This is a genomic window from Vibrio orientalis CIP 102891 = ATCC 33934 (assembly GCF_000176235.1).
Lineage (GTDB): Bacteria > Pseudomonadota > Gammaproteobacteria > Enterobacterales > Vibrionaceae > Vibrio > Vibrio orientalis.
Genome location: NZ_ACZV01000005.1, coordinates 288,357 through 346,027, shown reverse-complemented (window position 1 = coordinate 346,027; position 57,671 = coordinate 288,357). Strand labels below are relative to the sequence as shown.

Genomic DNA, 57,671 nt, shown 5'->3' with positions numbered 1-57,671 from the left:
TTCTCGGTCGCTGATTTCAATCGTCGCTGCAAGCTGCGCTCCGAAACAAATAGCAACTTAGCAGCGACTGAGGTACCAAACTCAGCATTGGTGTAATTCTCTTCAACAAGGGCAGTCACTTTTTCTAACCAAGGATCATCATCTTCGAATCCTGGACTTTCTTGATTTGAAGGTGCCGAGACAATTGAATCTTCATCGAAGATATCACTCGCTTGCCACGCGATTTCAATTAAGTTCCTCTCGTTTGAAATATGAGAGGTCATCTCTCCCCCACTCTGCTCAACTAATGAACGCAAACTTTGCAACGTCGAGGTCAGTATTGAATCACTTTCTAACTCTTCACCCTGATCGAGCATGGCGAAAGCAATCAAATCATTTCTGCGAGATAATTGAATAACCACGGTCTGATTTCGATAACAGCGTTTCACAATCCCATCAAACAGCAAATTAAACAGTTCATCTAAGTTAAAGTGCGCCAGACTTACATAAAGATCACTTTCGGCTTCAAGCTCTACGTGGACGCCTGCTTTTACGAACTCTTCTGTCCAGCCACTTAATGCCGATTGAATAATCAAAGTCAGATTGTGAACAGGGAGTGCTTGTCCGTTGGTAGAACGTGTCGATGCAAGCAAATCTAATTCTCTCGACAGTTGCTTCAGTACAGTGTCCGTTTCATCATTCGCACCAAAGGTAGGCAATTTATCTTTCAAGGCATTGACTGACTGCGTGAATATCAGCCTTCTGACCTGCAGTTGTTTTCTCAGTTGCTGGTTATTCGTTAGTAGAATTCGACTTTGATGACGAAGCTGGTTAGTTTTTAGTGCGATTTGCGCTTTTAACTCACGGTTTGCAGCGGACATAATTCTAGAGCGCCAATAAACAGAGGTCACTAGGACCATAACTAACAAAGCGATATAGGCAACAATTGCAGAGTTCGTCATGAACCATGGCTCTGTCACTGTAAATTGATAACTGTTACTTTGTCCCTGAAGCACTCCATTGCGTAACGCTCGTACATCCAATGTATAATGGCCTGGCATTAGATGCTCGATAGTTAACGTCGTGCCATCTAGCGCTTGCCACTCCGTTCCTTCATTAAGTCGATATTCTAAGTGGAGGTTATTGGCTCTTGGCAACACACCAAACTGGAAGGTAATCGATTCTTGATAGCCTAAATTTGGACGCTCTTTTAAAGTGTTACCCAATGAATACAGTGTTTGATCACGCTTAATTTGGCTAAATATCACCTGAATATCAGGTAATCGACTAACCACCAATTCATGGGTGTTCACTTTCACTAGGCTAGAATCCGCGCCAAGTAACAAAGTACGTTGGCTATCATTGCTGTAGCTACAAAGTCCCGGAGAAAACTCATTGTTGATGAGGCCAAACGGCTCTCCATAATGATGTATCAGCTTGCCATCGATACTGTAGCGAGATAAACCTGCCGAAGAGGTTACCCATAGCCCGTCTTGGTTTTGTAACAGACATTTAGGTGTAATATGACCATCCACCATCATAATCGGTTCAGCTTGTTCCAAATATAAGTCAAGCTGGTAGAGACCATAACGACTCGCTACCCACAGTTCATTGTCGGCAGGTTGGATGATATCAATCACCTCGCCATACGGGACGCTTTCACCAACAAAGTGTACTTGCCCATTTTTCAACAGGTAGACCCCGTGTTCTGTACCTAGTGATAAGTATCCCTGCTTAGTCACATGCATATGCGTTAATTGAGCAGGAAGATATTTATCAATCATCCACTCAGAGCCATATTGCGTTAACTTACCGCTCGATAAATGGTAGCTCCAGACTTGTTTTTGGCTAGCACCCCAGACCACATTCTGCTCATCCAACTCGATAAAGCGGACGCTATTTTCTTTCAAAAAGCGCGGCAGTGAGTCATCGATAACTTTACCACTGTCACTATTAATACAGACAATGCCTTGATCCGTTGCTAACCAAAGCACACCGTCATGCTCTTCAATGTCATAGACATCACCTTGGTAGATCAGTGTTCGGCTACCGATATTAGATAAACTCGCCCGATATACCCCACTGTTGGTCAATGCCCAATAGCCATCATGGTTATCTGCTGGGATGAGCTTTTTCAATGTTTCTTTACGTTTATTGAAGGTTAATTGTGCGCTTGGAAAACGTTCAAACTTCTGAGAAAACAGCGAAAAATATCGAACACCTCGATCGGTTGCGACCCAAACTCCACCAACGCCATCATTGAGTAACGAATAGATTTTCTCACCAGAAAGATCGTTACCGGCTAAGAAGCCCTGATCAAAGCGCTTGGTTTCACCGGTTAAAAACGAGTACACAAATAAGCCTTTCTCGGTACCAATCCAATACTCTTGGCTGGTTTCAGTAATACTCAATACGTGACTACCTGCGATACTTTTTATTGGCTTATTTGGTGCGGTGATATCAAAGGTCAATGCACCATTCAATGAACCGATGATCAGCTCTCGGCGCTTTTCGGAAAAATAGAGTTTTTCGACGTAATGCTTACCTGAGCTAGCAACATGCTCGAATTGCCCTTCGCGCGATAGATACACGCCAGCGTTCGTTGCTAGTACCCAACGCGAATAGATAAACTGCGCATCATTAATCAAGATCTTTGAAGACTGGTTATACTGGTAAAGCTCCATCAATGAGAAGGTTTGAAACTCACCATTGTCAACGTTATAGGTGTAGAAGTTGCGCTCATCTGATACCCAGATAAATCGCTTTGAAGCCCCTATTCGCAATATTTCACTGCCCGGTGTAAGACTAAAGATCAGTTCTTTTTCTTGATTGGGGACCGTTCTATATATTTCGTTTTGGAAAAAGGTCCAAAATGCATTATCAAGAAATGCGACTTGTTCGGCTTCGAACTCTAATGCTGAACCGACTTCTGGAGTGATATTTTGCCCATCAAAGAAGAGGACTTGATTACGCACATCTTGGAGCCATATACCTCCACCATCTGCGAGAAAGAGTTGTTTAGCGGCAAAGACCTTTCCCTCAGCCTGAGTTGGCAAGGGATAAAAGACCATAAGTGATGAGTTGGATGCAAAAACATGTACTGGTAGCAGCAACATGAACAACATCCATACTGTTCTAATCAAAAGCTTGTCCTAGCAGCGAAAAAGATAAAACGATAACGGTATTGGAGCCTAATAATGGCCCTCTATTATTTTGTGATAATAATTATCTAGTAATTGCGCAGATTAACAAGTGAGGGTTATCAATTAATGGTGACTTTTTAAAGGACTTCACAAGATAGGAATAAGCCAAAGGTAAGTTTACCTTTGGCTTGGCAAAATTATTGACCTAGGCACTGACTAAAGCTGTCAGCGAGGTTTTGCTTAAACTGGAAATACCCACCAGCAACAACGTCTATGTCCGCACCAATTGGGTCTAGCACACCCGTCTTTGCTTGGCTACCACGCGTTACAGATTCAACAACTGCTGGTGTAAACTGAGGTTCTGAAAATACGCACTGAGCATTTTGATTTTTTAACGCTTTACGAATCGCAATCAAAGTCTTTGCACCTGGCTTTCTATCTGGACTCACCGTGAAATAGCCTAAGTGGTTCAACGGGAAGTCCTGCTCAAAATAGCCGTAGGCATCATGAAATACGTAATAGCCTGCATCGGCGACTGGTGCAAGCTGCGCTTTAATCTGATCTTGTTGCTGTGTTAATTTCGCCTCAAATTCAGCGAGATTAGTTTGGTATTGAGCTTTATGCTCAGAATCAACTTCAGAAAGGCGCTCAGTAATTGCTTGTGCTACTTGTAAGGTAGGCTTATAACCAAGCCAAAAGTGGGGGTCATGACTGCCGTGATCATGCCCGTCGTGATCGTGGTGACCACCGTCATATTCGCGCAACTCAAGGCCTTGAATATCGCTAAGCGTTAATACGTTGTGCTGATTTCCCAACACTTTGGTTAGAAACGGTTCAAGATCGCTGCCATACCAAACAACAAGATCAGCAGTACGTAGACGTTTTACGTCCGAAGGTTTTAACGCGTAGTCATGAGGCGACGCGTTTGAAGCCACTAACACTTCGGGTTCAGACACGCCTTGAGTAAGTTCAAGGGTAATCAATTGGATCGGTTTGATACTGGTTAAAATGGTTGCTGCATGAGCAAATGAAGAACTAACAAGCATAAGGGCACATGCGGAAATAAAACGTTTCATAGCGAACAAAATTACACTCTGGTTTAACGGACCAACAAATGTTACATTATAACACTAAGCAATTGCAAATGAGTTCCATTCATGTCGGCACTAGTCGAGTTAAGCGACATCTGCGTTCAATTTGATGAACGAAAAGTACTAGATAGAGTCAATCTATCTCTCCAGCGCGGAAAAATCACAACCCTGATTGGCCCAAATGGAGCAGGTAAATCAACACTGGTTAAGGTGCTATTAGGCCTGCAACGACGTTACAGTGGCAAGGTCACCAAAACGAAAGGGTTAAAGGTTGGTTATGTACCACAAAAACTCAAACTGAATGACTCACTGCCTCTAAATGTAGAGCGTTTTCTGTGCCTAGCCGGAAAATACAGTCAACAAGAGCTGCATGATGCGTTGAAGTTAGTCGGGGCTGAACATCTCCTTGCAAACAATATGCATGCTTTGTCCGGGGGCGAAAACCAACGTGTACTTATCGCTCGTGCATTATTGCAGCGTCCTGATCTACTCGTTCTCGACGAACCAGCACAGGGCGTTGACGTTCAGGGCCAAATTGATCTCTATGAGCTTATCGATACCATTCGTCACCGCTTTAATTGTGCAGTATTTATGGTTTCGCATGACTTACATCTGGTGATGGCAAAAACAGATGATGTTATTTGTCTCCACCATCATATTTGCTGCTCTGGCGCACCTGCCGATATTGCGCAGCACCCAAGCTATATTGCCCTATTTGGCCATACTCACCAGCAATCGTTGGCTTTTTATCACCACCAACATGACCATCATCATCACGACTTAGCTGGCCAACCCGTCTCTGGCGAAGGGTCACAATGTTCTCATCACTCTCACGGACATCATCATGATTGAGTTTCTACTACCGTCTATTCTTGCAGGCCTTGGTATTGCAGCGATTGCCGGACCTTTAGGCTCTTTTGTTGTCTGGCGTCGTATGGCCTATTTTGGCGATACACTAGCGCATGCTTCTCTTATGGGCTTAGCACTTGGTTTACTGCTTGATATCAATCTCTATCTCGCCCTAACTGTCTGCTGCTTAGCGTTAGCCATTCTTCTGGTAACGTTACAAAAACAGCAAGTCGTCGCTACCGACACTTTACTCGGTATTCTTGCCCACAGTGCATTATCTTTGGGTTTAGTCGCGGTTAGCTTTTTAGACAATGTCCGTATTGACCTAATGAGTTACCTATTTGGTGACCTTCTCGCGGTTACCCCTGAAGACCTGGTCTATATCTACCTTGGCGTTGTGGTTGTTGCGGCTGTATTGGGCTTTTTCTGGCGTTCGCTGCTATCGACAACCGTCAATGAAGACTTAGCCGCCGTCGAAGGACACAATGTTGATTTGATGCGTCTGGTGCTAATGCTGATGGTCGGCTTAGTTATCGCAATTGGTATGAAATTTGTGGGCGCTCTAATTATGACCTCACTACTGATCATTCCTGCTGCAACAGCGCGTCGTTTTGCCAAGGCGCCCGAGCAAATGGCCCTATTTGCATCACTTATTGGCGCTATTGCTGTATTACTTGGCCTTTCAATGTCATGGCACTATGACACCCCTGCGGGCCCTTCAGTGGTGATTAGTGCGACCGCTATGTTTATGCTCAGCCAGCTGTATCGAGTTAAGAGTTAGCAACACAACATTTGTTACCATCTTCCGAGAACGAAAAAAGCCGACGCGATTACGTCGGCTTTTTCGTATCTTTAGCAGAGAAAGCTTAGGCGCCTTCGTTATGAAGCTCTAAGTTAGCTAACTCTTGCTGAATTTCACGCTGTACTTTGGCATCATCGCTACGCAGCGATTCAAGGAAGTCTAAGTATTTTTGGTCGATATCACCAGTGACGTACTCACCGTTGAATACTGATGTTTCAAACTTAGCAATATCCGAGTTACCTAGACCTACCGCATCAACCAGATCTTCTAGCGTTTGGAAGATAAGCTCGTCAGCGCCAATTTGTTTACAGATAGCGTCGTTGTCACGACCGTGCGCAATCAGTTCCGTTGCACTTGGCATGTCGATTCCATAAACGTTCGGGAAACGAATTTCAGGGGCAGCGGATACCATGAAGACCTTCTTCGCACCAGCATCACGAGCCATTTCAATGATCTGTTCAGAAGTAGTACCACGAACAATAGAGTCATCAACCAGTAATACGTTCTTATCTTTAAACTCAGAACGAATCGCATTGAGCTTACGACGCACTGATTTCTTACGCTGCTGCTGCCCTGGCATAATGAAAGTACGACCAACATAGCGGTTCTTCACGAAGCCTTGGCGGTATGGTTTGTCGATGGCTTGAGCAATTTGCAGCGCAATATCACAAGAGGTTTCTGGAATTGGGATCACTACGTCGATATCTAGATGGCTAAATTCATCACGAATGCGGTCACCCAGTTTCTTACCCATTTCAACGCGTGCACTGTACACCGAGATTTTATCGATGAAAGAGTCAGGGCGAGCAAAGTATACAAACTCAAAAATACATGGGTTTAACGTTGGATTATCAGCACATTGCATAGTATGAAGCTGACCATCGAATGTCGCATAGATGGCTTCGCCAGGTGCAACATCACGGACAAAATCAAAACCAACCGCATCCAATGCCACCGACTCAGATGCCACCATGTACTCCGTCGCACCATTGATTTCACGCTTACCTAGGCATAGAGGGCGAATGCCTTTAGGATCGCGGAACGCAACCATACCATGACCAATGATCATTGCTGTAACCGCGTAAGCACCTTTGATAGCACGGTGTACATTGGTGACTGCGCGGAACACATCATCAGCGGTCACGTTACCTTTAACGGTGTCAATTTCATGAGCCAGTACGTTTAGCAGTACTTCTGAGTCAGATGTCGTGTTTAAGTGACGGCGATCTTTCTCAAATAACTTTTCGCGCACTTCTGCAGCGTTAGTTAGGTTACCGTTGTGTGCCAGTGTGATACCAAATGGAGAGTTCACATAGAAAGGCTGTGCTTCAGAAGCGCTTGAGCTCCCTGCTGTCGGGTAGCGCACGTGGCCAATACCCACTGTACCTTGTAGGCGTTGCATGTGTTTTGCTTCGAACACATCTTTCACTAAACCGTTCGCCTTACGCAGACGAAAACGATTGCTTTCTATGGTACAAATACCCGCGGCATCTTGGCCACGGTGCTGCAATACCGTCAACGCATCATAGATAGACTGGTTTACAGGCGTAGTGCCCACGATTCCAACAATACCACACATGTCTTAACCCTCGATTTTCGACAATGACTGGCGCGTTATAGCGCGCCAGATAAGAAACTAGATGTTGCTTGTAAGTGTTCAAAGAAAGGTGCAATGACGCGGCTAAACTCCGGCACCAATTGTGAACCTTTCCACCACTGTGAGTCTGGAAACGATGTAAACGCATCCATAAAAAATAGCGCGGCAGAAACGATAAGAACACCACGCAAGCCGCCGAACACGACACCGAGTACTCTATCGGTTCCTGACAAACCTGTTTTCTCTACTAATTGAGCAATAACGTAATTTACGATTGCTCCGACAATTAGTGTTGCAATAAACAAGGCTGCTATCGCGGCTCCGTTGCGAAACATCTCATCTTCAATATTGGTGAAGTACACCGCTAACTTAGCGTAGTACTGACTGGCGATAAAAAAAGCGCCAAACCAAATAACTAATGACAAGGCTTCCTTCGCGAAACCGCGAACTAAACTGATCAAAGCGGATAGCCCGATCACACCTAAAATGACGATATCTAATGTATTCATTTTCTACTTACATCTTAAGTTGGCGCGCATTTTAACAGAAAAAACGCTGACGCAAACGTTTTCTTATGGATTTAGTGGTTTAAATTTAATCAATTGACCTTTTGAACCGGTAATTTTTTCCAATTCAACAATCTGACGTTCTAATTTACTCTTTGACACATCTGGGCCAATTATTACTCGTGTGAAGCCGTTCTCAGGTTTGGTGTGAGCTTGGTATCCACGCTTTTGTAAATCCTTGACCAGATTCTTCGCATTGTCGGCATTTTTAAGTGCCATCAACTGAACAATCCAAGCAGTATCTTGATATTCATTACGCTCAGGGACTTCTTTAACCACCACAGGTAGCGGTTTATCTTCTGCTACCGACTGATCGTCTATATCAACTACTTCTACCGGGGTATCCGGCAAACTACTTGAATCGTCCACAGGATCGAGAACTTCAAAGCTTTCTAATTCACTATCAAGCTCTGGCTTTAACGGAATGCTCGCGATCTCTTCTTTGTAATGGGTTTTCTTCCCATCCAAAACATCGGGCAAAACAATCACACCGATTGCCACCAAAATAATGGTGCCAACCAGACGATTTTGAAACTTACTTGCCATTTAAACTCCTTTCTTTTGCCAATGCTCCAGCACTTCCCCTACGGTATGGAAGGAGCCCACAACAAGAATGACATCTTCTGCCTTCGCATTTGTCATTGCAGCTTCAAAAGCCTCAACGGGCGTAGAGAATTGCTGCGTCGCTTGCGGAAGAAACTGACAAAGCTCTTCGGCTTTAGCCGCTCTTGGGCCAGAGAGAGATGCTGGATACCAATTTGATGCAACTGGCGCTAATGCTTCAAGCGTCGATTGGATGTCTTTATCGTGCAGCATGGCAACCACAGTGTGAATCGCCTTGCTTGGGTACTGCTTCGCCACACGTTCAACAAGATATTGCGCAGAATGAGGGTTATGTGCGACATCAAGTAGAATGGTTGGCTCTGAGCTAATAATCTGCATGCGGCCCGGTAGCTTAGCATTTTGCAAACCTTTAACGATATTTACATCCGAGATATCAAGGTTCGATGTCCCTAGTGCCATTAAAGCGGTGGCCGCGTTTTGCAAAGGTAGCCCCGGTACTGGAAGACTATCTAACTCATAACAGCCATGAACCCAACGCCAGGTACTATCGTCGACAAGTTCATAGTTGTATTGAATACCCACTTGATACAGCTCAGCACCGATATCATCAGCATGTGCAGCTACCGTCGCAGGTGCTTTTGGCTGCCCACAGATGGCCGGTCTATCGCTACGATAGATACCTGCTTTTTCGAAACCAATGACATTGATGTCGTCCCCTAGCCAATCAACATGATCGATAGCCAAGCTAGTAATGACAGAGACATCGTGATCAACAACATTGGTCGCATCTAAGCGGCCACCTAAGCCGACTTCCAATAGAACAACGTCGACGTTCTCAGTTTGGAACAAACGTAACGCCGCTAGCGTGCCGTACTCAAAAAAACTGAGGCTAATCTCACCACGCTGCTTTTCAATATAATCGAAAGCTTCGGCGTGTTTCTCATCAGCGAGATCTTGGCCGTTAATACGAACACGTTCGTTATATCGGATTAAATGGGGAGAGCTATACACACCAACTGAATAGCCAGCATCAAGCAGGATCGCTTCCATTAAGGCACAAGTCGAGCCTTTGCCGTTTGTACCAGCGACAGTAATCACTGTAGGAGCAGGTTTGGTAAGATTTGCTGATTTAGCAACAGCTTGAACACGATCTAGACCAAGGTCGATCGCAGAAGTATGGATGTTTGTTAAATAATCAAGCCACATCGCTAGTGGTGATGTGGCTTGGGGAATTTGGGTTTGACTCATCTAACTTTAACCAATGAATTGTGGTTGCCTGTTAGTAAGTTACTTTACCCTTTTTCGCTCGCTTCTGGTACAGAATAAGCAGCTTCATTTGGCGAATCGTCGACTGAAACCACCAATGGTGATGGTTTATTGTTCATCTTCGCCATTAGGCTACCGATACGCTGACGCATTTCGCGGCGATCAACGATCATATCAATCGCACCGTGATCTAATAAGAACTCACTGCGTTGGAAACCTTCTGGTAGATCTTCACGTACCGTTTGCTCAATAACACGACGACCTGCAAAACCGATTAGTGCTTTAGGCTCACCGATATTAATGTCACCTAGCATAGCTAGACTTGCAGATACACCACCCATTGTTGGGTCTGTCATTACCGAGATAAATGGTAGACCTTTCGCAGACATACGCTCTAGCGCTGCACTGGTTTTTGCCATTTGCATTAGAGACATTAATGCCTCTTGCATACGTGCACCACCACTTGCAGAGAAACACACAAGACCACAATTCGCTTCCATTGCTGCTTCTGCTGCACGAACGAAACGTGCACCAACAACAGAGCCCATTGAACCACCCATGAATGAGAAGTCAAATGCACAAGCAACGATAGGCTGACCTAACAGTTCACCTTTCATTACCACAAGGGCATCTTTCTCACCGCTGCTCTTTTGAGCCGCAGAGATACGGTCTTTGTATTTCTTAGAATCTTTGAACTTCAGCTTATCTTGTGGCTCAAGCTCGTCCGCGATTTCAACGCGATTATTTTCATCTAGGAATGTCTCAAGACGACGACGCGCCTTCATTCGCATGTGATGGTCACATTTCGGACATACTTCTAGGTTACGCTCTAGTTCAGCGTGGTAAAGCACTTGCTCACATGAAGTACATTTAGTCCAAACCCCTTCAGGGATAGACGCTTTACGTGAACTAACGATGTTGCTTTTTTCTAAAATCTTTTCAAGCCAACTCATGGAAGACCTTTTCTCTCTACTCCTTCGCGATCGCGAAGGATACAAATTCTGAATTTACGCGTGAGGATTAAAGCATATTAAATGCCAAGTGTAGACAAAAAACTGGTTGTACCTATTTCTTGAAGGAAATTCTCACGCACTAAAGCTCTGATTCTTTCGACAATTTACCACGGTTTAGTTCAAGTTGTCTGGCAAAAAAAGTGGCCCAATCGGCACTCTTGGCAATTCGAATTCATCAGGGTAATCAACATCAACTAAATACAGGCCTTCAGCCTTAGCTGTTGCCCCTGCTAGCTTGCGATCTTTTACCGCTAGCAGCTCCGCAATCCACTCAGGCTGTTGTTCACCACGACCGACACAAATTAAGCTACCGGTGATATTACGTACCATATGGTGAACAAAGGCATTGGCCTTGATATCAATGACAACATACTGATTATGACGAGTTACATTGATGTGCATCATATTGCGCCACGGACTGCGTGACTGACAATGGGTTGCTCTAAACGACGTAAAATCATTCTCACCTAGTAGGTATTGAGCTGCTTGGTGCATCTTTTTCTCGTCGAGTTCACCATGATAGTGACTGACACCAGAAGATAAGATCCCCGGACGTAGGGCGCTGTTGAAGATAATGTATCGGTAACGGCGTGCAGTTGCAGAAAAGCGCGCATGAAACTCTTCAGGGACTTCTTTCGCCCAACGGACAGCGATATCATCAGGTAAGTTCGCGTTAGCACCCATCGTCCATGCAACCATTTTACGCGTTGCTGTCGTATCAAAATGGACAACTTGACCAGTGCCATGCACACCCGCATCAGTGCGGCCAGCACATTGAACTTCTATCGGTTGATTTGCTACAACGCTCAGTGCACGTTCTAGTTTCTCTTGAACGCTCTTAACTTCTCTTTGGCGCTGCCAGCCATAGTATTGAGTACCATTGTATTCGATACCTAAAGCAATTCTCATTAGATGTTCTCGCAGGGTTGTTGAGCTAAAAATGGGGCGGGAAGTATATACCAAAAAGTAAGGGGGCTAAACTGCCCCCTTATATTCGATTTAGTTAGGATTTGTCGATTACGTCGATAAGGTTTTTCGCTTCGCGGCGAATGTCATCATTGCCATCAACGATTGCCTCTTCAAGTAGCTTCCTAGCGCCTTGAGCGTCATTCATCTCTAGGTATATTTTTGCCAGGTCGAGCTTCCCAGCCGCCTCTGAATTCGCATCAACGTCGTCCCCCGAGCCGATATCACCAATCACATCAGGGAAATCATTCAGACCGACGTCTAGTTTAAGCTCCTCATCGATTTCTTGAGCTTCTTCTGACTCAACCTCTGCCATCAACTCGTCGATAGTGCGGTACTTGTTTTCTTGAGGGTTAAACTCATCCAAGTCTGGCTGGTCTTCCCAATTTTCATCCAAGATCTGTGCTTGTTCTGGCTGGTTGTCATTCGACCAGACGTCTTGCTCATCTTCAGGGATATCATCAGGGATCTCCGCTTGTTGATCCGGTGACAAACTGAAACCATTCCAGTCTTCACCAATTTCAAGCATGGCGTCGATATCCATACCGGCACTATCTGAGGTCGTCTCATCAATTGGCGTATCAAACGAGAAGCTCGCAGACTGAGTATCATCTTCAGACAATAACTCATCAAACGTCGACTCATTAAACTCTTGACGCTGCATCTTAAGATCATCTGACTCGTCTTGAATGTTCTCTGATGGAATTTCTCCCAATTCAGGCAACTCGACAGGATCAAGCTCAAAGTCATCATTCTCTTCGCTTAGCTCTTCTGCCAGTGGCTCTAAGTCTAACAGTGCGTCTTCTTCATTGTATTCAGGCAGTTCGAGGTCATCGAGTTCTAGTGATGACTCTTCCTTTTGAGGCTCTGGTATCTCCAGTTCTGGCTCAGCGATAGCATCTGCTAGTGCGTCTTCTTCGCCGTATTCAGGCAGCTCAAGGTCATCGAGTTCTAACGATGATTCTTCTACTTGAGGCTCTGGCATCTCCAGTTCTGGCTCAGCGATAGCATCTGCTAGTGCCTCTTCTTCGCTGTATTCAGGTAGCTCAAGGTCATCGAGTTCTAATGATGATTCTTCCGCTTGAGGCTCTGGCATCTCCAGCTCTGGTTCAGCGATAGCATCTGCTAGTGCGTCTTCTTCGCTGTATTCAGGCAGCTCAAGGTCATCGAGTTCTAGTGATGATTCGTCAGCCTGAGGCTCTGGCATCTCCAGTTCTGGTTCAGCAGTAGCGTCTGCAAGTGCGTCTTCTTCGCTGTATTCAGGCAGCTCAAGGTCATCAAGCTCTAACGATGATTCTTCCGCTTGAGGCTCTGGCATCTCCAGCTCTGGCTCAGCGATAGCATCTGCTAGTGCGTCTTCTTCGCTGTATTCAGGCAGCTCTATGTCATCAAGCTCTAACGATGATTCTTCCGCTTGAGGCTCTGGCATCTCCAGCTCTGGCTCAGCGGTAGCGTCTGCAAGTGCGTCTTCTTCGCTGTATTCAGGCAGCTCAAGGTCATCAAGCTCTAACGATGATTCTTCCGCTTGAGGCTCTGGCATCTCCAGTTCTGGTTCAGCGATAGCATCTGCTAGTGCGTCTTCTTCGCTGTATTCAGGCAGTTCAAGGTCATCGAGTTCTAACGACGATTCTTCTGCTTGAGGCTCTGGCATCTCCAGCTCTGGCTCAGCGATAGCATCTGCTAGTGCGTCTTCTTCGCTGTATTCAGGCAGCTCTATGTCATCAAGCTCTAACGATGATTCTTCCGCTTGAGGCTCTGGCATCTCCAGTTCTGGCTCAGCGATAGCATCTGCTAGTGCCTCTTCTTCGCTGTATTCAGGCAGCTCAAGGTCATCGAGTTCTAACGATGATTCTTCTGCTTGAGGCTCTGGCATCTCCAGTTCTGGCTCAGCGATGGCATCCGTTAGTGCGTCTTCTTCGCTGTATTCAGGTAGCTCAAGGTCATCGAGTTCTAATGATGATTCTTCCGCTTGAGGCTCTGGTATCTCCAGTTCTGGTCCAGCGATAGCATCTGCTAGTGCGTCTTCTTCGCTGTATTCAGGCAGTTCAAGGTCATCGAGTTCTAATGATGATTCTTCCGCTTGAGGCTCTGGTATCTCCAGTTCTGGTTCAGCGATAGCATCTTCAATTTCAGCTTCTGGCTGAGATAGTTCCGGCTCATCAATTACCCAGTCTTCATCTTGTGGTGTGCCAAATTCATTTGGAATAGCTTCAGGCATTGGCGGTTGAGGTTCTTCCTCCACCACTGACTCAGGAGCTTCAGGAGCTTCAGGAGCTTCAGGAGCTTCAGGAGCTTCAGGAGCTTCAGGAGCTTCAGGAGCTTCAGGAGCTTCAGGAGCTTCAGGAGCTTCAGGAGCTTCAGGAGCTTCAGGAGCTTCATTAGATGGTGCTTGGCTACGTTCTTGTTGTGCAAGCAAATCTTCTTCAACAATTTCCGCTTGCTCAGCACCAGACTCAGAGATCGCCTCATCTAACTCGGCAGTTGGCTTTTCTTCAACGAAATCTGCTGACGCTGCGTCAGTCTGATTTTCGACCTCATCAACGATAGAGTCCAACCAATCGTCTTCATCTTCAATATCATCCACACCATCAGAGAGTGTTTCATCAGAAGGCATTGCTTCTGGAGCAACATCTAGCTGTTCATCAATGTTTGGTTGTTCAGCTTCGGCTGCGAAATCCTGTTCGAAATCAGGATTTTCAACTTCATCAATCGCTGACGTTAACCAATCATCTTCTTCTGGCTCTGGCTCTGGCTCTGGCTCTGGCTCTGGCTCTGGCTCTGCAATGCTCTCTTCTAGACTATCGATGTCAAGGTTAGCAGTTGGCTCCAACTCAACATCATCACCTTCATCTAAATTAATTTCTTCGAGTAAAGGATCCGCTTCCGGCGCTGCGCTTAACATATCGTCGATAAAGTCTTCACTCGAAAAGTCTTTATCGCTATCTGCAAGGTCTAGTGCCTCTTCAGAGATTGGCTCTGGTTGCGGAGTTTCCAATTCAGCTTGTTCAGTGCTCTGCTTTTCGATATCAAGCAACTCTTCAAACAGATCGGTACTATCGTCACCAAGCTCTGCCGTTTCAGCGTTTTCTAGCTGAGAATCAACAACCTCATCCAATAAACCGGCATCATCACCTAATTCAATCGGTTCTGGCTGCTCTGCGCCAATCAAATCGTCGAGTTCAGCTTCTAAGTCAAATTCACTATTGTCATCAGAATCCGTCACAAACTCGTCAAGCAGCTCGGTACTCTCTTGATCTAGCTCTTCATCAGCAGTAATCAATTCATCAAACAGATCATCACTGCTCTCTTCTGTTGATGAAAGGCTATCTAAACTTTCTTCTGCTACGAGCTCATCAAGTAGGTCAGTGCTGTCTGAACTGATATCGACACTATCATCCTCAAGCATCTCATCAAGTAGCGCAGTTTCATCTATCGAGTTGGCTTCTAAAGACTCTAAATCGGCTTGCGCATCCATTTGAGCGAAGATGTCATCAATGTCACTATCAGATGCAATACCCAGATCCGATGTCGAGTCGTCAGACTCATCACTTAAATCAAAGCTATCTTCATCTTCGTCTAACAAGCTATCGATATCTAAACCATCGCTAGAAGCGTCATCTTGAGCATCGTTGAACAGGTCATCAAGCAGTGCTTGATCTAACTCATCGGTACCCAGCTCTTCGGTAACTTCGTCGCCTGCAAGAAGGGAGTCAAAATCATCTTGTGACAGCTCACCTTCATCGGAGAGATCAAACGCTTCTTCATCGTCATCCGTATCGATCACGACTTCATCCAACGCACGCTCCATCTCTTCTAGACCAAGCGCTTTGTCGTCACCATTGACACTAATGCCACTCGAACCAAGATCGGCGTCAGCAAGTGACTCATCAAGATCACCGTCATCCCCGATTCCGGCAAATGGGTCATCACCATCTTCGCCTTCAAGGTTGAAATCTAGATCGCCATCATCAAGATCAGCAAAGACATCATCGGACTCTTCCTCTGTCAGCTCTGAGTCGTCACCAAATAGCATTTCGCTATCGTCATCGGACTCACCAAACAGATCGTCATCGAGCAACAAGTCATCGTCGATATCTTCGTTGAGCGTGTCTGGAGCTATTGGTGCAACTGGTGGTGGTGCTTGCTGTTCAACTGGATCTACTGCTGGTTGTTCTTCCTGTTTGGAGCGACGACCTAACAGCATCATGACGAGAAGGCCAATCAAAAGACCTGGAATAATTGCCAGAGCCGCAACTAGCCAAGTATTAGAGAAAAGCTGTTCTAGCGCAGATGGTGCTAACTTTTGCTCTTCGGCTAAACGTTGACGCTCTTCTTCAAGCAGTTTTTCCACTTCATCACGGATGCGGTTTTCATCACTCAGTTCATCTTTTAGTACGTCGACTTCCGACTGAACATTAGCCAGCATTAAACGCAGCTTGTGGTTTTTCTCTTCAAGTGCAACGAGCTCGGTTTCAGATACTTCTAACTGATTTTCTAAACTTTTAACTTGTTGCTGTTTCTCGTTTTTAGCGATCGCTTGCAAATCACTCTTTGGTGATTGTTCTACTTTTGGCTCAGTCGTCGCTGGCTGAGTATTGGTCGTGTTTTGAGCTGGGCTAACCTCAGGTTTAGCCACTGTTGGCGTAGTTGATGTCGCTGGTGTTACTTTACCTAGACGCGCTTGATGCGCAGCCATCACGCGAACCGCCTCTTGTGTGCTAGCGCTGCTTACTTGCTCTAAAGATGGGATACGAATTGTACTTTGTGGAATCAATTCGTGAATATTCTGGTTTTCAAACGCTTGAGGGTTGAGCTGGAAAATGGCGTAAAGCGTTTGCTGAACGGTCACACTATTTGAAGGTCGCAACTGAGTTGCAATGCCCCAAAGTGTTTCTTGGCTAGTCGTCGGACCGTAAAAGCGCGAAGGTTCATCTGTCACGCGCGCATTACGAGAGAGTGGCTCTGAGAACTGGGGAGACGATTGAATCTCTCCATTCGGCCCTTTAAGACGAATGCTCTCTGCATTAACGATAGAAGTTTGAGTCACGGCAACCACTGCTAACGGCAGAAGTAGACGCTGTAAAAGTCGACGCATATAAGGCTCAGCTATGTGCTCAATTAAATTAAAGACAATGATCTGTTAAATATATCGGATAAACCCACCAAAACTATAGGTGTAGAGGCAAAAAATGTGTGTCTAGCGCCATAATCGCATTAATCTCACACTAATTTTCTCATTTCGATTAAAAAAGCCTCACACTATGGCGAGGCTTTAAGAGTCAAATAACGCGAGGTTTAGTAGTAATCGCGAATCAGTACTTCTGCGATTTGAACCGCATTAGTTGCTGCGCCTTTGCGTACGTTGTCGGCAACTACCCATAGATTCACGCCGCTATGATGACTAATATCATTGCGAATACGACCTACCATTACGTGGTCTTTACCACCCGCATCACGAACTTGAGTTGGGAAGTCATCACCCTGGAAAACTTCAACGCCTTCCGTATTCTCAAGCAAGTTAATTACTTCTTGAGCGTCGATTGGCGCACAAGTTTCTAGGTGAACCGCTTCTGCGTGGCCGTAGAATACAGGAACACGAACACAGGTCGGATTTACTGTGATGCCTGGGTCGTTAAAGATTTTCTGAGTTTCCCACACCATTTTCATCTCTTCACGGGTGTAGCCGTTTTCCATGAATTGGTCGATTTGCGGAATACAGTTAAAGGCGATTTGCTGCGAGAACGCTTCTGTTTCTGCTGGCATACCGTTAAGCAGCTTAGCCGTTTGGCCCGCTAATTCATCAACACCCGCTTTGCCCGCACCTGACACTGACTGATAGGTTGAAACGTTGATACGCTCGATACCCACCGCATCATGAATCGGCTTCAGTGCAACCACCATTTGAATAGTTGAACAGTTAGGGTTAGCAATGATGTTGCGGTTACGGAACTCAGCAATGGCCTCAGGGTTAACTTCAGGTACAACCAAAGGAATATCGTATTCGTAGCGGAACTGTGAGGTGTTATCAATCACGATAACGCCTTCATCTGCCGCAATAGGAGCCCACTTCGCAGATAGCTCACCACCAGCTGAGAACAGTGCAATATGCACTTGAGACCAATCAAACTCTTCGACGTTTTGTACGCGTACCGTTTTGCCATTAAAACGGTATGTCTTACCTTCACTACGCTCACTCGCAAGTAGGTAAAGCTCTCCAACAGGGAATTTGCGCTCTTGTAGAACTTCAAGAATTGTTTCGCCTACTGCACCAGTAGCACCTAAAACAGCAACATTGTATTGTTGGCTCATTGACTTACCTCAACCTGAAAACCTAATTTTTCTAGTGGTGATAACTGACATGTGTTGTCACCGACTAATGTGACTGCACTGTACTCACGACGGTCCCAGTAATTTTTACGCATCAGGTCAAAAGAACCTGGCTTACTGATCTCTCGGCGGAATAAGGCGTCATCTTTACGCACATCATAGACTAGCTGCGTGATATTGTGCAGCGTCGCTTCATCCCACTCACGATCCAGTACTAATTGAGGCACTGGCGCGGTAGGTAGCAGGTCACTGGCGTGCGCACGTAATTCGTTATCTAAAAACTCACAGTAGCTATTAAATATCATCGTCGTACCGCGAGCTTTGCCCTCTAAACCGTATCCGGCTACATGAGGGGTTGCGAATGCTAGCAGAGGCAGAAGCTCCATATCAACCTCTGGCTCAAATTCAAATACATCTAGTGCCGCAATAAAGCCATCATTCTTCTGTAAACGCACCTTAAGCGCGCTATTGTCTACAACTGGGCCACGTGCCGCGTTAATTAGAATCTGGTCACTGCGTAGGTTATTAAGCACAGATTCATTGATTAAGTGATGCGTTGGGTAATCACCATCGCGGGTAATTGGCGTATGAAGAGTAATGATGTCAGCTTGTTCAAGTAGTGTTTCAAGCTCAGTGAAGGTGCGAGTGTCCCCTTCCTCTTGCTTGATAGGGTCATTGATTAGCACCTTGATACCAACACCAGCCAAACATTGCTGTAAGTAGCTTCCCACTTGGCCAGCACCAATAATCCCCACTGTCTTATCAAAGACAGAGAAGCCATGCTGCTGCGCTAAAACCATCATCACACTAAACGCATACTCGGCAACACCGACTTTGTTACAGCCCGGCGCGGCGGTGAAAAAGATGCCTTTCTCTTTCAACAATGCTTGGTCGACATGATCCATTCCTGCTGTAGCCGTTCCGACAAACTTAAGTTTGTTGGCCTTTTCGATTAGCTGAGCATTCACTTTCGTCACCGAACGAATCATCAGTGCATCAACGTCAACAAGATCGTCTGCAGTCAGAGTACGTCCGGATTTTAGTACCACCTCACCTAGCTGGCTAAAAAGCTGCTCAGCGTAAGGCATGTTTTCATCGATTAGGATTTTCATGTCTTTGTATATTTGAATTGCAATTGAGTTGATTGTGCAGAAAAGGCTCGTCACTGTCGAGGTATTAATGCTTGCCAAATAGCAGATAGAAAAATGCCCGGCATAATAGCCGGGCAATAGTCCAGAACAAAAGGATCTTAACCCGCTCTCCATGGGTTAAAGTCTGCGTCTGTCAGATTAGCCTTTATCACTAAAGGTTAATCAGCTCTGGAAACTGGATTGCAAATGCGAGCCAAAGGCATGCACTGCAAATTCAGTTAGCCTTGGTACTTCTTGATAACTAGCGTAGCGTTTGTGCCACCAAAACCAAAACTGTTCGACATAACGGTCGTTAGCTCTGCATCACGCTTTTCAGTCACGATGTCTAGGCCTGCAGCCGCTTCGTCTAGGTTCGCTACGTTAATGCTTGGTGCGATAAAACCGTTATCTAGCATTAGTGTAGAGTAAATTGCTTCATGAACACCTGCCGCACCTAGAGCGTGACCAGTCATCGCTTTCGTTGCAGAAATTGCAGGGCTGTTGCTACCGAATAGCTCTTGGATAGCACCAAGCTCTTTCACGTCACCCACAGGAGTAGATGTACCGTGTGTGTTTACGTAGTCGATGCTATCAACATCTTGCATCGCCATCTTCATACAACGCACCGCGCCTTCACCAGAAGGAGCAACCATGTCGTAGCCATCAGATGTTGCGCCGTAACCTACGATCTCACCGTAAATTTTCGCGCCACGAGCTAAAGCGTGCTCTAGTTCTTCGATAACTAGCATGCCGCCGCCACCAGAGATTACAAAACCGTCACGGTCTGCATCGTAAGTACGTGATGCTTTTTCTGGAGTCTCGTTGTACTTAGTAGAAAGTGCGCCCATTGCATCAAACATCATAGTTTGAGACCAATCTAGCTCTTCACCACCACCAGCGAAAACGATGTCTTGCTTACCAAGTTGGATAAGCTCCATTGCGTGACCGATACAGTGTGCAGAGGTTGCACAAGCTGAACTCATCGAGTAGTTCACACCACGGATTTTAAATGGCGTTGCTAGACACGCTGATACTGTTGAAGACATCGTACGTGGCACCATGTAAGGGCCAACACGCTTAACGCCTTTTGCACGCATGGTATCAGTCGCAACAGTTTGGTTTAGTGCAGAAGCACCACCAGAACCCGCAACGATACCAGTACGGTCGTTAGACACTTGCTCGTCAGTTAGGCCAGCGTCTTCAATTGCTTGCTGCATTGATAGGTATGCATACGCAGCCGCATCACCCATAAAGCGCATCTGTTTACGGTCAATATGCTCTGCTGGGTTAATCTTTAGATCACCCCAAACCTGTGAACGAAGACCGTGTTCTTTAAACTGCTCAGACGCAGTAATACCAGATTTACCTTCTTTTAGAGACGCTAAAACTTCTTCGACGTTGTTACCGATACTTGAAACAATACCCATACCGGTGATTACGACTCGTTTCATTATGACATTCCTATAATTCAAAAATCCGCTAGATAATAACTAAGATAGCGGGGAAAAGTGGTCAGCTTTCCCTTAAAACCGTACAATTACCACAATATTATCGTTTCTATTTACATATTTCCGACACTATGACCACAATTACCAACGCTCAACTAGGCTGGAACGAAGCTGGAACCCCAGTTTCTGACCAGTTTGACGACGTCTACTTTTCAAACGTCAACGGTCTTGAAGAGACTCGCTACGTCTTTCTTCATCAGAATCATCTGCCTGAAAGATGGCAAACATATGACCAAAGACGCTTTGTTATCGCGGAAACAGGCTTTGGTACCGGACTCAACTTTCTTGCCGTTTGGCAATGGTTCGATCGTTTCAAGCAGCAAAACCCAGATGCCGCCTTACAAGAGTTGCACTTTGTTAGCTTTGAGAAGTACCCACTAAGCCAGCAAGATTTAGTTAAAGCACATGATGCTTGGCCAGAGCTGGCTGAATACGCCAAAAAGCTACAAGCCCACTACCCAATTGCGGTACCTGAATGTCACCGTATCGTACTTGAAAATGGAGCGATTACACTCGACCTGTGGTTTGGTGATATTAAAGATTGTATGCCAAAAGTGCCGGTCCCGGAACAAGGTTTAGTGGATGCTTGGTTCCTAGATGGGTTTGCACCGAGCAAAAACCCTGAAATGTGGAACCAGAATCTCTTCAACGGTATGGCCACATTAGCCAAACAAGAGTGTACTTGTGCGACGTTTACCGCCGCAGGCTTTGTTCGTCGTGGTCTGATTGAAGCGGGCTTTGAGATGAAGAAGGTCAAAGGCTTTGGCACTAAACGTGACATGATTGCTGGCCATTTACCAGACAAGAAACCCGACTCGAACTTCAAACCTTGGTTCCACCGTAGCGCAAGTCGCTCAAGTGAGTCTATTGCGATTATTGGTGGTGGCGTTGCCAGTGCTACATTAGCCAAAACGTTGACTCGACGCGGCAAGCAGGTGACGCTTTATTGCCAAGATGATGCGCCTGCACAAGGCGCGTCTGGCAACCGACAAGGCGCAGTCTACCCGCTGTTAAATGGGGCTCATGAAGGCGTATCGCGCGTGTTTGCTCCAGCGTTCTTATTTGCGCGCCAATTCGTTGCACAAGCAGCCGAAACTGTTAAGTTCGATCATGATTGGTGTGGCGTCACACAATTGATGTGGAATGAGGATGCAGAAACTAAGCTGGAGAAGATGCTGACCGGTGACTTCGACTCACACTTGATTCACCGCCTTGACGCGTCGCAAACTAGCGAGAAAATTGGCTTACCTATTGATATGCCAAGCGTGCATTACCCTCTTGGTGGGTGGTTATGTCCTGCGCAACTCACTCAAGGCTTAATTGACGAGTTAAGTAGTACGACCCATTTCAACGCCGTCTTTAATACCAAAATTGAACGTATGAAGTGGAATGACGAAGCATCGAACTGGACGTTATCCAGCGCTCAAACAGACTTTATCCATGACACTGTCATTGTGGCAAATGGCCATCAATTTGCAGAACTAGCGCAGACATCAGGCATTCCGCTTGGGCAAGTCAAAGGACAAGTGAGCCATATTCCGACTACCGATGATCTAAAAAAGCTTAAGACCGTCCTCTGTTACGACGGCTATATGACCCCAGAGAATCCAAACAATGGTCATCATTGTATTGGCGCAAGCTACGACCGCTCTCATCTGGACAATGTTTTTGACCCGGTCGCTCAGCAAGAGAACGGCGACAAACTGCGTAAATGTGTGCCAAACCAAACTTGGCCACAGCAAGTTGATACTTCTGGTGAACTTTCTCGCCAAGGGATTCGCTGCGTGAGCCGAGACCATCTGCCGTTCGTTGGCAATGTCGGTGAATTTAGTACGATTAAACAAGAGTATGCAGAACTGCATAAGAAAAAGCCGGCACAAAATGCGATTAACGTTCCGAGTCAACCAAATCTATTCTGTATGCTAGGCCTTGGTTCTCGCGGTTTGAGTTCAGCACCACTGCTAGCAGAAGTTTTGGCATCTCAAATTTGTGGCGATCCACTGCCATTGCCTGTTGACGTGTTAGAGCAACTGCACCCTAGCCGAATGTGGGTTAGAAAGTTGCGTAAAGGCAAAGCCATCACTGAAATTTAAGTCTCCACAAAATAAAACGCCTTCATCAATGATGAAGGCGTTTTCAAATCTATACTTGCTTAAGCGATTACAGCAGTAGCGCTTATCTCACCCACAGCTTGTTTCAATTGTTGTTCTATTTCAGCATTACGGAAAGTACCCGCTTCTAAGTCAAAGTTGTCGTAAAAGCTTGGCACTGACAGCGACGCTTTTACTTTAGCGCCGAAGTAAGGCGCTGAACCCGTAGCAGCGGCTAAAACCGTTTGTGCACCGCCTGGACCTGGAGACGTTGCTAGATAAACCACTGGCTTTTCTTGGAATACGTTACGTTCAATACGCGTTGACCAATCAAACAGATTTTTATACGCCGCTGTGTAAGAGCCATTGTGCTCAGCAAACGAAACGATAATGGCATCAGCTTGCTCTAGATCTGCTAAAAATGCTTTTGCCCCTTCAGCCTGACCAATTTCCTTTTCAGTGTCTTCACTGAACATTGGTACTTGGTAATCATTAAGGTCGAGAACTTTCACTTCTGCGCCGTCAATTTGATTCGCAGCGTAAGAAGCCAATGCTTTATTGATAGAAGTTGAGCTGTTCGATGCTCCAAAAGCGACAATTTTCATGCTGTTTACCTATTCGTTATTCGTTTCCCGTTGTGTGTTAGAAAGAATATCGTCGCAGCAAAACTTCAACAAGCGCAAAAAGTACAAAGGGTTGTTCGAAAAATTCGAACAACCCTTTGTTGTGTTTTTTATCGATTAGAGACGCTTATGCGTTATTCACAAGCTCTAACCAAAGATCATTAACGATGGTGCGATCCGCAGGTGTAAGTTCAGAACGAGCAGCTTCTAAGCTAGCTTGGATTCGCTCTTTTAGCGTTTCAACATCATTGATCCCTTCTTCTTCACACGCAGCTGCAGATAAAGAGATATGACCACGTAGATAGCCACCAGCAAACAGCTCGTCATCAGATGCTGTTTCGATACGTACATCTATTAGCTCTAGTAGCTGCTCTTCAAATTCAATAATCATTTCGCTTTATCGCCTAATTCAGTTTGATTCTCAAAAAGAGCGCCAAGCTTCTCATATTGACAATCTCAACGCAAACCCTATATGCGACAAGGGTTCACAGCGTGGCACGTCCTGTGCAACCACTCAAATATTCCACTTAAGTTGCGCGAGGACACAAGAATGAAAACGACCCAGATGGCTAAACCAACCATGCTTATGAGCCTACTTTTTTGTAGTCTCAATCCCGCTTGGGCTGAAACTCCCTTTACTAGCTGTCCTACCCAAGCATTTCTTATTCAGAATCCTACCGGTACCCCTATATCCTTTGGGGTAAATATTGATGTTGGTAGCTATGTCACGCTGACCTCCAACCTAGGTACAGCCAAACTCAATGGTGTCGGCTACAGCAAACATGATGATTTTATTTACGGCTGGGATTATGGCGCGCAGTCTCTTTCTCGTATTGATTCCACATTCACCAAAACTTTGCTCAGTGTCTCGAAGCCTTCTGGAGCCCCTACTTCGATCTATGTCGGCGATGTGTCGCTGGATGAAAACGCTTGGTATGGGTACAGACCCTCCTATGGGCTCTATCGTATTGATTTAACCACATTAGTTATGGAGCTCTCTTCACCATCGAGTCAATTTGGTAACCCTTCAATCTACGACTTGGCCTTCCACCCAGACAACAGTCTTGCTTACTCTATCGACGCCAACGGTTACCTTTGGGAGATCGACGTCTCATCCGGAACCACTAATCGACTTAATCAGCTTCTTGATAAAAACGCACTTGGCTATCGTTTAACATTTGGGGCGGTCTATTTCGACGTGGATGGTAACTTTTACGCCAGTAACAATAGTAACGGCTATATCTTTAAGGTCGCCATCAACGGTGAACAGTCAACCGCAGAGTTTTTTGCCTATGGTCCTTCAAGTAACTCGAACGATGGAGCGCGCTGTGCACTTGCACCTGTTGAGCCAAGTGAATACACCGAGTTTGGTGATGCGCCAGATAGCTATAAAACGCTCTTTTCCTCATCGGGTGCTCGCCATGGCCTGTCAGACCTTAAGTTAGGCTCTCTCGTGGATGGTGAGACCGATGGTAGCGTTTACCCTGACAGTGATGACGTTTCAGACGGCGTGGATGATGATGACGGCATTCAGTTCCCAGTTCCTATTCAAGTGGGCCAAACGAGTAAGATCATCGCGACCGCTGCAGGTACGTCAGCCAGCTCGGTTCTCAATGCTTGGATAGATTTCGACCGTGATGGAGAATTCGAATCGTCCGAAATCATTATTAGTGACCGTGCGATGACCGATAGCACTACTGATCTGTTTTTCACTGTACCAACTTGGGCAGTAGAAGGGGATACTTGGGCTCGTTTTCGTATTTCCAACACAGCAGGAATTGGACCAAGTGGTGGGGTCCCTTCCGGTGAAGTTGAAGATTACCCCGTCGAAATCACCGAAAGTGGCGTGACAACAGAAACCTATCCTAGTGGTGGCGGCTACACGACCTTTGCCTACGAAGACCAATATCCACTCATGGGCGATTACGATATGAATGACGTACTGATGAACGTCAAATACACCGAATATCAGCTCAACGATCAAGTTATTCGCATGAAGATGGAAGGAAAGGTAGCCGCGCTTGGTGGAGATAACCGTTCTGGATTCGCTATTCGTTTACCTGGTGTGGCCAAAGAAGATATTAAGTCAGATTCTGTCACTCTGAGTGTGAATGGCTCACCAGTGTCTGGAACCATTCTTGAGACAGACACCACCGATGCGGTATTTATTATTCACGAGGACCTGTGGGATATCACTGAGGCTGGTGAAGCTCAAGGCTGTACCATGTTCCGAACCCAAGACAATTGCGGCACTGCTTATCGCCCAATCTGGAGCCTCACTTTCTCGCTGGAAAATGCCATCGATACGTCAAGCATGCCTGATTTCCCTTATGACCCATTCATCTTCGCTGCACCTGGGCATTACTATGGCGATATCGGTTATGAGCTCAGTGGCGGCTACCCAGGGCGCAGTTTAGAGATCCACCTTAAAAATCAAGCTCCAACAAGTAAGTTCGATAGTCGTTACAAATCTTACGGGAACGATGCCTCATCAGGTGATACGCATTTCCACAACGCAAATGGTTTGCCATGGGGGATTGAAATTCCTACCACTTGGAAGCACCCGAAAGAGCGTAAGAATATCTTGGAAGCCTACTCGAATTTTGCCGAGTTCGCTCTTGATGCCAGTGGTCAAAGCCAAAGTAGCTGGTACATGTCACCAAATAACACCGTCATTTATACCGATTAGGAGGCAAAACTATGTGTAATGCAAAAATGAAACTATACCTAAGCCTGTTATTTGCCTCATTGCTTGTTGCTTGTGGTGGCGGTGGTGGCGGGGAATCAACGGGCTCATCGTCTTCAGGAGCATCAACAGGCTCAGAAGGTGGTTCGGAGTCGACAAGCGCAACAGAACAAACATTGAGTTTAACGGAGCTGCAAATTGAACACAGCAATAACTTAACGTCGGTGTATAGCGTCGATATTGATGTCAGCCTACCCCACCTAGCTGCGGCACAAGTTTATATATCGATATGCGATAACAGTATCGGAGGTTTGGAAAACGTCGATTATAACAAGTGCCTAGTTAAAGCCGCGCTACAGAGTGGTCAAGGACAGTATCAGCTCAGAGTCCCTAATCACTGCCAATCATTGATCGCGGTTGTGTCCATTATGGAGCCCGATGTCGACCCGTTGGTGTATACCTTAAACCATAATAACCAAGCTCAAACCACTTGGTTGATCCAGTAGCCAAAACAAAAACAAGCTGCCTCGCGCAGCTTGTTGTTACTTCACTTCGAACTGTTCAAAAGCAAGCTCTGGGATTTGGTAGAAATCTCTTAACGCATCTGACAGCATTCGTACTCGCTTAGGGATGCCCTGCTCAAAAATCTTACCGACTTCTTGATGAACCTTAGCCATAAACTGGAGCCTGTCCGGTTCGAAGTCACCATTGAGGTTGTCGCAGCTAACGGTAAATGGAAAACCGGCACTCTTGGAAAGAATCCACTCATAAGCCTGTGGGCGAATCTCTACTTTTTCAAACTCAGCTTGAACTTGCTCTGTGCGACCATCAGGTTCGTACCAATAGCCAAAATCTTCTAGCAACCTGCGTTCAGGACCTGCCACACACCAGTGGGCAATCTCATGCATGCCTGAAGCGTAAAAACCACGAGCAAAAATAATCCGATGGTATGGACGAACGTCATCAGCGGGAAGGTAAATTGGTTCATCACCACCCAGCTCCAACTTAGTGTTGTAGTGGTCAAAAAAAGTCACATTAAAAATTGTGATTAGGTCTTGGTACTCGTGGCTCATAGCTCAATTACATAGGTTTAATTTTTTCGCTCCGCATTCTCGCATTTTTCGACGCAAATGCAAATCCATACAAAAGTTAGTGACATTAGATTTAGTTATGTGAAAAACGTTTTCGTCTTCATAAAATCTCATTCGTCACAGATCACATTTCCCACTACACTCACGCCTTAAATTTATAATATCAATCCGCCGTCTCACGGCCCTTTTTGAGAACTCGCTATGCTGCTAAGTGTTTTATATATTATTGGTATTACTGCGGAAGCAATGACCGGAGCCTTAAGTGCTGGCCGAAGAAAAATGGATTGGTTTGGTGTCATGTTAGTCGCGAGTGCGACCGCCATTGGTGGTGGTACTGTCCGAGATATCCTGCTCGGTCACTACCCACTTGGTTGGGTGAAAAACCCTGAGTTTCTTGCGATTACTTGTATCGCTGGCGTGCTGACAACTGGCCTTGCAAAGTGGGTCATTAAGCTTAAAGGCCTATTCATTCGACTTGATGCTCTAGGCCTGATCGTATTTAGTATCATTGGCACCAAAGTGGCAATGGGTATGGGTCACCATGCTATGATCTGTATGGTATCGGCACTAGTTACCGGTGTATTTGGCGGTTTGCTACGTGACCTTATTTGTCGTCAAACACCATTAGTACTGCATGAAGAGCTTTATGCATCGGTAGCACTTGTTTCCTCTGGTCTATATTTAGGGCTTCTAGAGCTTGGCGTAAATGATGTGACTGCGACCATTTCTACGCTTATCGTCGGCTACCTACTACGAATGGCGGCAGTAAGATTCAAATGGCGCCTTCCATCGTTCCAGCTTGAAACAGAAGGTTCACTGCACTAATTCCCCGCTCTTTTTATAGAGCCAAAGGTTGATATCGTTGTAACCTTTGGCTCGTCATTGGCTTGGCAATCCAATAACCTTGAAAGTAATCCACTCCACTCTCTCGACACATCTCAAATTGTTCGCGGGTTTCGATCCCTTCAGCGATCGTTTTTGCTCCAATACTGCGCGCAACAGCCACGGCTTCCCTTACGAAGTTTTCGTCACCGACATAGCTACGGTCAATTTTTAAATAGGGTGCACGGATCTTCAACGCTCGTTTACGAGTTGAATAGCGAGCTCCGTAATCATCTAGAGCAGTGACAATACCGTACTCTTCCAGATAGGCTTTGCCTTGCAAAATACCTTCTAAGTCCGTTTCTTCAAACTCGGTAATTTCATAGACAATTTGATCGCTAACCAAACGCAGACAACGTAACCTATGCATAAGGTGCTCAATTGATTGACGATGATTGGCCAGCAAGGTGAAAACTGAGGGCGATACATTTATAAACAGTTTGCTGTGCCTGTATACCGTATGAGCTAGGTTGATCGAGTGGAGTTTACCGCACAATAATGTGGCAACAACATTCGCCGCATCACCCGGTGGCATTGATGAAAAGTAGTCGCCTGGGTTAACACTATTTCCTTGGTCATCCCAAATTCTGACTAGCCCTTCGAAGGCTAATACTTTCCCTGCCCGATCGACAATAGGCTGAAACACACTATAAAAAGTCTTCCCTTGATAGAAACCATATACAAACCCTTCCCTTTGATAACGGACAAGACTTTGAATGTAATCCATTTGAACAGAATAGATTGACGCTAACTCCACAATGTACCTCCTTAACGCTTTTCTAATGTATCAGATTCATTTTCGAACAAGCGTAAGAGTATGTAAGCACCGCCATTACTTATGCTTACTTAGCAAACTTTGTAGTTTTGAGGTATCCATGGTGAAATTTATAAAACTATTAATTGAAGCCAAACTCATGAGCCAAACACAACCCCGTTATGCCTTCGTCTGTTCCGAATTGGAGACCCTGTTTGTTGAACATCAAGGTCAAACTCTTCCTCTTGAAAGCGATTGCCAAGACAAGATAGCCGACTTCGCGGCGCTCGCTATTGATGCGGCAATGCAACGTAATACCCGCGTGTTGTTACTCGATAGGAAGGAGAACAAACAATTAGATTTTTATAATTTTTTAATGGTGTAACGTTTCTTAATGACATAAAAAAGCCCCGACATATTTGTCGGGGCTTGCTGTTTATCTTGTCGATTAAATCTGTGGCGTTTCGGTTGTCACACCATGATTTTGACCGCGGTGACGCAATAAGTGATCAAGTACAACAATCGCCAGCATAGCTTCTGCAATTGGTACTGCTCGAATACCAACACATGGGTCATGACGACCTTTAGTAATCAACTGAGTTGGCTCACCTTGCTTGGTAATGGTTTCACCCGGAACCGTAATACTCGATGTCGGCTTAAGAGCGATATTAGCGACAATATCTTGCCCTGTCGAAATACCACCTAAGATGCCACCAGCATGGTTGGTTGCAAAACCATCAGGAGTAAGCTCATCACGATGTTGACTGCCTTTCTGGCTGACTACATCAAAACCATCACCAATCTCTACGCCTTTAACGGCATTGATGCTCATTAGTGCGTGCGCAATATCCGCATCAAGGCGATCGAACACAGGCTCACCTAAGCCCACTGGGACATTGGTAGCGACAACTTGTAGCTTAGCGCCAATCGAGTCACCTTGTTTCTTAAGATCGCGAATCAGCTGGTCAAATGCGTCGACTTTATCGACATCAGGACAGAAAAATGCGTTGTTCTCGATTTCATCCCAATCGACTTTATCAATCGAAACATCACCCATCTGAGACAGATAAGCACGAATTTCGACACCGAATTCTTGCTTCAGGTATTTCTTAGCAATCGAACCGGCAGCAACACGCATCGCTGTCTCTCGCGCCGAAGAACGACCTCCACCACGGTAATCACGCACACCATACTTTTGATGATAGGTGTAGTCCGCGTGACCCGGACGGAACTTATCTTTGATCTCTGAATAATCTTTTGAACGCTGATCGGTATTTTCGATCAATAGGCCGATTGAAGTACCGGTGGTTTTACCTTCAAATACACCAGAAAGAATTTTCACTTCATCTGGTTCACGGCGAGCGGTGGTATAACGAGAAGTGCCTGGGCGACGACGATCCAGATCAATTTGAATATCCGCCTCTGCGATTTCAAGACCCGGAGGGCAACCGTCGACAATACATCCTAGTGCGATACCATGACTTTCTCCGAATGTCGTCACTCGGAAATGTTGTCCGATACTGTTTCCTGCCATTACTTCCTCAAACTTTATTCGCTTACGTATACCTTTAACCTGTATACATAATTTTACACTTCAATTGTTCGTAAATTCATAGTCGCCTTATTGCGGTTTGATGTAAACCCCTAATCACCAACTATTTTGCTTTTTAGCACCCATAAAAAACGCCAAGCCGATTTATGACTAAATCAGGCTTGGCGCTGGAAAACAGGATTGGGTGTTAGCGCTTAGTCTTTATAAATTGAAAACTCTGCTGCGTGCTCTAGCATCTGCTCGCGAGTTAGCATGAACACGCCATGACCGCCGTTTTCAAACTCAATCCAAGTAAATGGAATGTGCGGGTATTGCTCCATCATGTGTACCATAGAGTTACCTACTTCACAGATAAGAATGCCGCTGTCCGTCAGGTAATCCGGTGCATTAGCCAGAATGCGACGAACCAACTTAAGACCGTCCGTACCTGCTGCTAAACCTAGCTCAGGCTCATGGGTGAACTCATCAGGTAAGCTGTTCATGTCTTCTTGATCCACGTAAGGCGGGTTAGACACGATGATGTTGTACTTTTCTTTTGGCAGATCACGGAACAAATCAGAACGGATTGGGAAAACTTGTTGTTCCATGCCATGGTCTTGAACGTTTTGTTCAGCAACTTGTAGCGCGTCAGTTGAAATATCAATCGCGTCCACTTCTGCGTCAGGGAAGGCGTGTGCACAAGCAATCGCAATACAGCCACTACCAGTACAAAGATCCATGATACGTGTTGGCTCTTCCACTAACCAAGGCTGGAATTCTGCTTGGATCAATTCACCAATTGGCGAACGAGGCACAAGAACACGCTCATCAACGAAGAACTCAAGGCCACAGAACCATGCTTTGTTAGTTAGGTATGCCGTTGGCGTGCGCTCATTGATGCGTTTCACCACGCGCTCGACGATACGCATACGTTCACTCGTTGTTAGACGTGAATTCAATACATGTGGAGGCACATCGATTGGTAGGTATAGTGTCGGTAAGATAAGCTGAACCGCTTCATCCCAAGCGTTGTCAGTACCGTGACCATAAAAAAGGTTCGCGGCATTGAAACGACTTACCGTCCAACGAATCATATCTTGAAGCGAGTGAAGTTCCGATACTGCTTCTTCTACAAAAATCTTATCCAAAATTGCCTCCGAAAAGCGCTACAATACTGCTAATTGCATTTATACATATTAAATTTAGTCCCATGAGCAAAAAAGACACCGATATGGATGATGACTTCGCCCTTTTTAGGGATGCAGTACAAGGCGTAAAAAAGTTGTCACAGGATACCATAGTCCAGCAACCAAAAAAAAACAGTAAGCAAAAAGAAATTACCCGTACTGCCCGTGAAGCAAGCGATACGGAGTTTTATTTCTCGGATGAGTTCGTGCCTCTTCTTAATGAGGATGGACCAACTCGTTATGCGCGTGATGATGTCTCGACTTATGAGGTAAAACGCCTACGTCGCGGCGTCTATGTCCCAGATGTGTTCTTGGATATGCACGGTATGACCCAACAAGAGGCCAAGCGAGAGTTAGGCGCTATGATCGCTTACTGCATCAAAAATGAAATTTCTTGTGCCTGCGTTCAACACGGGATTGGTAAGCACATCCTTAAGCAGAAAGCGCCTCTTTGGCTTGCTCAGCACCCAGATGTGATGGCTTTCCACCAAGCACCACTTGAGTTTGGTGGTGACGGTGCTTTATTGGTGTTGCTCTCAATTCCAGAAAAGTAACCGGATCCTTCAAGAGATTCCCTACTCACTCCTTCGTCGTTCTATGGAATGACAGCATCAAAAACCTCTTCATCCTCGAGAGTGAGGAACGAACGAGTTGGGGATCTCTTACAACAAGTCAAAAACCTTTAAAGATTCCCTACTCGCTCCTTCGTCGTTCTATGGAATGGCAGATATCAAAATCTCGTCATCCTCGAGAGTGAGGTACGAACGAGTTGGGGATCTCTTATAGCTAATCAAAAACCTATAAAGATTTTCTACTCGCTCTTTTATCACTCTATGGAATGACAGAAGTATTGCTACTTCCTCAACTCAGGCGGTATTGGTAGCTCAGACGTTTTCAAATTCGGACGCTGACCACCTTTCTTACGGAATTGCTTAAGCTGGAATACATAAGCGAGAATTTGCGCCACGGCAGTAAACAAGCCATCAGGGATCTCTTGCTCAAGCTCGGTGGAGTGATACAAAGCACGCGCCAGAGGTGGTGCGGGGATGACGTAAATATCATGCTCACGCGCCACTTCCCTAATTTTCAGCGCCATATGGTCAGTACCTTTTGCAACCACAATCGGCGCTTTGTCAGTATCTTGCTTGTAGCGTAGTGCGACAGAGAAGTGCTCCGGGTTGGTGACAATAACGTCAGCTTGCGGCACTTCGGCCATCATTCGGCGCTGAGCAGCTTCACGCTGAAGCATACGAATACGGCCTTTCACTTCCGGCTTACCTTCCGTTTCTTTGTATTCGTCTTTGACCTCTTGTTTGGTCATTTTCAATTGGTCAGCGTGTTGCCAAATTTGGAAGGGGATGTCGATCGCAGCCACGATCAGCAGCGTACAACTAATCAACAGAACGAAATTGAGCAATATATCCAGCGCATGAAAAATGTTCTGAGGATAGACATCCATACTGAGTTGAAACAAGTCTTCGCGCGCGGCACTGATCAGATAAAAGGCCATGCCAGAGACCAACGCCACTTTTAAAATTGATTTGATCAGCTCTACCCAGCTCTGCATCCCAACCATACGTTTTAGGCCGCTAAGAGGGTTCATTTTAGATGCTTTAGGCATCGCCGCTTCTACCGAGAAACTGACACCACCAACCCCTGCTGCGCCCACCACAGCGGCGACAAACAGCGTCACTAGAATCAGTAACAGTGGCAGAATCAAACTGCCTATTGAACCAACGACAATATCGAACAGCTTAACGTGATCGAATATTTCTTCGCGCGAGAGGGAGAATAGCCGCGACATAACCGTAAATAACGCGCGCGCAAGACTCTCACCGAACCACATCAGTGCAATTGAGCCTACTACTAGTACAGAAACCGATGCTAGCTCTTTTGACCTTGCAACCTGCCCTTTTTCTCGAGCCTGTTGCAAGCGTCTGGGCGTGGCGTCTTCTGTGCGTTCTTGACCGTCTGACTCTGCCATTCAGCCTCCTAGGGTCTGTTGACCTTTTGCGGTTAAATTTTGTTCGAGATAAAAACGTTTTAATCGCGGCGAGAGGTTTGCCGCCTAGGCATTCTAAGCAAAACACCTCTCAACAAAGAGTAAAACGCTTTTAACCGAACCCTTCGGGCAGCGTTTGTGGCTCCCTTCTGCTGCGTTATCGGCTTATCAGGTAGGGCAACTACAACTCAAAGCCTCTGCCTTGCAGAAAGAACCCACAAACTGCTGCAAAAATCAGCTCAAAAGGTCAACAGACCCTAACAATCCAGCCTAATAAATTGGCAAATCTGCTGCTCTCCCTGTATCCAGAATAGTTCATAGTGATTATATAAACCGGCAACAAGATACCAACAGATCAGTAGACCCACCATCAAGGCAAAAGCGAAGCCCAGTGAGAAAATGTTTAACTGCGGCGCAGCACGCGTCATCACACCAAATGACAGGTTAATAGTCAGCAGTGCAATAATGCCTGACAGTGACATACTCAGCGCGACTTTAAACATAATGCCTAGCCACAATGCCAGTTCTCTAAAATCAACGGTAGTAAGTGAACCCGTGCCTATTGGCAGCGACTTAAAGCTCATCACCACCAGCATGATCATTTTCAAATGGCCATCGGTCGTCAAAAAGAACAGCGTCGAGAGAAACATAAATAGCTGACCAAGCAAGGGCGTATTCTGCCCGTTGGCAGGGTCGACCATAGAAGCGAAACCTAGGCTCGACTGCATACCAAGAATTTGCCCCAAGATAACAAACGTTTGAATCATAAACTGGGTCACGGTTCCCATCGCAACGCCGATAATAATTTGCTCGAGCAAGGTCATAAAGCCTGCAAAAGAGAGCAATTCAATCGTATCTGGGACAGCGGGTATCGCAGGCATCACAGCAAAGGTGATCGCCAGACCCAAGTAGAGTCGGACGCGGGTAGAGACAAAGCGAGCCCCGGTTACCGACATCACCATTAACATTGCAGCAATACGGGTATAGGGCCAAAAATAATTGGCTATCCAGTCCAGTATCAGCGTCGCCGGATATTCCATAACGAAACCTAGTATAGAACCTGAGGCAAGCGCTCAATCATGCTAAAGAAAAACTCCATCAAGATTTGTGTCATCCAGTGAGCGAATAGCATCAGAGCAAGTAGTGTCACGATTAAACGCGGCAAAAAGCTCAGCGTTTGTTCGTTGATAGAGGTCGCCGCTTGGAAGATAGCAACCACTAAACCAATAAGTAAGCTGGGAATAATGATCGCACACACCATGATGAGAACCATCCACAGTGCATCTCGAAACAACTCAACAAACATTTCAGGAGTCATACATTTTCTCCCGTCACAAGGCGAAGCTGCCGGCCAATGTCGACAGTATCAGGTTCCAGCCATCTACCAGCACAAACAGCATCAGTTTAAACGGCAGCGATACAATCATTGGTGAAAGCATCATCATACCCATCGCCATCAATACCGATGCCACGACAAGGTCGATAACCAAGAAAGGCAGGAACAACATAAAGCCAATCTGGAACGCGGTCTTGAGTTCAGAGGTGATGAAAGCAGGAATAAGCACCGCCATTGAAACATCTTCAGGCGCCGTTGCGGTCGAACCTGAAATATTAACGAAGGTTTCTAGATCTTTGACTCGTGTTTGCTTGAGCATGAAGTCTTTCATCGGGATCTGCGCGAGGTCAAACGCTTGGCGCGCAGAGATCTGCTCGTTAATGTATGGCTGAATAGCATCATCATTAATCTTATTTAACACAGGAGACATGATAAAGAAGGTCAAGAAGATCGCGATACCAATAATCACCTGATTGGACGGTGTTTGCTGTAGACCCATCGCCTGACGAAGAATCGACATCACCACCACAATCCGAGTAAAGGATGTCATTAAGATAACCATCGCAGGCAAGAAGCCTAACATGGTCATTAGCGCCAAGATTTGCAGGTTTACTGAATAATCTTCACTGCCGTCAGGATTGGTCGTCATGGTAAAGGCAGGAACACCACCGCCTCCACCGCCAACCAAACTACTGGTAGAAATCGTTTTAGCCGCGCCTTGCTCGCTCTCCATTGCCGACACGGTTACCGAGCTTCCCGGAGCCGCATTGTCAGGTACTGACGTGGCGAGTTCTTCTTGTGCAAACGAGAGCGCAGAGAACATCAGGATGAAAAGCGTCAGACAAAGCGACGCTATCTTATTGGTTTTTATCATTCTTTTTCAATAGCTGAGTCAATTGATTGGCAAACGGACTTGCAGCCATCTCCTCCTGAGATAAAGGTTTATCCAGTTTTGAGATCAGTTGGATGGATTGAGCGGTCACTCCAACCAAAAATTGTTCTTCTCCAGCCTGTACAATCATGATTCGCTCGCGGTTGCCCAATGCTATCTGCCTCACAACGCTTAATCCTTTTTGATTAACCATTGCAGGTACGCGCATTCTCTTAAGTAACCAAGCCAAAAATAAAATAAAGGCAATAACGAACAAGAGCGACCCAAAAGTGGTCGCCCAGTCTAATTGACTGCCAGGAGCGGCAGCCATTGCGGATGGAGAGATCAAAGCTAGAGGAAAAAGTAAGTACTCCTTAACTTTCAGCGTCATACTGTACCTTACTCTATCGAAGCTTTTTAATACGCTCTGTTTGACTAATTACATCAGTGAGACGAATACCAAACTTATCGTTGACGACAACCACTTCGCCGTGCGCGATCAAGGTACCGTTAACCAATACATCGAGAGATTCACCCGCCAAACGTTCTAGCTCAACCACTGAACCTTGGTTCAATTGCAGTAAGTTGCGAATGCTGATTTGCGAACGGCCAACTTCCATCGAAATCGTGACCGGAATATCTAGAATTGTATCGAGCTTACGGCGCTCATCTTCTGAAATTGGAGACGAGGTATCTTCTAGCTCATCAAGCTGAGCATTCATCACTTCATCGACATCAATACTTGGTGCACTTGGATCTTCACCTAATGCGGCAGCCCATTCGTCCGCCAGCTTTTGGTCGTCACTCGGTTCCATACCTGTTACCTGTTATTCTCTTAATCTTCAATTTCGCTATCGTCTTCTTCTAGCTCGGAAATAACATCCTTACCGAGGAAGGCAATATCGGTTTTCACCACATCAGGGCGTTTAATTTTTTCTGAAACTTGTACCGCAAGCAGCTCACCAGAACGACCCATCTTAGTCCTGAATGTTGGCAGTTCTTCAACAAACATGGTGGCGTGCTCTGGCATATTAATTGGGATAATATCGCCCGGCTGTAACTCCATTAAATCGCGTAGCGAGATATCTTGCTCAAGCAGTTGTACGCGGAAGTTCACCGGCACATCCATAATTTCCTCGCGAAGTGCTGTACTCCATCGAACATCCGTTTCCATCTTGTCCGATTGAACACCCGCATCGAGCAATTCGCGGATCGGTTCCACCATGGAGTACGGCATCACCACATGGAAGTCACCGCCACCACCATCCACTTCGATATGGAATGAACTGACGACAATCACTTCCGTCGGGCTGACAATGTTGGCCATACTTGGGTTAACTTCAGAGTCTAGATACTCAAACTCGACCCCCATCACGGGAGACCAAGCTTCTTTGTAGTCTTCAAAGACAATTTTCAGTAGTAGTTGAACGATTCGACGTTCAGTCGGAGTAAACTCACGCCCTTCAATACGTGCATGGAATCGACCATCACCACCAAAGAAATTCTCTACCAAAATGAAAACCAGACGCGCTTCCATTGTGATCAGCGCAGTACCTTTCAAAGGACGGAAACGTACCATGTTCAAACTGGTTGGGACATACAAGGTATTTTGGTATTCACCAAACTTCATCATTTGTACGCCGTTGATCGATACCTCTGCGGTTTTGCGTAGCATATTAAACAAGCTGATCCGCATATGGCGGGCAAAGCGCTCATTGATAAGCTCCAAGGTCGGCATTCGACCACGGACAATTCGATCTTGCGATGAAAAATCAAACTCGACCGCACTGGCATCGGTGGGGGTTACGTCCTCTTCCACCTCATCGACATCGTCGACACCATGTAAGAGTGCATCGATTTCATCTTGGCTTAATAAATCGGTCACTTGGCACCTATTGCATTACAAAATCGGTAAACAGTACACGTTCGATGACAGGCTGACCTACTGCGCGATTTAAACTCGCTTTAATGTCGTCTGTTGCTTTATCGCGTAGTTCAACACGCCCATTGACGGTTCTTAGCTGATCAACCGTCGCAGAAGCAAACGTGCTGAGAAGCGAGCTTTCAATCAATGGCGAATGATAACGAGCAAGGTTTTCATTTTCCGAGCCGCGCACCATGAGCTGCACTTTAATCTGAACTAAGCGATCTTTCTTGTCACCAGTTACGTTGAATAAGAACGGTTGAGCGATATTGACATAAGCGACCGGATCGGTCGGTGTAACCACTTCTTGTTGTGTCGCTTGCTGCGTTTCTGCCGAGTCATCTGAGCCCATTAAGAAAAAGGCTGCACCACCACCGCCAACTAATAAGACAACAGCGGCAATAATGATGATCAGTAATTTTCCCTTCCCTTTCGGCGCTTCTGGTTCGATTTCTTCGACTGCCATAACTTAACGTTCTCTATTTATTTGTTTTTTACAGTTTAAGCGTAATAGCTAATTCCATCACGCTTTGCAGCGACATTCAAATCAAGATTGATGTCTGCTTCAAGGTTTTCTTCACCAGAAACACCTTGATTGCTGTTACCTTGACCAGTTTGTCCCTGTCCGGCGTTTGCGTAACCTTTTTGCTGCTGTCCGGCTTGTTGCTGAACAGAGCTATCATTCAATTGTACACCTTGTTGCGCAAGCATTTCGCGCAATCTTGGCATCGACTGCTCAATTACATCACGAGCTTGCTGATTTGCGACCGTAAAATGGACCGTTGCCGCATCACCATTCATATTCATACGAATCTGCATTCGACCCAATTCAGGCGGATCCAGTCGAATATCAATGTTTTTGAGATTCTTCGATAGCATCATCTGGACACGTTCTGCAACCTGCTCGCTCGCCATCTCTCGATTGAGTTGAAGGGGCGCTTGAGCTGCGATTTGCTCAGCACGAGCCTGACCTAGGGACTGTGTACCTTGAGCACCTGCGGCCTGAGATAGCTGTTGAGCGAATCCGCTTTCTTGGCCAGGTTGCTGGCTTTCACCATTTTTCGCTAACTGGCCAATGCTACCTGCCGCTTTTGCGCCCAGTGCTGCTTTGAGCAACGCTTGGTCTTGATTGATGGCAACGTTTGGCGCTGCCGCTAGCTGCTGCATTTGCATCGCAGCTAAATCAGCAGGCATTGCAGCGGCAGCCTGTTGCACCGATTGAGATTGCAACGCGGCATGCGCAGCTTGTGCTTGCTGTTGAGTCAACGCTTGTTGGACTGACTGCGCGACGGCGGCTTGCTGCGCTTTAGGGGCCATATCATGTTTTATCGCCACTTCATCGCTCACGGGTACATCAGTTGATGTAGCCCAAGGAATTGCGGCCGCAGCAGCAACTGGAGCAGCGGCTGCCATATTTGGATCCATCTCACCATCAACAGAGGCAGGCGATGTGGTTTGAGTTTGATTAAGCTTAGGCGAATCCTCAATGCTCGCTTTGGTCTGCACGGGTGCCTTGCCTGTTTGAGTTGCACTTGCCGCAACCGCCGCTGTCATACCCACAGCAACAACTGGTTCAGCGACGTCTTCTGGTGATACCTGAGTCACTGGCGCATTTTCAGCTTTCAACGCGTCTGTATCTATGTTCTTGACCTGTTCTGCATCACCTTGAGCTTTCACTTGCTCAATTTCTTTAGCTAGCTCGCTGTCCGCCTGGCTCACCGCTATCGCTGCTGCCGCTGAGCTAGACAGAGGGGTTTGAGACTCAGACTCGTTCTGCTGATCAGCCTTCGGTGCTTGCTGTTGAATAAAAGGGGCTACGGATGCAGGTACTGCGACTTCTTCCCCATCAGCACTCATCACGGTTTGGGTATCACGCTCTGATTTTTCAGCCGCAACAGGCTGACGGTCTGTGCCCACGTCTGCTTTTTCAGCTGTTTTCAGCTCTTTGACATCGACTTCAACCTCTTCCGCTGCCAACACTTTAGCGGCTGGCTTAGCGCTTTCATCTACTGCGCTTTCACCCTTCACTTGTTGAACGTCCTGAGGCAACTCTTTGCCGTCTTTTGGCTTTAAGGCATTGTTTGATTCATTGAGTCGCTGCAATACTTCATCATTTTCGGAGACAATCTTACTGGCAGATTCACTCGGTGCTGATTTCGACTCTTGCTCCGCTGTTTTCTGCGCCGAAGAAGCCGACTCAGACTCACCTTCACTTTTCGTTGATGCTTGCTGAGCAGAACCATCATCGGCAGCGAGCAGCTCATCGGTACTTTGTGCTTCTGTCTTGGCGACTTTTGTTTCACTGACTTCACCATCAGATGAAACCTCACTATCACCTTCATTTTCAACAGATTTTACACTTTCCGTACCACCTTCAGCTTTTCCTTCACCCTTGATCATAGCGGCGAGTTTGGAAAAGAAACCGCCTGATTCAGACGCGTCTGATGCGACCTCTTCTCCAGAGGCAACACTCTTGGCCGCTTTTGGGCTTTCTGATACCGATGATAGATTGATATTCATAGAAGACTCACTCACTGTCGCTTAAGGGGATAACCTCAAGAGCAAAAAATGCCGATGTTGATTGCATACAAACTAGTTATTGCACTGCAAAAAATGAGCCAAGTTAAAAAGCGGGGTGAGATATAGCGGTCAGGGCTAATTAGATAGACGTCGTGAAAATTGTAGCGTCGAGAACTCATCCATTTGCTTTTGCTCTCGCTGATGCTCTAGTCGCTGTTTCTCGGTCTGTTTTTTTTCAATCAGCCACTCGTATGAGCGACGCTGCTTACGACTTTCTAGCCAGTTCTGCTCACAGCCTTCCACTTGACTCTTAAAGTGGGTTTCTGCTTGTTTCTGTTTCGCCAGTGTTTCATCTAACGTCGTTAAGAAGCGATTAAGGTGTGAATACTGACTCGCACTTAATCCTTGCTGGCCACGGTCTACAAGCTGCTGACAATAATCTAGACGATACTTTTCTATCTGCTCGAGCTGTTGGTAGTAACCATCAAGCTCAACCCGAGCTTGATTTAACGCCATCACAGCTTGGCTTTCACGTTCCTTAACCTGTTCTAACAAAAACTCCAACGCGTTTTCCATCAGCGATTACTCCCCATGCAATAGGCGACTTAACATGTTGACGCACATGTCGTATGGCACCGTCTCTTTCATCGTTTGCTGCAAATAAGCATCAAGTTTAGGTTTAATAGTGAACGCACCATCGATTGCAGGATCAGTTCCTGGCTTGTAGGCACCAATCGACACGAGGTCTTGGTTCTTACGGCAAATAGACAACACTTGGCGAACCGCTTTTGACATCAGCACATGTTCTTCAGAGGTGATCTGTGGCATCACACGACTGACCGATTTCTCGACATCAATTGCAGGGTAATGACCAGCGTCAGCCATTTCACGAGAGAGCACCACGTGACCATCAAGAATTGCGCGTGAAGCATCCGCGATTGGGTCTTGAAGATCATCCCCTTCGGTCAGGACCGTGAAAAAGGCAGTAATCGAGCCTTGATCCGGACTGCCGTTACCCGCTCGTTCAACCAAAGCTGGCAACTTAGCAAATACCGATGGTGGGTAACCTTTGGTTGCTGGCGGTTCACCAACCGATAGTGCGATCTCACGTTGAGCTTGAGCAAAACGCGTTAGCGAATCCATCAGCAATAATACGTCTAACCCTTGGTCACGGAAGTACTCCGCAATCGTCAGGGCGGTTTGACACCCTTTTAATCGCATCAATGGTGAAGAGTCTGCAGGAGCCGCAACCACCACTGAGCGTTGACGTCCATCGACGCCCAATATTTCTTCGATAAACTCTTTAACTTCTCGACCACGCTCACCAATCAAACCCACAACAACAACTTGCGCAGTTGTGCCTCGGGTCATCATGCCTAGTGTTACCGACTTACCGACACCAGAACCGGCGAATAGGCCGATACGTTGGCCTTTACCGACAGTCAGCAAGCCATTGATCGCTTTGATGCCCACATCAAGTGGCTCAGAGATCGGCTTTCTCGCTAACGGGTTAATCGGTTCGGCGTTAAAAGATGCGCGTTTTTCTGTGTAAAGAGGACCTAGTCCATCAAGTGGATTACCAACACCGTCAATTACTCGGCCAAGCAGTTCCATCCCTACAGGTAGGCCGACGTCTCCGGTCATTGGCGTCACTTTCGCGCCAGGTAAGATGCCCGTGATTTGTTCACTCGGCATAAGGAATAGGCTTTCTCCTGAGAAACCGACCACTTCCGCTTCCATTTCACCGTGCATTGTTTCTACTTTGCACAAGCTACCAATTGGCGCTCTACAGCCAGTCGCTTCAAGAGTAAGACCAACCACACGCACCAATTTGCCTGAAGCAACGGGGCGGCAAGTCAGCCCTTGAGATTTGTATTGAGAGAGACGGTCAGCAAGCGCGAGCATCAGTCACCACCTTGGTGGCGATTCACTCCACAAAAGCTTTGAATAACACTGCGAATGCGCTCTTCCATACGATAGTTAACGCTCGACTCACCCGCTTCAATCTGTACGTCTCCGCGGTTAAGTGCAGGCTCTGAATGTAAGGTCCAGTTTCTGAACTCCAACTCTTCTTGTCCGTATGACGAGCGAATGATTTCAACATCATCTGGGTGCAGTTTTAGGGTGATCGCGTGACCTGAAACTGGCAGAGACTCTACCGATTGTTTGATCGTATCTAAGATAACTTGAGGATTGGTTTGCACTTCAACGTGAACCACTTCTTTCACGAGCGCGAGTACCATATCCACCAGTTGCTTTTCCACCTGAGCATTCATCAGCTCAAGAGGCTGCGCAAACTGGTTAGCAAGACCGATAAAGGTTTGAACTTGCTGCTGAATAAACTCTTGTCCAGCTGCAACACCTTCAATTTTGCCCGACTCGACGCCTTCTTGATGGCCCTCTTTGAGTCCTTGCTCTTTGCCTTTTTCGTAACCTTGTTTAAAGCCCGCTTCTTGACCTTGATGCAAACCTTCCTGATAAGCTTGCTGCTTAATCAGTTCGATCTCTTCTTCGGTGAGTTCAGTCGGTACTTCTTCTTTGACAGGCTCAGAAATTGGCATCCAGCTAGGGTCATAGTTCATCGCAGTGTCGCGCGCTTTTTTATGAGTCTGCGCTGTATAATCAGGCATACCCCAACGCTCTGGTTTTTCGACCAGTTCATCACTATCTAAACGTAAAAAACCACGCTTTCTTTCCCCAGACATAGATACCTTTATCTCACTTTATTGCGATTATAAGAACTCATCCGCACCGCCGCCCAGCATTAACTCACCTGAGTCAGCCATGCGTCGTGCAACCGCCAAAACTTCTTTCTGTGCTGCTTCCACATCGGATACTTTGATTGGAGGCATCGCTTCCAGATCGTCACGCATCATCTCAGCAGCACGCTTAGACATGTTCTTGAAGATCTTCTCACGTAGAGAATCATCTGCACCTTTAAGAGCACGTTGTAGTGCATCTTGAGGAACATCACGCAGCAATTTCTGAATACCTTGGTCGTCGACCTCGATAAGGTTCTCGAACACGAACATAAGATCTTGGATTTGCGTCGCCATATCTTCGTCTTGGTCGCGGATTTGCTCCATCAAGACACCTTCGACGTTGTTGTCCATGTAGTTCATGATCTCTGCAGCTGCCTTCAGGCCGCCAATCTTGGCCGCTTGTGCACCCGCTTGACCTGCGAACTGTTTCTCCATGATTTCGTTCAGCTCTGCCAATGCAGATGGTTGAACTTCTTCTAAGTTGGCAATTCGCATCATCAAGTCTAGGCGGTCACGCTCAGCAAACTGAGATAAGATTTCCGCAGATTGATCGGGTTCTAAATAGGAAAGAACAATGGTTTGGATCTGAGGGTGCTCGTTGATAATGATGCTCGCTACCTGACGAGGATCCATCCACTTCAACGAATCTAGGCCTTTAGAACCTGTACCCAATAGAATTTGGTCAACAAGGTTGTTGGCCTTATCTTCACCAAGAGCAGCGACCAATGCATTACGCATAAAGTCTTCGCTACCCATACCAATGTTGGTGTATTTCTGAATGTCTTCTAAGAACGCACGGTGAACCGCACCCACTTTGTCTTGGCTTAAGTCAGCTGCACGCGCCATAGCGCTACCAACTCGTTGAACTTGCTTTGGTTCTAGATGGCGAATAATGCCCGCTGCGTCTTCCTCATTAAGACTGAGTAAAAGGATCGCCGCGCGCTCTTCGCCCGGAATACTTGCTATATCCACGGTGTTTTCTGCTACCTCACCGCCCTCTTCCTGTGGAACTATTTCGTTAGGCATCCTGCATCCAATTCTTAACAACTTGCGCCGCTAGCTCTGGTTCGTTCGCTACAAGAGCTCGTACCGCTTTCAGCACATCTTCATCTTTATGTAAGTTAGGTAAGTCGATACTTGATCCAAACTCAAATAACTCACCACCGTCTAAATCACCGCCGATTAAGCTAGTCTCGCCATCAGCGCCAATTGGCATACCATCTGGACCGTATAGTTGGTCATCATCTTCATCAGATGCAGGGTTGAGTAGTTTTTTCATTGCTGGTCGAACGAGAACTAGCACGACAACAATAATCACTAGTGCACTTGCAAACCAACGGATCCAATCGTTGAAGTTTGGATGTTCCCAAATAGGCACATCAGCAATCGCTTCCGTTTCAGGAACCGCAAACTGCATACTAAGAACGTTGAGTAAATCGCCACGCGCTTCACTAAAACCAACGGTACCAATCAATAGCTGCTTAATTGAGTTTAGCTCAGCATCTGACATTGGCTGGTAGGTTGTTTCACCGGTATCAGGATTGACAATAGCTCGATTCTTAACCGCAACCGCGACTGTCTGGCGATTCACAACACCTGTTTGACGACGTTCATGGCTGATGGTGGTATCTAGTTCGAAGTTACGCGTCGCCTCTTTATGCACAGAGCCTTGACCAAGTAACGAACCGTCCTTCATTTGTGCGACATCTTGTGGAATAGACGCATCTGCCGGTGGTTGATTACTTAACGCTCCCGGTACACCGGCAACCACACTGCCGTTGTTGTAATCTTCAAGAGTGTATTCACTGCGTGTCGACGGAGTATTTGGATCAAAACTCTTACGAGTCTGTTCAACCGCACTAAAGTCCAGTTGGATATCAACTTGCGCTGTGTAGTTACCAAAACCCAGAATTGGGATCAGGACAGAGTCAATTTTTTCACGCAGTGCTTGTTCTTGCTTGCGCTCTAGCTCATGTTCTTTACGACGAGCTGAAGACGCGGCATCTTGTGTACCAGAGCTCAGCAAACGGCCATGTTGGTCGGTGACAGTAATACGGTTAGGTTTCATCCCCGGAACCGCGCTCGACACCATATCGACGACAGAATCGACTTCTTCTTGCTTTAAGTTGGTGCCCGTTTTAAGCGTCAGGAAAACTGAAGCGGACGCTTCTTGGTTATGGCGAACAAACACACTTTGTTTCGGTAGTGCCAGCAGAACGCGCGCTTTACGCACTTGCTTCATCTCTTCGATAGCTTTAGATAGTTGGCGCTCACGGCTAAGCTTAAGGCGCTCTTGCTCTAAACGCTGCGAAACACCAAAGCCCATATCTTGCAATAGGATGTCATCACCAGCCTGCTTCTCGTTATTAAGGCCGGCACGAACCATATCTAGCTTAAGGGTATTGAAGTCACTCGTTGGCACCAAGATAGTGTTGCCTTCAAGTTTATAATCCAGCTTTTGCTGATCTAGGTAGTCAAGAACAGGGATAAGCTCTTCTGTTTCGTACACCCCAAGTGGGCGCATTTCAGGCTCTTTCACCCAGAAGAACAGCATGACAATTAAGGCAACACAGATAGAAATAGAGAGGACGAGTACGACTTGACGTAATAGATCGAGGTCGCCGACAGCCATGTCGAATTTTGAACTGCTTTTTTCATCCAGATCTGGGTTTTGTATATCTGTATCCAAATCAGTAGTCGATAGCATAGTGCTATCCGGGCCACTATCAGAAACTGTCAGATCCGTTGATTGATTTTGTTCCGCCACAGACTTTACCTAAACTTAAACTGGCATGTTCATCAATTCTTTGTACGACTCGACTAACTTATTGCGTACTTGAATTGTTGCTTCAAAAGCGACGCTAGATTTGTTTCTAGCGATCATCACGTCGGAAAGAGAGACGTCAGCATCACCGCGGTCAAAACGCATTTGCATATTGCTGGATGCTTTAGAAAGGCTGTTAACGTTATTAATCGCGTTGTTGAGTAACTGACCAAAATCAGCACCAACCGTTTGACCTGTTGCAGCAGGCTTCGTCCCGCCCGCTTCAAACATCATGGCTTGCATTTCGCTTTGAAATCCGTCAATTCTCATCAAAACCTCAGTAGTCAACTCTTTGACTTAAATTAGTGCTAGATTAATGACGCAGCAATCCTCATGCCACGTCATTAAGAGTGTGGAAAATAACACGTTAGTTAGGAATATCAATCCCAGCATCGCGCATTTTTGCTAACTTGTAGCGCAAAGTTCGTGGACTAATGCCTAATTTTTCAGCCATTTCCTTTCTTCGCCCATTACACTCTTCGAGCGTTTCTAGAATGATGGCATATTCTTGGTCACGTAACTCACCACCTAGACCCGATCCAGCAGTTAAGTTTTTACTCATATCAGCAACTGGCTTGATATCAGGCACAATCACGTCACCACTTTCTACAGCGACTTGTAAGCTCGACGCATCTTGCCAATCTAAACCTTCTAACAAGATGTGTTCAGAACCAATATTGCTATTTTCACTCAGTATCAACGCGCGTTGTACGACATTATCCAACTCACGCACATTACCCGGCCATGGATACGCAAGCAGTTTTGCAATCGCTTGTTCTGATACGTTTGGAACTGGCATACCCAGTTTTTGACAGTGTCGTTCAACCAAGTGCTTAGCAAGTGGGGCGATATCGCCTTGACGCTCACAAAGCGCTGGCCACGCGATTGGGAATACATTCAGGCGGTAATATAAGTCTTCGCGGAAGTTACCTTCTTGCACATATTGCTTGAGGTCTCGATTACTGGTCGCAAGAACGCGTACATCAAGCTTAATGCTTTTGCGGCTGCCTAAACGCTCCACTTCACGCTCTTGTAAAACACGCAGTAACTTGGCTTGGAGGCTGAGATCCATTTCGCTGATTTCATCCAGCAGAATCGTACCGCCTTGCGCTTGCTCGAACTTACCCGGACACGCTTGAACCGCTCCAGTAAACGCCCCTTTTTCGTAACCAAATAGGGTCGCTTCCAACATGTTGTCAGGGATCGCCGCACAGTTAATCGCGACAAATGGGCCATCTTTGCGATTAGAAGCGTTATGAATGTAGCGAGACATCACTTCTTTACCTGAGCCACTTGGCCCAAGCACCATCACACTCGCATCGGTTTTCGCGACCTTATCTGCTAGAGCAAGAAGCTTGATACTTTTTTCATCCGCAACCACTGCGTCACCGTTGTCGTCAGACTTTACAGGGGCGTAGCGGCTGACCATATTCAACAATACTTCTGGCGCAAATGGCTTCGCCATATAATCAATGGCACCATCTTTCATCGCGGACACGGCGTCTTCGATGTTGGCATAAGCAGTCATCAGCAGCACCGGAAGGTTTGGCCAATGCTGTTTGATGTTTCGAAGTAGTGCGAGACCGCCCATTCCTGCCATCTGCACGTCAGAAACCACGATATCAACGTTATTGGATTTCAGTTTGACCAAGGCATCTTCTGCGCTGTCCGCTTCAAGCCATTCATAACCAGCTAGAGCGAGAGTATCAACCAATGCCTCGCGTAGACCTTCATCATCTTCTACGATTAATACCTTACTTTGAGCCATCATCATTCTCCAGTCATAGCTTCTTGGTCAGTGTGAGAGGTTCGTTCCAGTGGAATGCACATGGTAAAGCATGCGCCATCCCCCTCTTCTGAAATAAGTTCCAATCTTCCGTCATGCGCTCTGCAGACCATTTGTACCACGGCCAAGCCAAGGCCTGTTCCTTGAGAGCGGGTTGTAAAGAAAGGTTCCATAATCTTGTTTTGTAGCTCTTTCGGTACACCAGGGCCACTGTCTTGAACCGAAATTTTAAGCTCGCCATTTACTGGTCTAAAGAACACATCAACTTGAGATTCCTTGCCTGCAATTTGAATGGCATTCATTACTAAGTTGCTTAATGCAGAAGCAATCGCGTTGGCGTTACCGAGTAGCGTTGTCTGCTCTTGTTCAACTTCTAAGAAGTAGTCGATGTTATTGTTCTTGAGGCCTGTCTCTACCATCGGTGAGTACTCAGCCACTAAGTCAGAAATCGTAAACGGCTTAACAACTTTGTTGTCACCGCCCTTAGCAAACAACAGCATATCGTTCACTTGCTTCTCCAAATCGTGCAAGCGATCCATCAGCTTACTTTGGAAGCGATCTTTGGTTGCCGGCGGGAGGTTCGGAGCCGCCAAATTCGATGCATACAACATAGCACTCGACAGAGGTGTGCGAACTTGGTGCGCGAGCGACGCGACCATTCGGCCTAATGAAGAAAGACGCTGTAAGTCACTAATGCGCGACTGAAGCAATCGCGTTTCCGTTAAGTCAGTGATCAAAATCAGCTGACCCGTGGTTGATGCTGAAATTGCTAAACGGACTTTACGGCCATTTCTCAATGAAATTTCGTGGCCATCATCTTCACGGGGAGCAAAAGCTTGTTGAATCACTTCAAACCACTTTTCACCCTCTAGCGGAATTTCTAACAACCGCTGAGCTTCTGGGTTCGCTTCTTGAACCACGCCTTGCGTATCAAGCAGAATGACACCAGCAGGCATAACATCGAGCACTTGCTGATAACGTTCGACTTGTTGTTCTAAAGTACCTAGCGGCGTTTGGTTATCAGCCGGAGATGTTGAATGCATGACGTTTTTCTACCTTAAAAACTACAATAGCCTGACATGCAATAAGCACGCCAGGCCATTTATTAATATTTTCAACAACTTATCATTAAGTCGAAAATTTGACAGTCAACAATTCAATCAGTTTAACGCTGTAAGTTGTACTTTCTCATTTTCTCAACCAAGGTGGTACGACGCATACCTAGCATGTCCGCTGCCCTTGCAACCACACCACCTTGCGCTTCCAACGCTTGATTAATCATATTCACTTCAAGCTCTGCTAGCATCTCTTTCAAATTAACGCCTTCTGGCGGTAAGCTTTGCGGTGCATTGTCATGATCTTGGAACAGATCTGTCGATTCAAGGCTGAAATCTTCAGAAAAGATATCTTGCAGTGCATCACGTTCCTGCTCTTCAACCGATTCAACATTGTTGTACTCTGGCTGAAACTCGGGAATGTCACTGTATCGGTACTTAGTTGGCAAATGATTCACATCCACCAAGCTATTTGGATACAAGATGATCATCCGCTCTACCAAGTTAGCAAGTTCGCGAACATTACCAGGCCAGTCATGCTCGGTTAACGAGTTAATAGAGCGAGGCGTAAAGCAGATTGGCTGCGCACCTTCCGCTTCCATTCGAGTCATCAGCTCTTGCAACAACAATGGAATATCTTCGATACGATCACGCAGCGCAGGCATTTCGATTGGAAACACATTCAGACGGTAATACAAGTCTTCACGGAATGATTCATCATCGATCATGCTTTCTAGATTGCGGTGAGTCGCCGCAATGACACGAACATTAACGCGTATCGTGGTGTTGCCACCAACACGTTCAAAGCAGCGTTCTTGAAGAACACGCAATAACTTAACTTGCATTGGCATTGGCATATCGCCAATCTCGTCAAGAAACAGTGTGCCACCTTCAGCCAGCTCAAATCGGCCTTTACGGGCAGTTATCGCTCCGGTAAACGCGCCTTTTTCATGGCCAAACAGTTCACTTTCCAACAAGTCTGGAGGAATTGCACCACAGTTGATTGGGACGAAAGGCCCATTTCGACGCGCCGAATGGTAATGGATATTACGAGCAACCACTTCTTTACCAGTACCAGACTCACCCAAAATCAGCACGTTCGCTTCGGTACCTGAAACCTGCTCAATGAGGTGGCGCACCTCTTTAATGCCCATACTCTGGCCAACCAAACTACGGAACAAGGTGTTTTTACGCGAAGAAGAAGGAACGTTTACCCCTTTACGCCCAAGGAAGTCTTTACAGTGACGCAATGCTTCACTGAGCTGAGGATAATTTAACGGAAACTCGAGTTCACCGACATAGTTTGTCAGTTCCTCAACTGGATATGAATGCTTTCCGGCTATAAGAAGCGGAATATGATTAGCTTGGGATAACTTTTCACTCAGCTTGGTCGGCAGGCTATCGCTGCTCAGAGAACCCAAAATACAGCCAGCCCAAACTTGTGACCAATCGAGATCATCAAGTTGATCAGAGCTGATCGCCTCACATTGTTCCCCAACAAATTCTAAAATATTACTGAGATTGATACGCGCTTGAGCATCGTCTTCAACCACAAGTAGCTTTGCTAAACCCTGCATAGGTGAGATTGTTTGCCTTTTCTTTTTAAAACGGTGTGGCTGGATAAAGTTGCTAACGTTACGAGTAACTATAGTTCAGTTAAACCGCTAGACAATATATAAATTTCAGCAACAAAAAAAGCCACTAGGCTATATGTGGCTTTCTATTCTATTTTAAAAAAAAATAAAGGCAACCAAGCAATTAACTGATGTGATGTTAAGCCAAAATCAGCTTTTCGTTATTTTTAAGAAAAAGCTGACATTTAGCACAATCAATCTAAACGCTTGTTGATGGTTTTATATACCTACATCATTCGCCGTCAGGTTGTGATATTCGTTTGGAATTTGATCCCACGCTGACTTAATTTCGCGAATAATGTCGATAACATCGTCAATTGGCTGCGGATTGTTTTGGTGATTCGCTTCAGTAATCTGAGTAATCATAAACTCATATAATTGGTCTAGATTTTGAGCAATATCACCACCATCATCCATCGAAAGACAGCTGCGTAGACTAATAATTATGTCTAACGCTTTACCAAGGCGCTCACCCTTCATCGGAATATTGCCAGCTTGCATAGCCGCTTTACCCTGAATTAATCGCTCAATAGCGCCTGCCATCAACATTTGGACGATCTTATGTGGGGAGGCTGCACTTAGTTGGCTATCAACTGATACCTTTTTGTAAGCCTGTAATGAACCACGCATGATAACCCTCTTAATCTATAAAAACTTTTGATACTGCTGAACAGAACGTTTGCCGTGGCGGTATTTTTTTAACGCCATTGCCATTTCGTCAGTCTTGCTTTGCATCAATTCTACAACAGTTTGAGTGGTTTTCACCGCCTCTTGCCACTGCTGTTCGTGCTTGAGTTCTGGATGAACTTGTATCGCTTCCAGTAACTTTTGCAAAATCTGTTCCCTTGTATCGACTAGCTGAACGATTTCTTCAGCATTGATTTCTGCGACTGAAAGAGTTTCATGAATTTTGTGATCCAGATCTCCCAAAAGGGCAATATTTGCATCAAAGTCACTATCCAAGGGCATTCATCATACCTGCTAACTGTGACTGCATTTTACTCGTCGCATCTTGCATCGCCGAAAACTTGGCGTGTGTACGCTTCTCTAAATTCTCCATGCGGCGATCCAGTGCCGCTTGATCATCCTGCATACGATAATTACGCTCAACTAAGCTTCGCTCACGGCTGCGTATGGAGCCGGTAACCCCTGTTAGACCTTGAATCGCATCTTCAACCTTTTTCGCAAAGCCTTGGTTACCACCAAAAAAATCTTCGAGCTTATTAAAGTTATTGTTGAGTTGGCGATCTAACATTTCATAGTTGATCTCAAGATTACCCTGACGTGTGGTGGTAATACCAAATTCCGTCAATGTTTTTAGATCTTCGGGAGCAGGTTCAACTCGAGAAGAGAACACGGCCTTGAGTCGTGAATCTGCGCTACGTACGATGCTATCACCAGATAACGGACCTGCCATACCCGTTGTTGGGTCAACGCCGCCAAGCTCTTTAGAGACTTGATAGAACTGGTTGTAGGCTGCGACAAATTGTTCGATATCGTCTCGAACGCCTTGACGGTCATACTCAATGTCGATTTCCGATGCTGGCTTACCTCGCTCAGTACGACCTTTAATTGTCAGGTCAACACCGTCGATGGCATCTTCAATAATGTTGTTATCGCTTGAAAGTTGAGCCACACCATCGAGCATCACTTTTGCGTCTTGAGCAGACTGAACTTCTGTCATACCACGATAGGTATCAAAGGATTGTTGCGCTGCGTTTAGATCCGCTTGGGCTTTATCAATGCGCTCAAGATACTCGCGCTCTTCTTTTGGTATGTTCGCTCGTTCTAACTCTTTCGCCTGTTCAGGCGTTAACTCACCGGATGCAACACGTAGTTTCAAGGATGCTCTTTGATCCACAAAACCTTGTTCAATACGTGCTTTTTCAAAGTCCAATTTGGCTTGTGCTTCTTTAGGTGTGACATAAGAATCGGTCAGCGTACCAGAAGCGCTGTTTGACCAACCCGGAACATCGCCCATTTTCTCTTTGGCTTTCGCATCGAGTTGTGGCTCAGGTTCCCAGTACGAATCTAATAAGGTACCGGACGCTGTGGCTGTCCAGCCTGGAATGCGTTCTTCGGGTTTTAGGTATTTATTTGCGTCAATGCCCGCTTGAGCCGCAGCTGAAGTTGCACCGTTGGACATTTCATTACCCGGCGTCGCCTCTTTTGCTGCATTGGGATCGGCATTTATTGCCGCTTGTTTAGAAGTATCGGCAATTTCTTGATCTACAATTTTTGCCGCTTCGATGTTTCTTTGAGCAATTTTGTCGGCAATAAGTTGTTCAGCGGCACTGAGCGGAGAAAGCAAATCTTGAGCAGCGGCTCTTGCGCGCTCCAGATCTTTTACACGTTGTTCTAACGTTTTGTATTCGAGCTGTTTAAGGGCATCACCTGGCTGAGCATCAACCGTCATCGAAATGTCGTTATCTTGGCCAGATTTATTAGCAGCAACGATTAGTCGGGGCCCTGCCGTATCATTGATTACAGCGGCTCGAACACCAGGATTGGATTTACTGCCATTGATACCACGGACGATATCAATCAATTTGGAATTTTGTTGCACGTCAATGGAGAATTTTTTGTCCCCCAATGAAACCTGCAGCTTACCCGGACCAAATTTCGCATCTTCAGGAAGTACATCAGATGCAATTTTGTGGCTTTGGGCAAGCTGCAACACATCAATCGCATAGCGACCAGCGATAGCTTCAGTGGTTGCAGTTGCGGATACAACAGCTTCATCAGTCGATTCAACCGTTCTTGCGGCGAACGCTTTCTCCTGACGAAAGCTCGCCATCAAGTTTTTCATCGTATCCAGCGACTCTCTGAGTCGACCATAGGCACTGATACTAGAATCAATCTTGGTCTGCTCATTGTTGATACGTTGCTGCTTTGGTACGCGCTCCGCATCTACAATTTTGCTGACCATAGAATTGATATCCATGCCAGAATTCATGCCTATTGGGCCAAAACTCATTCACTCACCTCAAGTATGATTACACCGCCTGGTTGAAAAGCCCTGATGAATAACGGGCCGTTTGCTCTCTCAGTCGACGTAAGATCTCCAACATTTCCTCATCAGGGATCTGACGAATAATATCACCAGTATCCGCTTCATATATCGTTACAACATCTCTACCGGATTCTTCATCCACACGAAATGATAAGCCTTTATTGATGGAGGAAATAAAATTATTCATCTCTTCCACAATACGTTCTCGTTCTGCTCGATTCAGCTTTTCTCGCTCTTTTGAAGCTTCGATCGCCTTTTCGACACTCTGAGTCGCTTTTTCACTTATCTCCGTGGTAGAAACTTGCTCCTTTTTCGAGGAAACTTGCTGTACACCATCATACTTGGAAGCAATTTTAGTGCCACTTTCTGAGCCATAAGGCTGGACGTTCGATGTGTAGGATGGTATTTCCATAACGATCTCCCTTCCACCTTAGCAGGTCACAACATAATGTTGTGCCAATAAGCTCCTATCGAACCCATCGGTTAACCAAGTAAGCTAAGAGCTGCCGACGGAGACTGCTTCGCCTGTGCCAGAATAGAGGTACTCGCTTGCTGAAGGATCTGAGATTTCGTCATCGCAGTGGTTTCCTTCGCATAGTCTGTATCAACAATTCGACTACGAGATGCATTCACATTCTCGTTGATGTTGTCTAAGTTGCTGATCGCGTGACCAAAGCGGTTTTGGAATGCACCCAGTTCAGCACGTTGGCTATCTACAGTTTTCAATGCGCCATCGATCACAGATACCGCTAGCTGAGAGCCTGCAACTGTCGTTACATCTACATCAGCAACAGTACGATCTTCTGCAGCACCGAAACCAATTTCACCACCTAGCCCACCACCAATAGTGACGTCTGTAGCAACTTTATTAGATGCTGCAAAAAGCTGTAGTTTACCCTCTTCACCGACAGATGCTTTCACATCTTCACTTTGACCATTAATGTACGTTGCAAGCTGCTCGACATCGTCGCCAACTTTAGCATTGATGGTGATGTTTTTAGCTTCACCATGTACATCAGTATAGCCCAGTGTAAGGTCGGTCGCTCCTGCCGCAACGCCCCAATCAGCGTCTTTACCCGCGGTTGCAACGTATGCTTTACCACCCATATCTATGGTGTCAGAACGCATGTTGCCGATGCCTAGCTGTACAGCTTCACCAGAACTCGCTCCGATTTGGAAAGACTTGTCGCCAAATGTGCCGTTTAGCAGTTTATTACCACCAAAAGAGGTCGTTTCTGCAATACGGTTTAGCTCATCGTTAAGCGCCGTTACTTCTTCTTGAATCGCGATACGCTCGCCACGAGAGTTAGAGCCGTTTGAAGATTGAAGTGCCAAATCACGCATACGTTGGAGTATGTTGGTAGTCTCATTCATCGCACCTTCAGCGGTTTGAGCAATTGAGATACCATCATTGGCATTTTTTACAGCCATGTCTAAGCCACGGCTTTGTGAGTTTAAGCGGTTGGAAATTTGCAAACCCGCAGCGTCATCTCGTGCACTGTTGATTTTATAACCTGAAGATAAGCGTTCCATCGATTTCTGCATGCCGTCAGCTGCACCATTTAGGTAACGCTGTGCGGTCATTGCAGACACGTTCGTGTTTACATTAATTGCCATATTTGATCTCCTTCGGCATTAGGGCGATGTGCCGCAGTGTCTCTCACCTCACTTTGGCACATCTCATTTCTCTCAGTCCTTTAACGGCGAGCTAGAAAATACCTTTAGGAAAAAATTCAATTAATTGTGATTTTTTATCATTGAGCATATGAAATGTGATGGAGATCATTTATTTATCTCAGGCAAAAAAAAATCCAGCCGAAGCTGGATTTTTCATATCTAGATTTGATTAGCCTAGTAGGCTTAGTGCCGAGTTTGGCGCCTGCTTCGCTTGAGCAAGGATAGAACTTGAAGCTTGAGAAAGAATTTGCGACTTAGTTAGTGCAGTTGTTTCTTTCGCGAAGTCAGTGTCTTTGATACGGCTCTTAGATGCATTCACGTTTTCGTTGATGTTATCTAAGTTGTTGATAGCGTGATTGAAGCGGTTCTGGAATGCACCCAGCTCAGCACGGTGGCTATCTACATTTTTAAGTGCAGCATCAATAATACCAACAGATTCTTGCGCGCCACCTACAGACGTTACATCGATAGTATCAACGGTTACGTTCGTTGCTGCGCCCATTGAAAGCTCACCAGCAAGACCACCAGAGAATGATACTGCGCCGTCTACTTTATCTGCACCTGCGAATACTTGTAGCTGACCATCTTCGTTTACTGACGCTTTAACCATGTCAGTTTGACCGTTGATGTATGTCGCTAGTTCTTCAATATCGTCGCCTTCTTTCGCGTTGATAGTGATAGTTTGAGCAACACCGTCAGTGTCAGTTAGGTTAACTGTTAGGTCATTTGCGCCTGCAGCAACTGTCCAGCTTGAATCTTTAGCAGTAGCCGCTTGGAAGCTTTGGCCACCCATCTTAGAGTCATCAGAGCGCATGTTGTTTAGTGAAAGCATTACTGCCTCACCGTTGTCTGCACCGATCTGCATTGATTTAGTGCCGAACGTACCGTTAAGTAGCTTGTTACCACCGAAAGATGTTGTTTCAGCGATACGGTTTAGTTCGTCATTAAGTGCTGTTACTTCTTCTTGGATAGCAACACGCTCAGATTTCGAGTTTGAACCGTTAGCAGACTGTAGCGATAGGTCACGCATACGTTGCAGGATGTTTGTTGTCTCATTCATCGCACCTTCAGCAGTCTGCGCGATAGAGATACCGTCGTTCGCGTTACGTACAGCCACATCTAGACCACGGCTTTGTACGTTTAAGCGGTTAGAGATTTGAAGACCCGCTGCATCGTCTTTAGCGCTGTTGATCTTAGAACCAGATGACAAACGCTCCATTGAAGTTTGTTGAGCATTGTTCGCGCTATTTAGGTAACGCTGTGCTGTCATTGCTGATACGTTTGTATTTACATTCACTGCCATGGTGATTTCTCCGTTTGATTTTCCGATGTTTCCGGTTTCCGACGTCTCGGAAAACCAAAGTAGTTCTCTCAAAAGTTACATTTATTAACGGCGCTATTTCCAAAACCTTGAGGTTTTTTTTAAGTTTTTTTCGAAAAAAGTTCTATTGGTGAGAAAAGCGTGATTAAACGTTAATAAAGCCATTTTTTTGCTAAAGCTTTCGCTTCGGCTGTCGATATTGCTCTCTTGCCTTAAATTAACCGAGTAACGTTATCGCTAAATTTGGTTGTTGTTTAGCCTGCGCCAAGATGGATGTACTCACTTGCTGCAAAATTTGCTGCTTAACCATTTGGGTGGTTTCTTTCGCGTAGTCGGTATCTTTAATCCGGCTATTGGACGCTGAGAGGTTTTCGTTCACATTACTCAAGTTGTTGATGGCGTGATTAAAGCGATTTTGCATTGCGCCAAGTTCAGCTCGATGGCTATCGACATAATTGAGGGCGGTATCGAGAACGGAGACGGCCCTTTGCGCGCCCCCGACCTCAGAAATATCTATGTTATCAACCGCTTCATAACCAGCTAGGTTCATATTGAGCTCACTCGCTAGCCCACCAGAAAAGGAAATCGTTCCCGCCGTTTCCTTACCTGCCATAAAGATTTGCAGTTGCCCTTCTTCATTAACCGACGCTGATAGTTTGTCGGTTTGACCATTGATATAGGTCGCTAGCTCTTCAATATCGTCGCCTGATTTAGCAGTGATATTGATGCTCTCTTGCTGACCTTGAGCATTGGTATATTGCATGGTGAGATCTTGACTGCCCTGGGAAACTTGCCACGAGCTGTCTGCTTTACCTGCGGCAATATAGCTAAACCCGCCCATATCCAAACTGTCAGAACGCATGTTTTTCAGTGACACTTGTACCGCTTCACCAGAACTTGCACCAATCTGAAAAGAAGAGGATGAAAATGAACCATTGAGCAATTTTCGACCACCAAAAGAGGTGGTTTCTGCTATTCTATTCAATTCATCATTTAAAGCGCCCATTTCTTCTTGTAACGCATCTCGCTCAGCACGACTGTTTGAGCCATTCGCGGATTGCAACGAGAGATCTCGCATGCGCTGCAATAAATTGGTGGTTTCATTCATCGCCCCTTCTGCGGTCTGCATGATTGAAATACCATCGTTGGCATTACGCATTGCGACATCGAGCCCGCGCATTTGAGATTCAAGACGATTGGATATTTGCAAACCCGCAGCATCATCTTTGGCACTATTAATACGATTGCCCGACGCCAGTCTTTCTAACGACTGGTTGAGCAAGTCCGTCGCATTCGTCAGG

At 46.0% G+C, this 57,671-nt stretch carries 51 protein-coding genes (2 of these 51 cut by a window edge); 8 read left to right on the top strand and 43 right to left on the bottom strand.

The window, feature by feature from the left end; genetic code table 11:
- Window positions 1-3,095, bottom strand: partial view of an AraC family transcriptional regulator gene (locus tag VIA_RS12115; RefSeq protein WP_004417120.1) — the 5' portion only. The gene continues 187 nt to the left of window position 1, outside the view; only the first 3,095 of its 3,282 coding nucleotides appear in the window; the start codon lies at window positions 3,093-3,095; the stop codon falls past the left edge of the window.
- A gap of 224 nt (window positions 3,096-3,319) precedes the next feature.
- Complete coding sequence (znuA, locus tag VIA_RS12110) at window positions 3,320-4,198, bottom strand: zinc ABC transporter substrate-binding protein ZnuA (RefSeq protein ID WP_004413291.1); 879 nt, start codon at window positions 4,196-4,198, stop codon at window positions 3,320-3,322.
- An 81-nt stretch (window positions 4,199-4,279) separates the two neighbouring features.
- Between znuA and znuC the strand changes: the two genes are divergently transcribed.
- Both znuC and znuB read left to right on the top strand, forming a co-directional pair.
- Entirely contained in the window at window positions 4,280-5,065 is a 786-nt protein-coding gene (znuC, locus tag VIA_RS12105) for a zinc ABC transporter ATP-binding protein ZnuC (RefSeq protein ID WP_004413290.1), read from the top strand.
- On the top strand, window positions 5,058-5,843 hold the full coding sequence (gene znuB / locus VIA_RS12100) for a zinc ABC transporter permease subunit ZnuB (protein ID WP_004413289.1): 786 nt from the start codon (window positions 5,058-5,060) through the stop codon (window positions 5,841-5,843). The genes znuC and znuB overlap by 8 nt, the downstream gene beginning before the upstream one ends.
- An 85-nt stretch (window positions 5,844-5,928) precedes the next feature.
- On the opposite strand, the gene purF is transcribed toward znuB, so the two are convergent.
- The 10 genes from purF to fabB all read right to left on the bottom strand — a co-directional run bounded on the left by purF (window position 5,929) and on the right by fabB (window position 20,744).
- Window positions 5,929-7,443 carry an amidophosphoribosyltransferase gene (gene purF, locus VIA_RS12095; protein WP_004413288.1) on the bottom strand — a complete coding sequence of 505 codons (1,515 nt, stop codon included), beginning with the start codon at window positions 7,441-7,443 and terminating at the stop codon, window positions 5,929-5,931.
- 35 nt (window positions 7,444-7,478) lie between these two features.
- Entirely contained in the window at window positions 7,479-7,970 is a 492-nt protein-coding gene (locus VIA_RS12090) for a CvpA family protein (protein WP_004413287.1), read from the bottom strand.
- A gap of 63 nt (window positions 7,971-8,033) precedes the next feature.
- Complete coding sequence (locus VIA_RS12085) at window positions 8,034-8,573, bottom strand: SPOR domain-containing protein (protein ID WP_004413286.1); 540 nt, start codon at window positions 8,571-8,573, stop codon at window positions 8,034-8,036.
- Window positions 8,574-9,839 (bottom strand): bifunctional tetrahydrofolate synthase/dihydrofolate synthase, encoded by a 1,266-nt coding sequence (gene folC, locus VIA_RS12080; protein WP_004413285.1) that lies wholly within the window; start codon window positions 9,837-9,839, stop codon window positions 8,574-8,576. It abuts the gene before it with no gap.
- Window positions 9,840-9,883: 44 nt separating this feature from the next.
- A complete protein-coding gene (gene accD, locus VIA_RS12075; RefSeq protein ID WP_004413284.1) occupies window positions 9,884-10,810 on the bottom strand; it encodes an acetyl-CoA carboxylase, carboxyltransferase subunit beta in 927 nt (308 codons plus the stop codon).
- A 174-nt stretch (window positions 10,811-10,984) separates the two neighbouring features.
- On the bottom strand, window positions 10,985-11,779 hold the full coding sequence (truA, locus tag VIA_RS12070; RefSeq protein WP_004413283.1) for a tRNA pseudouridine(38-40) synthase TruA: 795 nt from the start codon (window positions 11,777-11,779) through the stop codon (window positions 10,985-10,987).
- Window positions 11,780-11,873: 94 nt separating this feature from the next.
- Window positions 11,874-16,931, bottom strand: coding sequence for a FimV/HubP family polar landmark protein (locus VIA_RS22015; RefSeq protein ID WP_004413282.1), 5,058 nt, complete (start codon window positions 16,929-16,931; stop codon window positions 11,874-11,876).
- Window positions 16,932-17,131: 200 nt separating this feature from the next.
- Window positions 17,132-18,145, bottom strand: a complete 1,014-nt coding sequence (locus VIA_RS12060) for an aspartate-semialdehyde dehydrogenase (RefSeq protein WP_004413281.1) — start codon at window positions 18,143-18,145, stop codon at window positions 17,132-17,134.
- Window positions 18,142-19,275, bottom strand: coding sequence for a 4-phosphoerythronate dehydrogenase (locus VIA_RS12055; RefSeq protein ID WP_004413280.1), 1,134 nt, complete (start codon window positions 19,273-19,275; stop codon window positions 18,142-18,144). Before VIA_RS12055 ends, VIA_RS12060 begins: the two co-directional genes overlap by 4 nt.
- 257 nt (window positions 19,276-19,532) lie before the next feature.
- A complete protein-coding gene (gene fabB / locus VIA_RS12050) occupies window positions 19,533-20,744 on the bottom strand; it encodes a beta-ketoacyl-ACP synthase I (RefSeq protein ID WP_004413279.1) in 1,212 nt (403 codons plus the stop codon).
- Between the two features lie 128 nt (window positions 20,745-20,872).
- Here fabB and mnmC point away from each other — a divergent pair, with 128 nt between their 5' ends.
- Window positions 20,873-22,894: a bifunctional tRNA (5-methylaminomethyl-2-thiouridine)(34)-methyltransferase MnmC2/FAD-dependent 5-carboxymethylaminomethyl-2-thiouridine(34) oxidoreductase MnmC1 gene (gene mnmC, locus VIA_RS12045; protein WP_004413278.1), complete on the top strand. Its 2,022-nt coding sequence runs from the start codon at window positions 20,873-20,875 to the stop codon at window positions 22,892-22,894.
- A gap of 59 nt (window positions 22,895-22,953) precedes the next feature.
- Here the strand turns inward: mnmC and VIA_RS12040 are convergent, their stop codons facing one another.
- Window positions 22,954-23,496, bottom strand: a complete 543-nt coding sequence (locus VIA_RS12040) for an NADPH-dependent FMN reductase (protein ID WP_004413277.1) — start codon at window positions 23,494-23,496, stop codon at window positions 22,954-22,956.
- Window positions 23,497-23,641: 145 nt separating this feature from the next.
- The gene (locus VIA_RS12035) at window positions 23,642-23,905 is read right to left on the bottom strand and encodes a YfcL family protein (protein ID WP_004413275.1); all 264 of its coding nucleotides are present in this window, start codon (window positions 23,903-23,905) and stop codon (window positions 23,642-23,644) included.
- Between the two features lie 174 nt (window positions 23,906-24,079).
- On the opposite strand from VIA_RS12035, the gene VIA_RS12030 reads away from it, so the two are divergent.
- Both VIA_RS12030 and VIA_RS12025 read left to right on the top strand, forming a co-directional pair.
- Window positions 24,080-26,203, top strand: coding sequence for an LruC domain-containing protein (locus VIA_RS12030; RefSeq protein WP_412774861.1), 2,124 nt, complete (start codon window positions 24,080-24,082; stop codon window positions 26,201-26,203).
- A gap of 11 nt (window positions 26,204-26,214) precedes the next feature.
- Complete coding sequence (locus tag VIA_RS12025; RefSeq protein WP_004413273.1) at window positions 26,215-26,706, top strand: hypothetical protein; 492 nt, start codon at window positions 26,215-26,217, stop codon at window positions 26,704-26,706.
- A 36-nt stretch (window positions 26,707-26,742) separates the two neighbouring features.
- On the opposite strand, the gene VIA_RS12020 is transcribed toward VIA_RS12025, so the two are convergent.
- Window positions 26,743-27,273: an elongation factor P hydroxylase gene (locus tag VIA_RS12020; RefSeq protein WP_004413272.1), complete on the bottom strand. Its 531-nt coding sequence runs from the start codon at window positions 27,271-27,273 to the stop codon at window positions 26,743-26,745.
- 219 nt (window positions 27,274-27,492) lie between these two features.
- Here VIA_RS12020 and VIA_RS12015 point away from each other — a divergent pair, with 219 nt between their 5' ends.
- On the top strand, window positions 27,493-28,116 hold the full coding sequence (locus tag VIA_RS12015) for a trimeric intracellular cation channel family protein (protein WP_004413271.1): 624 nt from the start codon (window positions 27,493-27,495) through the stop codon (window positions 28,114-28,116).
- A 13-nt stretch (window positions 28,117-28,129) separates the two neighbouring features.
- Here VIA_RS12015 and VIA_RS12010 read toward each other — a convergent pair whose 3' ends face one another.
- On the bottom strand, window positions 28,130-28,930 hold the full coding sequence (locus tag VIA_RS12010) for an EAL domain-containing protein (protein WP_004413270.1): 801 nt from the start codon (window positions 28,928-28,930) through the stop codon (window positions 28,130-28,132).
- 118 nt (window positions 28,931-29,048) lie between these two features.
- On the opposite strand from VIA_RS12010, the gene VIA_RS12005 reads away from it, so the two are divergent.
- A complete protein-coding gene (locus VIA_RS12005; protein WP_004418595.1) occupies window positions 29,049-29,312 on the top strand; it encodes a hypothetical protein in 264 nt (87 codons plus the stop codon).
- Window positions 29,313-29,375: 63 nt separating this feature from the next.
- On the opposite strand, the gene aroC is transcribed toward VIA_RS12005, so the two are convergent.
- Window positions 29,376-30,461, bottom strand: coding sequence for a chorismate synthase (gene aroC / locus VIA_RS12000; protein ID WP_004413268.1), 1,086 nt, complete (start codon window positions 30,459-30,461; stop codon window positions 29,376-29,378).
- A gap of 212 nt (window positions 30,462-30,673) precedes the next feature.
- Entirely contained in the window at window positions 30,674-31,606 is a 933-nt protein-coding gene (gene prmB / locus VIA_RS11995; protein WP_004413267.1) for a 50S ribosomal protein L3 N(5)-glutamine methyltransferase, read from the bottom strand.
- Between the two features lie 62 nt (window positions 31,607-31,668).
- Here prmB and smrB point away from each other — a divergent pair, with 62 nt between their 5' ends.
- Window positions 31,669-32,199, top strand: a complete 531-nt coding sequence (gene smrB / locus VIA_RS11990; protein ID WP_040896887.1) for an endonuclease SmrB — start codon at window positions 31,669-31,671, stop codon at window positions 32,197-32,199.
- Window positions 32,200-32,498: 299 nt separating this feature from the next.
- Here smrB and flhB read toward each other — a convergent pair whose 3' ends face one another.
- The 25 genes from flhB to VIA_RS11865 all read right to left on the bottom strand — a co-directional run.
- Entirely contained in the window at window positions 32,499-33,629 is a 1,131-nt protein-coding gene (gene flhB / locus VIA_RS11985; RefSeq protein WP_004413265.1) for a flagellar biosynthesis protein FlhB, read from the bottom strand.
- 275 nt (window positions 33,630-33,904) lie between these two features.
- Window positions 33,905-34,687 carry a flagellar biosynthetic protein FliR gene (gene fliR / locus VIA_RS11980; protein WP_004413264.1) on the bottom strand — a complete coding sequence of 261 codons (783 nt, stop codon included), beginning with the start codon at window positions 34,685-34,687 and terminating at the stop codon, window positions 33,905-33,907.
- 8 nt (window positions 34,688-34,695) lie between these two features.
- On the bottom strand, window positions 34,696-34,965 hold the full coding sequence (gene fliQ / locus VIA_RS11975; protein ID WP_004413263.1) for a flagellar biosynthesis protein FliQ: 270 nt from the start codon (window positions 34,963-34,965) through the stop codon (window positions 34,696-34,698).
- 13 nt (window positions 34,966-34,978) lie between these two features.
- A complete protein-coding gene (fliP, locus tag VIA_RS11970) occupies window positions 34,979-35,857 on the bottom strand; it encodes a flagellar type III secretion system pore protein FliP (protein WP_004418597.1) in 879 nt (292 codons plus the stop codon).
- Complete coding sequence (fliO, locus tag VIA_RS11965) at window positions 35,841-36,245, bottom strand: flagellar biosynthetic protein FliO (protein WP_004413261.1); 405 nt, start codon at window positions 36,243-36,245, stop codon at window positions 35,841-35,843. The genes fliP and fliO overlap by 17 nt, the downstream gene beginning before the upstream one ends.
- A gap of 13 nt (window positions 36,246-36,258) precedes the next feature.
- Window positions 36,259-36,669 carry a flagellar motor switch protein FliN gene (gene fliN / locus VIA_RS11960; RefSeq protein WP_004413260.1) on the bottom strand — a complete coding sequence of 137 codons (411 nt, stop codon included), beginning with the start codon at window positions 36,667-36,669 and terminating at the stop codon, window positions 36,259-36,261.
- A gap of 20 nt (window positions 36,670-36,689) precedes the next feature.
- Window positions 36,690-37,739 (bottom strand): flagellar motor switch protein FliM, encoded by a 1,050-nt coding sequence (gene fliM / locus VIA_RS11955; RefSeq protein ID WP_004413259.1) that lies wholly within the window; start codon window positions 37,737-37,739, stop codon window positions 36,690-36,692.
- A 7-nt stretch (window positions 37,740-37,746) separates the two neighbouring features.
- Complete coding sequence (gene fliL / locus VIA_RS11950; protein ID WP_004413258.1) at window positions 37,747-38,244, bottom strand: flagellar basal body-associated protein FliL; 498 nt, start codon at window positions 38,242-38,244, stop codon at window positions 37,747-37,749.
- 35 nt (window positions 38,245-38,279) lie between these two features.
- On the bottom strand, window positions 38,280-40,298 hold the full coding sequence (locus VIA_RS11945; RefSeq protein WP_004413257.1) for a flagellar hook-length control protein FliK: 2,019 nt from the start codon (window positions 40,296-40,298) through the stop codon (window positions 38,280-38,282).
- A gap of 135 nt (window positions 40,299-40,433) precedes the next feature.
- The gene (fliJ, locus tag VIA_RS11940; RefSeq protein ID WP_004413256.1) at window positions 40,434-40,874 is read right to left on the bottom strand and encodes a flagellar export protein FliJ; all 441 of its coding nucleotides are present in this window, start codon (window positions 40,872-40,874) and stop codon (window positions 40,434-40,436) included.
- A 6-nt stretch (window positions 40,875-40,880) separates the two neighbouring features.
- Complete coding sequence (gene fliI / locus VIA_RS11935) at window positions 40,881-42,203, bottom strand: flagellar protein export ATPase FliI (protein WP_004413255.1); 1,323 nt, start codon at window positions 42,201-42,203, stop codon at window positions 40,881-40,883.
- Entirely contained in the window at window positions 42,203-43,003 is an 801-nt protein-coding gene (gene fliH, locus VIA_RS11930; protein WP_004413254.1) for a flagellar assembly protein FliH, read from the bottom strand. The genes fliI and fliH overlap by 1 nt, the downstream gene beginning before the upstream one ends.
- Before the next feature lie 27 nt (window positions 43,004-43,030).
- Entirely contained in the window at window positions 43,031-44,086 is a 1,056-nt protein-coding gene (gene fliG / locus VIA_RS11925) for a flagellar motor switch protein FliG (RefSeq protein WP_004413253.1), read from the bottom strand.
- Window positions 44,079-45,827, bottom strand: coding sequence for a flagellar basal-body MS-ring/collar protein FliF (fliF, locus tag VIA_RS11920; RefSeq protein ID WP_004418599.1), 1,749 nt, complete (start codon window positions 45,825-45,827; stop codon window positions 44,079-44,081). Before fliF ends, fliG begins: the two co-directional genes overlap by 8 nt.
- A gap of 15 nt (window positions 45,828-45,842) precedes the next feature.
- On the bottom strand, window positions 45,843-46,154 hold the full coding sequence (fliE, locus tag VIA_RS11915; RefSeq protein ID WP_004418601.1) for a flagellar hook-basal body complex protein FliE: 312 nt from the start codon (window positions 46,152-46,154) through the stop codon (window positions 45,843-45,845).
- A 97-nt stretch (window positions 46,155-46,251) separates the two neighbouring features.
- Window positions 46,252-47,652 (bottom strand): sigma-54-dependent transcriptional regulator, encoded by a 1,401-nt coding sequence (locus tag VIA_RS11910; RefSeq protein WP_004418602.1) that lies wholly within the window; start codon window positions 47,650-47,652, stop codon window positions 46,252-46,254.
- A 2-nt stretch (window positions 47,653-47,654) separates the two neighbouring features.
- Window positions 47,655-48,713 carry a sensor histidine kinase gene (locus VIA_RS11905; RefSeq protein WP_004413249.1) on the bottom strand — a complete coding sequence of 353 codons (1,059 nt, stop codon included), beginning with the start codon at window positions 48,711-48,713 and terminating at the stop codon, window positions 47,655-47,657.
- 122 nt (window positions 48,714-48,835) lie between these two features.
- On the bottom strand, window positions 48,836-50,302 hold the full coding sequence (locus VIA_RS11900; protein WP_004413248.1) for a sigma-54 dependent transcriptional regulator: 1,467 nt from the start codon (window positions 50,300-50,302) through the stop codon (window positions 48,836-48,838).
- 276 nt (window positions 50,303-50,578) lie between these two features.
- Entirely contained in the window at window positions 50,579-50,989 is a 411-nt protein-coding gene (gene fliS, locus VIA_RS11895; protein ID WP_004413247.1) for a flagellar export chaperone FliS, read from the bottom strand.
- A gap of 15 nt (window positions 50,990-51,004) precedes the next feature.
- Complete coding sequence (locus tag VIA_RS11890; protein WP_004413246.1) at window positions 51,005-51,328, bottom strand: flagellar protein FliT; 324 nt, start codon at window positions 51,326-51,328, stop codon at window positions 51,005-51,007.
- Entirely contained in the window at window positions 51,315-53,336 is a 2,022-nt protein-coding gene (gene fliD / locus VIA_RS11885) for a flagellar filament capping protein FliD (protein ID WP_004413245.1), read from the bottom strand. Before fliD ends, VIA_RS11890 begins: the two co-directional genes overlap by 14 nt.
- Before the next feature lie 19 nt (window positions 53,337-53,355).
- Window positions 53,356-53,784 (bottom strand): flagellar protein FlaG, encoded by a 429-nt coding sequence (flaG, locus tag VIA_RS11880; RefSeq protein ID WP_004413244.1) that lies wholly within the window; start codon window positions 53,782-53,784, stop codon window positions 53,356-53,358.
- 71 nt (window positions 53,785-53,855) lie between these two features.
- Window positions 53,856-54,989 carry a flagellin gene (locus tag VIA_RS11875; RefSeq protein WP_004413243.1) on the bottom strand — a complete coding sequence of 378 codons (1,134 nt, stop codon included), beginning with the start codon at window positions 54,987-54,989 and terminating at the stop codon, window positions 53,856-53,858.
- Window positions 54,990-55,218: 229 nt separating this feature from the next.
- Window positions 55,219-56,352 carry a flagellin gene (locus tag VIA_RS11870; protein ID WP_004413242.1) on the bottom strand — a complete coding sequence of 378 codons (1,134 nt, stop codon included), beginning with the start codon at window positions 56,350-56,352 and terminating at the stop codon, window positions 55,219-55,221.
- Between the two features lie 235 nt (window positions 56,353-56,587).
- Window positions 56,588-57,671, bottom strand: the 3' portion of a protein-coding gene (locus VIA_RS11865) for a flagellin (protein ID WP_004413241.1). The gene runs 50 nt beyond the window's last position; the window shows 1,084 of its 1,134 coding nt (coding positions 51-1,134); its start codon lies off the right edge, out of view; it ends in the stop codon at window positions 56,588-56,590.

Coding starts and splice junctions, on each gene's coding strand:
- fliQ (WP_004413263.1), bottom strand. CDS start 34,965: ATGACTCCTGAAATGTTTGTTGAGTTGTTTCGAGATGCACTGTGGATG.
- flhB (WP_004413265.1), bottom strand. CDS start 33,629: ATGGCAGAGTCAGACGGTCAAGAACGCACAGAAGACGCCACGCCCAGA.
- VIA_RS12035 (WP_004413275.1), bottom strand. CDS start 23,905: ATGATTATTGAATTTGAAGAGCAGCTACTAGAGCTAATAGATGTACGT.
- VIA_RS11945 (WP_004413257.1), bottom strand. CDS start 40,298: ATGAATATCAATCTATCATCGGTATCAGAAAGCCCAAAAGCGGCCAAG.
- fliO (WP_004413261.1), bottom strand. CDS start 36,245: ATGACGCTGAAAGTTAAGGAGTACTTACTTTTTCCTCTAGCTTTGATC.
- fliI (WP_004413255.1), bottom strand. CDS start 42,203: ATGCTCGCGCTTGCTGACCGTCTCTCTCAATACAAATCTCAAGGGCTG.
- VIA_RS12025 (WP_004413273.1), top strand. CDS start 26,215: ATGTGTAATGCAAAAATGAAACTATACCTAAGCCTGTTATTTGCCTCA.
- VIA_RS11870 (WP_004413242.1), bottom strand. CDS start 56,352: ATGGCAGTGAATGTAAATACAAACGTATCAGCAATGACAGCACAGCGT.
- flaG (WP_004413244.1), bottom strand. CDS start 53,784: ATGGAAATACCATCCTACACATCGAACGTCCAGCCTTATGGCTCAGAA.
- VIA_RS12030 (WP_412774861.1), top strand. CDS start 24,080: ATGGCTAAACCAACCATGCTTATGAGCCTACTTTTTTGTAGTCTCAAT.
- purF (WP_004413288.1), bottom strand. CDS start 7,443: ATGTGTGGTATTGTTGGAATCGTGGGCACTACGCCTGTAAACCAGTCT.
- fliG (WP_004413253.1), bottom strand. CDS start 44,086: ATGCCTAACGAAATAGTTCCACAGGAAGAGGGCGGTGAGGTAGCAGAA.
- VIA_RS12055 (WP_004413280.1), bottom strand. CDS start 19,275: ATGAAAATCCTAATCGATGAAAACATGCCTTACGCTGAGCAGCTTTTT.
- VIA_RS12020 (WP_004413272.1), bottom strand. CDS start 27,273: ATGAGCCACGAGTACCAAGACCTAATCACAATTTTTAATGTGACTTTT.
- znuB (WP_004413289.1), top strand. CDS start 5,058: ATGATTGAGTTTCTACTACCGTCTATTCTTGCAGGCCTTGGTATTGCA.
- fliN (WP_004413260.1), bottom strand. CDS start 36,669: ATGGAACCGAGTGACGACCAAAAGCTGGCGGACGAATGGGCTGCCGCA.
- VIA_RS12060 (WP_004413281.1), bottom strand. CDS start 18,145: ATGAGCCAACAATACAATGTTGCTGTTTTAGGTGCTACTGGTGCAGTA.
- VIA_RS11875 (WP_004413243.1), bottom strand. CDS start 54,989: ATGGCAATTAATGTAAACACGAACGTGTCTGCAATGACCGCACAGCGT.
- znuA (WP_004413291.1), bottom strand. CDS start 4,198: ATGAAACGTTTTATTTCCGCATGTGCCCTTATGCTTGTTAGTTCTTCA.
- folC (WP_004413285.1), bottom strand. CDS start 9,839: ATGAGTCAAACCCAAATTCCCCAAGCCACATCACCACTAGCGATGTGG.
- fliJ (WP_004413256.1), bottom strand. CDS start 40,874: ATGGAAAACGCGTTGGAGTTTTTGTTAGAACAGGTTAAGGAACGTGAA.
- znuC (WP_004413290.1), top strand. CDS start 4,280: ATGTCGGCACTAGTCGAGTTAAGCGACATCTGCGTTCAATTTGATGAA.
- aroC (WP_004413268.1), bottom strand. CDS start 30,461: ATGGCAGGAAACAGTATCGGACAACATTTCCGAGTGACGACATTCGGA.
- VIA_RS12015 (WP_004413271.1), top strand. CDS start 27,493: ATGCTGCTAAGTGTTTTATATATTATTGGTATTACTGCGGAAGCAATG.
- fliE (WP_004418601.1), bottom strand. CDS start 46,154: ATGAGAATTGACGGATTTCAAAGCGAAATGCAAGCCATGATGTTTGAA.
- fliL (WP_004413258.1), bottom strand. CDS start 38,244: ATGGCAGTCGAAGAAATCGAACCAGAAGCGCCGAAAGGGAAGGGAAAA.
- VIA_RS12040 (WP_004413277.1), bottom strand. CDS start 23,496: ATGAAAATTGTCGCTTTTGGAGCATCGAACAGCTCAACTTCTATCAAT.
- VIA_RS11905 (WP_004413249.1), bottom strand. CDS start 48,713: ATGCATTCAACATCTCCGGCTGATAACCAAACGCCGCTAGGTACTTTA.
- fliR (WP_004413264.1), bottom strand. CDS start 34,687: ATGGAATATCCGGCGACGCTGATACTGGACTGGATAGCCAATTATTTT.
- fliH (WP_004413254.1), bottom strand. CDS start 43,003: ATGTCTGGGGAAAGAAAGCGTGGTTTTTTACGTTTAGATAGTGATGAA.
- mnmC (WP_004413278.1), top strand. CDS start 20,873: ATGACCACAATTACCAACGCTCAACTAGGCTGGAACGAAGCTGGAACC.
- VIA_RS22015 (WP_004413282.1), bottom strand. CDS start 16,931: ATGCGTCGACTTTTACAGCGTCTACTTCTGCCGTTAGCAGTGGTTGCC.
- VIA_RS11890 (WP_004413246.1), bottom strand. CDS start 51,328: ATGCCCTTGGATAGTGACTTTGATGCAAATATTGCCCTTTTGGGAGAT.
- accD (WP_004413284.1), bottom strand. CDS start 10,810: ATGAGTTGGCTTGAAAAGATTTTAGAAAAAAGCAACATCGTTAGTTCA.
- fliS (WP_004413247.1), bottom strand. CDS start 50,989: ATGCGTGGTTCATTACAGGCTTACAAAAAGGTATCAGTTGATAGCCAA.
- VIA_RS11900 (WP_004413248.1), bottom strand. CDS start 50,302: ATGCAGGGTTTAGCAAAGCTACTTGTGGTTGAAGACGATGCTCAAGCG.
- VIA_RS11910 (WP_004418602.1), bottom strand. CDS start 47,652: ATGGCTCAAAGTAAGGTATTAATCGTAGAAGATGATGAAGGTCTACGC.
- smrB (WP_040896887.1), top strand. CDS start 31,669: ATGAGCAAAAAAGACACCGATATGGATGATGACTTCGCCCTTTTTAGG.
- VIA_RS12005 (WP_004418595.1), top strand. CDS start 29,049: ATGGTGAAATTTATAAAACTATTAATTGAAGCCAAACTCATGAGCCAA.
- fabB (WP_004413279.1), bottom strand. CDS start 20,744: ATGAAACGAGTCGTAATCACCGGTATGGGTATTGTTTCAAGTATCGGT.
- VIA_RS12090 (WP_004413287.1), bottom strand. CDS start 7,970: ATGAATACATTAGATATCGTCATTTTAGGTGTGATCGGGCTATCCGCT.
- fliD (WP_004413245.1), bottom strand. CDS start 53,336: ATGAGTTTTGGCCCAATAGGCATGAATTCTGGCATGGATATCAATTCT.
- fliP (WP_004418597.1), bottom strand. CDS start 35,857: ATGATAAAAACCAATAAGATAGCGTCGCTTTGTCTGACGCTTTTCATC.
- VIA_RS12085 (WP_004413286.1), bottom strand. CDS start 8,573: ATGGCAAGTAAGTTTCAAAATCGTCTGGTTGGCACCATTATTTTGGTG.
- truA (WP_004413283.1), bottom strand. CDS start 11,779: ATGAGAATTGCTTTAGGTATCGAATACAATGGTACTCAATACTATGGC.